The organism is Tessaracoccus zhenghani, from assembly GCF_055326325.1.
Window position 1 is genome coordinate 1 of sequence record NZ_JBUZNQ010000001.1, and the last position, 57326, is coordinate 57326.

Annotated in this window: 52 protein-coding genes and 1 tRNA gene (1 of these 53 running past the window's edge); 17 read left to right on the forward strand and 36 right to left on the reverse strand. The window is 68.6% G+C overall.

Features of this window, described 5'->3' with window-relative positions; all coding sequences use genetic code 11:
• Positions 1-77: 77 nt before the first annotated feature.
• The 3 genes from ACZK4S_RS00005 to ACZK4S_RS00015 all read left to right on the forward strand — a co-directional run bounded on the left by ACZK4S_RS00005 (position 78) and on the right by ACZK4S_RS00015 (position 3589).
• Positions 78-981 (forward strand): IS5 family transposase gene (locus ACZK4S_RS00005; protein ID WP_463643408.1). Its coding sequence is split into 2 segments (ribosomal slippage): positions 78-400 and positions 399-981, totalling 906 coding nucleotides; the frame shifts between segments, so codons are not numbered across the junction.
• 29 nt (positions 982-1010) lie between these two features.
• Positions 1011-3002 carry a M3 family metallopeptidase gene (locus ACZK4S_RS00010; RefSeq protein WP_463643010.1) on the forward strand — a complete coding sequence of 664 codons (1992 nt, stop codon included), beginning with the start codon at positions 1011-1013 and terminating at the stop codon, positions 3000-3002.
• Between the two features lie 11 nt (positions 3003-3013).
• A complete protein-coding gene (locus ACZK4S_RS00015) occupies positions 3014-3589 on the forward strand; it encodes a DinB family protein (protein WP_463643011.1) in 576 nt (191 codons plus the stop codon).
• Between the two features lie 147 nt (positions 3590-3736).
• Here ACZK4S_RS00015 and ACZK4S_RS00020 read toward each other — a convergent pair whose 3' ends face one another.
• Positions 3737-5065: a DUF4921 family protein gene (locus ACZK4S_RS00020; protein WP_076058385.1), complete on the reverse strand. Its 1329-nt coding sequence runs from the start codon at positions 5063-5065 to the stop codon at positions 3737-3739.
• 41 nt (positions 5066-5106) lie between these two features.
• Here ACZK4S_RS00020 and ACZK4S_RS00025 point away from each other — a divergent pair, with 41 nt between their 5' ends.
• On the forward strand, positions 5107-7155 hold the full coding sequence (locus tag ACZK4S_RS00025; protein WP_076058384.1) for a S9 family peptidase: 2049 nt from the start codon (positions 5107-5109) through the stop codon (positions 7153-7155).
• Positions 7156-7173: 18 nt separating this feature from the next.
• Here the strand turns inward: ACZK4S_RS00025 and ACZK4S_RS00030 are convergent, their stop codons facing one another.
• Positions 7174-8106, reverse strand: coding sequence for a heme o synthase (locus tag ACZK4S_RS00030; RefSeq protein WP_076058381.1), 933 nt, complete (start codon positions 8104-8106; stop codon positions 7174-7176).
• Positions 8107-8237: 131 nt separating this feature from the next.
• Between ACZK4S_RS00030 and zwf the strand changes: the two genes are divergently transcribed.
• Genes zwf through pgl form a run of 3 tightly spaced genes read left to right on the forward strand, consistent with a single transcriptional unit; the run spans position 8238 to position 11427 of the window.
• On the forward strand, positions 8238-9770 hold the full coding sequence (gene zwf, locus ACZK4S_RS00035; protein WP_076059403.1) for a glucose-6-phosphate dehydrogenase: 1533 nt from the start codon (positions 8238-8240) through the stop codon (positions 9768-9770).
• Between the two features lie 16 nt (positions 9771-9786).
• Positions 9787-10692: a glucose-6-phosphate dehydrogenase assembly protein OpcA gene (locus ACZK4S_RS00040; protein WP_076058379.1), complete on the forward strand. Its 906-nt coding sequence runs from the start codon at positions 9787-9789 to the stop codon at positions 10690-10692.
• Positions 10693-11427 carry a 6-phosphogluconolactonase gene (gene pgl / locus ACZK4S_RS00045; RefSeq protein WP_076058377.1) on the forward strand — a complete coding sequence of 245 codons (735 nt, stop codon included), beginning with the start codon at positions 10693-10695 and terminating at the stop codon, positions 11425-11427.
• 24 nt (positions 11428-11451) lie between these two features.
• Here pgl and ACZK4S_RS00050 read toward each other — a convergent pair whose 3' ends face one another.
• From ACZK4S_RS00050 to uvrC, 12 genes are all read right to left on the reverse strand, one after another.
• On the reverse strand, positions 11452-11808 hold the full coding sequence (locus tag ACZK4S_RS00050) for an RNA polymerase-binding protein RbpA (RefSeq protein WP_076058374.1): 357 nt from the start codon (positions 11806-11808) through the stop codon (positions 11452-11454).
• Positions 11809-11865: 57 nt separating this feature from the next.
• A complete protein-coding gene (gene secG, locus ACZK4S_RS00055; RefSeq protein WP_369819244.1) occupies positions 11866-12195 on the reverse strand; it encodes a preprotein translocase subunit SecG in 330 nt (109 codons plus the stop codon).
• Positions 12196-12309: 114 nt separating this feature from the next.
• Complete coding sequence (gene tpiA / locus ACZK4S_RS00060) at positions 12310-13089, reverse strand: triose-phosphate isomerase (protein ID WP_076058369.1); 780 nt, start codon at positions 13087-13089, stop codon at positions 12310-12312.
• Positions 13089-14303, reverse strand: coding sequence for a phosphoglycerate kinase (locus tag ACZK4S_RS00065; protein WP_076058366.1), 1215 nt, complete (start codon positions 14301-14303; stop codon positions 13089-13091). The genes tpiA and ACZK4S_RS00065 overlap by 1 nt, the downstream gene beginning before the upstream one ends.
• 105 nt (positions 14304-14408) lie before the next feature.
• Positions 14409-15404 (reverse strand): type I glyceraldehyde-3-phosphate dehydrogenase, encoded by a 996-nt coding sequence (gap, locus tag ACZK4S_RS00070; RefSeq protein ID WP_076058364.1) that lies wholly within the window; start codon positions 15402-15404, stop codon positions 14409-14411.
• A gap of 113 nt (positions 15405-15517) precedes the next feature.
• Entirely contained in the window at positions 15518-16498 is a 981-nt protein-coding gene (gene whiA / locus ACZK4S_RS00075) for a DNA-binding protein WhiA (RefSeq protein WP_076058361.1), read from the reverse strand.
• Between the two features lie 49 nt (positions 16499-16547).
• Positions 16548-17495, reverse strand: coding sequence for a gluconeogenesis factor YvcK family protein (locus ACZK4S_RS00080; RefSeq protein WP_076058358.1), 948 nt, complete (start codon positions 17493-17495; stop codon positions 16548-16550).
• On the reverse strand, positions 17492-18358 hold the full coding sequence (gene rapZ, locus ACZK4S_RS00085) for an RNase adapter RapZ (protein ID WP_076058356.1): 867 nt from the start codon (positions 18356-18358) through the stop codon (positions 17492-17494). Before rapZ ends, ACZK4S_RS00080 begins: the two co-directional genes overlap by 4 nt.
• A gap of 10 nt (positions 18359-18368) precedes the next feature.
• The gene (locus ACZK4S_RS00090) at positions 18369-18989 is read right to left on the reverse strand and encodes a CbiQ family ECF transporter T component (protein ID WP_076058353.1); all 621 of its coding nucleotides are present in this window, start codon (positions 18987-18989) and stop codon (positions 18369-18371) included.
• Complete coding sequence (locus tag ACZK4S_RS00095; protein WP_076058351.1) at positions 18986-19696, reverse strand: energy-coupling factor ABC transporter ATP-binding protein; 711 nt, start codon at positions 19694-19696, stop codon at positions 18986-18988. Before ACZK4S_RS00095 ends, ACZK4S_RS00090 begins: the two co-directional genes overlap by 4 nt.
• Complete coding sequence (locus tag ACZK4S_RS00100) at positions 19693-20286, reverse strand: biotin transporter BioY (RefSeq protein WP_076058348.1); 594 nt, start codon at positions 20284-20286, stop codon at positions 19693-19695. Before ACZK4S_RS00100 ends, ACZK4S_RS00095 begins: the two co-directional genes overlap by 4 nt.
• Before the next feature lie 73 nt (positions 20287-20359).
• Positions 20360-22279 (reverse strand): excinuclease ABC subunit UvrC, encoded by a 1920-nt coding sequence (gene uvrC, locus ACZK4S_RS00105; RefSeq protein WP_076058346.1) that lies wholly within the window; start codon positions 22277-22279, stop codon positions 20360-20362.
• Positions 22280-22324: 45 nt separating this feature from the next.
• On the opposite strand from uvrC, the gene ACZK4S_RS00110 reads away from it, so the two are divergent.
• On the forward strand, positions 22325-22915 hold the full coding sequence (locus ACZK4S_RS00110) for a hypothetical protein (protein WP_143570835.1): 591 nt from the start codon (positions 22325-22327) through the stop codon (positions 22913-22915).
• Positions 22916-22952: 37 nt separating this feature from the next.
• Here ACZK4S_RS00110 and uvrA read toward each other — a convergent pair whose 3' ends face one another.
• Positions 22953-25796, reverse strand: coding sequence for an excinuclease ABC subunit UvrA (gene uvrA / locus ACZK4S_RS00115; protein ID WP_083665300.1), 2844 nt, complete (start codon positions 25794-25796; stop codon positions 22953-22955).
• A gap of 26 nt (positions 25797-25822) precedes the next feature.
• On the opposite strand from uvrA, the gene ACZK4S_RS00120 reads away from it, so the two are divergent.
• The 5 genes from ACZK4S_RS00120 (at position 25823) to gcvP (ending at position 33086) form a co-directional block, all read left to right on the forward strand.
• Positions 25823-26512, forward strand: a complete 690-nt coding sequence (locus ACZK4S_RS00120; protein ID WP_076058341.1) for a maleylpyruvate isomerase family mycothiol-dependent enzyme — start codon at positions 25823-25825, stop codon at positions 26510-26512.
• 89 nt (positions 26513-26601) lie between these two features.
• Positions 26602-28665 carry an excinuclease ABC subunit UvrB gene (gene uvrB, locus ACZK4S_RS00125; RefSeq protein WP_182763612.1) on the forward strand — a complete coding sequence of 688 codons (2064 nt, stop codon included), beginning with the start codon at positions 26602-26604 and terminating at the stop codon, positions 28663-28665.
• A gap of 105 nt (positions 28666-28770) precedes the next feature.
• A complete protein-coding gene (gene gcvT, locus ACZK4S_RS00130) occupies positions 28771-29889 on the forward strand; it encodes a glycine cleavage system aminomethyltransferase GcvT (RefSeq protein ID WP_076058336.1) in 1119 nt (372 codons plus the stop codon).
• A 9-nt stretch (positions 29890-29898) separates the two neighbouring features.
• A complete protein-coding gene (gene gcvH, locus ACZK4S_RS00135; RefSeq protein ID WP_198928171.1) occupies positions 29899-30255 on the forward strand; it encodes a glycine cleavage system protein GcvH in 357 nt (118 codons plus the stop codon).
• 8 nt (positions 30256-30263) lie between these two features.
• Positions 30264-33086 carry an aminomethyl-transferring glycine dehydrogenase gene (gene gcvP / locus ACZK4S_RS00140; protein ID WP_463643012.1) on the forward strand — a complete coding sequence of 941 codons (2823 nt, stop codon included), beginning with the start codon at positions 30264-30266 and terminating at the stop codon, positions 33084-33086.
• Between the two features lie 9 nt (positions 33087-33095).
• Here the strand turns inward: gcvP and coaE are convergent, their stop codons facing one another.
• Positions 33096-33692: a dephospho-CoA kinase gene (gene coaE, locus ACZK4S_RS00145; protein WP_076058331.1), complete on the reverse strand. Its 597-nt coding sequence runs from the start codon at positions 33690-33692 to the stop codon at positions 33096-33098.
• A gap of 63 nt (positions 33693-33755) precedes the next feature.
• On the opposite strand from coaE, the gene ACZK4S_RS00150 reads away from it, so the two are divergent.
• Complete coding sequence (locus ACZK4S_RS00150) at positions 33756-33911, forward strand: lmo0937 family membrane protein (protein WP_143570834.1); 156 nt, start codon at positions 33756-33758, stop codon at positions 33909-33911.
• A gap of 84 nt (positions 33912-33995) precedes the next feature.
• Here the strand turns inward: ACZK4S_RS00150 and rpsA are convergent, their stop codons facing one another.
• A complete protein-coding gene (rpsA, locus tag ACZK4S_RS00155; protein WP_076058328.1) occupies positions 33996-35441 on the reverse strand; it encodes a 30S ribosomal protein S1 in 1446 nt (481 codons plus the stop codon).
• A gap of 210 nt (positions 35442-35651) precedes the next feature.
• Here rpsA and ACZK4S_RS00160 point away from each other — a divergent pair, with 210 nt between their 5' ends.
• The gene (locus ACZK4S_RS00160) at positions 35652-36407 is read left to right on the forward strand and encodes a class F sortase (protein WP_143570833.1); all 756 of its coding nucleotides are present in this window, start codon (positions 35652-35654) and stop codon (positions 36405-36407) included.
• A 3-nt stretch (positions 36408-36410) separates the two neighbouring features.
• Here the strand turns inward: ACZK4S_RS00160 and polA are convergent, their stop codons facing one another.
• Positions 36411-39080 (reverse strand): DNA polymerase I, encoded by a 2670-nt coding sequence (gene polA, locus ACZK4S_RS00165; RefSeq protein WP_463643409.1) that lies wholly within the window; start codon positions 39078-39080, stop codon positions 36411-36413.
• 43 nt (positions 39081-39123) lie between these two features.
• On the opposite strand from polA, the gene ACZK4S_RS00170 reads away from it, so the two are divergent.
• Positions 39124-39525 (forward strand): PaaI family thioesterase, encoded by a 402-nt coding sequence (locus ACZK4S_RS00170; protein WP_463643013.1) that lies wholly within the window; start codon positions 39124-39126, stop codon positions 39523-39525.
• A 40-nt stretch (positions 39526-39565) separates the two neighbouring features.
• Here ACZK4S_RS00170 and ACZK4S_RS00175 read toward each other — a convergent pair whose 3' ends face one another.
• Positions 39566-40147 (reverse strand): ANTAR domain-containing response regulator, encoded by a 582-nt coding sequence (locus ACZK4S_RS00175; protein WP_076058321.1) that lies wholly within the window; start codon positions 40145-40147, stop codon positions 39566-39568.
• Positions 40148-40288: 141 nt separating this feature from the next.
• On the opposite strand from ACZK4S_RS00175, the gene ACZK4S_RS00180 reads away from it, so the two are divergent.
• Positions 40289-40371 (forward strand) — tRNA-Leu (locus tag ACZK4S_RS00180).
• A gap of 70 nt (positions 40372-40441) precedes the next feature.
• Here ACZK4S_RS00180 and pyk read toward each other — a convergent pair.
• The 17 genes from pyk to ACZK4S_RS00265 form a co-directional block, all read right to left on the reverse strand.
• Positions 40442-41869: a pyruvate kinase gene (pyk, locus tag ACZK4S_RS00185; RefSeq protein ID WP_076058319.1), complete on the reverse strand. Its 1428-nt coding sequence runs from the start codon at positions 41867-41869 to the stop codon at positions 40442-40444.
• Positions 41870-41923: 54 nt separating this feature from the next.
• Positions 41924-42856, reverse strand: coding sequence for an RluA family pseudouridine synthase (locus tag ACZK4S_RS00190; RefSeq protein ID WP_463643014.1), 933 nt, complete (start codon positions 42854-42856; stop codon positions 41924-41926).
• The gene (gene lspA, locus ACZK4S_RS00195; protein WP_463643015.1) at positions 42853-43389 is read right to left on the reverse strand and encodes a signal peptidase II; all 537 of its coding nucleotides are present in this window, start codon (positions 43387-43389) and stop codon (positions 42853-42855) included. Before lspA ends, ACZK4S_RS00190 begins: the two co-directional genes overlap by 4 nt.
• Positions 43353-43778 carry a TraR/DksA family transcriptional regulator gene (locus ACZK4S_RS00200; RefSeq protein WP_076059394.1) on the reverse strand — a complete coding sequence of 142 codons (426 nt, stop codon included), beginning with the start codon at positions 43776-43778 and terminating at the stop codon, positions 43353-43355. The genes lspA and ACZK4S_RS00200 overlap by 37 nt, the downstream gene beginning before the upstream one ends.
• Positions 43779-43889: 111 nt before the next feature.
• Positions 43890-44843: a DivIVA domain-containing protein gene (locus ACZK4S_RS00205; RefSeq protein WP_076058316.1), complete on the reverse strand. Its 954-nt coding sequence runs from the start codon at positions 44841-44843 to the stop codon at positions 43890-43892.
• Between the two features lie 108 nt (positions 44844-44951).
• The gene (locus ACZK4S_RS00210; protein WP_198928170.1) at positions 44952-45239 is read right to left on the reverse strand and encodes a YggT family protein; all 288 of its coding nucleotides are present in this window, start codon (positions 45237-45239) and stop codon (positions 44952-44954) included.
• Between the two features lie 5 nt (positions 45240-45244).
• Complete coding sequence (locus ACZK4S_RS00215) at positions 45245-45706, reverse strand: cell division protein SepF (RefSeq protein ID WP_076058311.1); 462 nt, start codon at positions 45704-45706, stop codon at positions 45245-45247.
• 107 nt (positions 45707-45813) lie between these two features.
• Positions 45814-46995, reverse strand: coding sequence for a cell division protein FtsZ (gene ftsZ, locus ACZK4S_RS00220; protein WP_463643016.1), 1182 nt, complete (start codon positions 46993-46995; stop codon positions 45814-45816).
• A 109-nt stretch (positions 46996-47104) separates the two neighbouring features.
• Positions 47105-47836 (reverse strand): cell division protein FtsQ/DivIB, encoded by a 732-nt coding sequence (locus tag ACZK4S_RS00225; protein ID WP_463643017.1) that lies wholly within the window; start codon positions 47834-47836, stop codon positions 47105-47107.
• Positions 47833-49275, reverse strand: coding sequence for a UDP-N-acetylmuramate--L-alanine ligase (murC, locus tag ACZK4S_RS00230; protein WP_463643018.1), 1443 nt, complete (start codon positions 49273-49275; stop codon positions 47833-47835). Before murC ends, ACZK4S_RS00225 begins: the two co-directional genes overlap by 4 nt.
• Before the next feature lie 19 nt (positions 49276-49294).
• On the reverse strand, positions 49295-50377 hold the full coding sequence (gene murG, locus ACZK4S_RS00235; RefSeq protein ID WP_463643019.1) for an undecaprenyldiphospho-muramoylpentapeptide beta-N-acetylglucosaminyltransferase: 1083 nt from the start codon (positions 50375-50377) through the stop codon (positions 49295-49297).
• Positions 50374-51618, reverse strand: coding sequence for a putative lipid II flippase FtsW (gene ftsW / locus ACZK4S_RS00240; protein ID WP_463643020.1), 1245 nt, complete (start codon positions 51616-51618; stop codon positions 50374-50376). The genes murG and ftsW overlap by 4 nt, the downstream gene beginning before the upstream one ends.
• Before the next feature lie 25 nt (positions 51619-51643).
• Complete coding sequence (gene murD / locus ACZK4S_RS00245) at positions 51644-53110, reverse strand: UDP-N-acetylmuramoyl-L-alanine--D-glutamate ligase (protein ID WP_076058301.1); 1467 nt, start codon at positions 53108-53110, stop codon at positions 51644-51646.
• Positions 53092-54171 (reverse strand): phospho-N-acetylmuramoyl-pentapeptide-transferase, encoded by a 1080-nt coding sequence (mraY, locus tag ACZK4S_RS00250; protein ID WP_076058299.1) that lies wholly within the window; start codon positions 54169-54171, stop codon positions 53092-53094. The genes murD and mraY overlap by 19 nt, the downstream gene beginning before the upstream one ends.
• Entirely contained in the window at positions 54168-55607 is a 1440-nt protein-coding gene (locus ACZK4S_RS00255) for a UDP-N-acetylmuramoyl-tripeptide--D-alanyl-D-alanine ligase (RefSeq protein WP_076058297.1), read from the reverse strand. The genes mraY and ACZK4S_RS00255 overlap by 4 nt, the downstream gene beginning before the upstream one ends.
• The gene (locus ACZK4S_RS00260; RefSeq protein ID WP_463643021.1) at positions 55585-57141 is read right to left on the reverse strand and encodes a UDP-N-acetylmuramoyl-L-alanyl-D-glutamate--2,6-diaminopimelate ligase; all 1557 of its coding nucleotides are present in this window, start codon (positions 57139-57141) and stop codon (positions 55585-55587) included. The genes ACZK4S_RS00255 and ACZK4S_RS00260 overlap by 23 nt, the downstream gene beginning before the upstream one ends.
• A gap of 1 nt (position 57142) precedes the next feature.
• Positions 57143-57326: the 3' end of a peptidoglycan D,D-transpeptidase FtsI family protein gene (locus ACZK4S_RS00265; protein ID WP_076059386.1), read on the reverse strand. Its footprint extends 1574 nt past the window's final position; the window shows 184 of its 1758 coding nt (coding positions 1575-1758); its start codon lies beyond the right edge, outside the window; its stop codon occupies positions 57143-57145.

Consider the following 57326-nt stretch of genomic DNA (forward strand, 5'->3'; position numbering starts at 1 on the left):
CTAGGGCGTGTCTCCCATATGTTGAGTGAGGCTCGCGGCAGTCTGGTCGGGTGAGGTCGACGGGTTCGCGGTATCGGGTGTTCACGGATGAGCAGTGGGAGCGGATCGAGCCGCTGCTTCCCTCGAATGAGGGGCGCCGCGGTCACCCGTTCGGCGACAACCGTCGGGTCGTGGAGGGGATCGCGTACCGGTTCCGCACGGGGATCCCGTGGCGTGATCTGCCTCGCGACGAGTTCGGTCCGTGGCAGACGGTATGGAAGCGGCACCGTCGTTACGCCGGCGACGGCACCTGGGATCGGGTGCTGACGCGGATCCTCGCTGAGGCGGATGCGGCGGGGAAGATCGACTGGGCGGTGTCGGTGGACGCGACGATCGCGCGTGCGCATCAGCACGCGACGAACACGACCCGCCCGGAGCAGGACACAGGGGGCAGGATCGAATTACAGGAATCTGCCCTGGCAGGAGGTTGAACCGCCGGGGCACGGTATCGGCCGCTCCCGCGGCGGACTGACGACGAAGATCCACCAGGCCGTCGACGGCCACGGGCGGCCGTTGGCGATGATCGTCACCGGCGGTCAGCGCAACGATGGCGCGATGCTTGCCGAGGTGCTCGCGCAGATCCACGTCCCGCGGGCGGGCGCGGGACGCCCGCGCACCCGCCCTGATGCGGTGATCGCAGACCGTGCCTACGCGACCGGCGTGATCCGCAGCGAGCTGCGCCGCCGCGGGATCAAGGCCGTCATTCCCGACAAGCGCGATCAGGCCGCCGCACGGAAACGGCGCGGCAGCAACGGCGGCAGACCGCCCGGGCTCGACGCCGACGCCTACAGGGGCCGCAACGTCGTCGAGCGATTCTTCGCTCTCGCCAAGCAGTGGCGCGGCATCGCGACCCGGTACGACAAACTCGCCATCACCTACCGCGCCGGCGTCACCCTCAGCGCCATCCTGACCTGGCAACGGCTATTGGGAGACACGTCCTAGCGCGCGGGGAGGCGCCTAGGCTGTAGGCCATGTCGATCAACCCCGTGCTCACCACCGAACTGCCCTTCTCGCTGCCCGATTTCGCCAACGCCACCCCCCGCGACTACCACGTGGCCATCGAGGAGGGCATGCGCACCCAACTGGGCGCACTGGCCAAGCTGCGCAGTGACGGTTCACCCGCCACCGTCGAGAACCTGCTGGCCGAATGGGATGCTGCCCAGGACGTGCTGCTCCGGGCGATGAACGCCTTCTTCGCGGTCTACGCGTCCGACGCCACCGACGAGATGATCGCCATCGAGGAGGAGATCGCGCCGCGCCTCGCCGAGCACAGCGACGCCATCTACCTCGATCGTCACCTCTACGCCCGCCTACAGTCCCTCGAGGCCCGGATCGCCAACGGCGAGACCGAGGCTGACGCCCAGGACCGCTACGCGCTCGACGAACTGCTGCGCTCCTTCCGCCGCGCCGGTGTCGCGCTCACCGACGACGAACAGACGCGCCTCCGTGCGATGAACAAGCGGCTCGCGGAGCTGTCCAGCCGCTTCGAGACCCTGAACCGCGAGGCCCGCGTCGCCGGCGGTTTCGCCGTGACCGAAGCGGAACTCACGGGGCTCACCGAGGACGAGAAGGCAGCGCTGAAAACCGACGACGGATACCGGATCGAGTTGGTGAACACGACCCAACAGCCGCTGGCCGCCAAGCTCGCCGACGCCGGCGTGCGCCGTCGGCTGCTGGAGGCTTCCACCACCCGCGCCCTGTCCGGCGAGTTCGACACCCGTGAGGTCGTCGTCGAGATCGCCCGCCTCCGCGCTGAGCGCGCCACACTCCTCGGGTACCCGAACCACGCGGCGATCGTCGCCGAGGCCGGTACCGCCAAGACGGTCGACGCCATCCTGGAGATGCTCGTGCCCCTGGCCCAGGCCGCTCTGGCCAAGGCCGTCGAGGAGAGCAGGGACCTCCGCGAGCGGTACGCCGAGCTGAGTCCGGGGGCCGAGTTCACGGCTGCCGACTGGACCTTCGTGGAGGCGATCATCCGCCGCGAGCGCTTCGCCTTCGACGAGGCCGAGTTGGGCGAATACCTGCAGGTGGACAAGGTGCTCAAGGCCGTCTACGCGGCGGCCGAGGAACTCTACGGACTCACCTTCACGCTGCGCGAGGACCTGGGCGGACACGTTCCCGGCACCCGGACCTACGAGGTGCACGACGACGAGGGCATCATCGGCCTGTTCGTGATGGACTTCTGGGCCCGCCCCACGAAGAACGGCGGCGCCTGGATGAGCAACCTCGTGGACCAGTCGGACCGCACCGGCGATCTGCCGGTGGTGACGAACAACTGCAACTACACCCCGACGACCACGGCCATCTCCTGGGACGACGTGATCACCATGTTCCACGAGTTCGGCCACGCGCTGCACGGCCTGTTGGCCAGTTCCCGCTACGCGGGACGCTCGGGCGCCAACACCCCGCGCGACTTCGTCGAGTTCCCCAGCCAGGTCAACGAACACTGGGCCTGGACCCCTGGCCGGGTGCTGCCCGCCGAGTGGATCACCAAGCTGGAAGAGGCCTCCGCGTTCGGCCAGGGCTACGCCACCGCCGAGACGGAGCTCGCCTCGCTACTCGACCTGGTCTGGCACACCACCCCGCTGGAGGAACTGCCCACGTCGGCAGACGACGTGGAGGGCTTCGAGCGCCGCGCCCTCGAGAAGTACGGTCTTGTCAACGAGCTGGTTCCCCCGCGCTACCGCACGCAGTACTTCGCCCACATCTGGGGCGGCGGCTACGCGGCCAGCTACTACGGCTACGCGTGGGCGAAGGTGATGGACGCCGACGCGGTGGGCTGGTTCACGGAGAACACCGAGGGCGATTCCCCGGCCATGACGCTGCGCCAGGCCGGCGAACACTTCCGCCGCACGTTGCTGGCTCCCGGCGGCTCCGTCGATCCGATGGAGACCTACCGGAGCTTCCGCGGGCGCGACCCGGAACTCGCGCCACTGCTCGCCCGCCTCGGACTGACGATCTGAGAGGCTCCGGCATGGATATCAAGGCCGCACTGCACCGGCAGCTTCGTCTGCAGCGTGAGGCGCTCCTGTGGAAGGCGGAGGGACTGGACGAGCGCGACCTGCGCCTGCCCCGCACCCCCACCGGCACCAACCTGTTGGGGCTGATCAAGCACTGCCTGGCTGTCGAGCACGGCTATTTCGTGACCAGCATGGGGCGAGCGTCCGAGCTCAGGCTCCCGGAGATCGACTTCGAGCAGGATCCGAACGCCGACATGTACGCCACCGGGGATGAGCGCGCCGACGACCTCATCGAGCTGTACCGGGCGGTGGCGGTCGAGGTCGACCAGGCGATCGACGAGCTGGACCTCGACGCGCCCGGGAGGGTCGAATGGTGGGGCGAGCGCGGCGACACCACGCTGGGGTTCCTCCTCGCGCATGTGCTCGGCGACATCGCACGCCACGCCGGCCACGCCGACATCCTCCGCGAGGGGATCGACGGCCGGCTCGGCGTGCTGGCGCAGAACACCAACATGTGGGAGCCGGACGGCGGCTGGGACACCCACGTCCTGCGGCTCACCGGCATCGCCGAGGGCCTCAGCCAGCAGTGACCTCGTGGGTTTCTTCCTCCGGTGTGCGGAGGAAGAAGCCGGCGATCACCGCAGCCGTCCACACCGCACCCACCCCCAGGAACGCCCAGTGCGCTCCCTGCAGCATGGCCGCGGACAATCAGCCAGCCCGTGGCCGCGACACCCCTGTCACCGGGAATAGCGCAGCGGGTTCGGGAAGCAGGAGGCCTCCGTCGCGATCCTCAGGTCGGCCGCGATCAGTCCCCTCTCCCGTAGCGGGTAGAGCTCCGAGACCACCCGGTCGCGGATCGTGGCGGGGCTGAGGGTGTTCAGGTAGATCTTCGTGGCGCCCTCGAACCCGGCAAGCGTCGACACGCGCCACTTCAGCATGACCCGCCACGGCATGGCCAGGTTCACGTCGATGGGCCGGTAGTGCCACTCCTCATTCGAGGGCACCCGGGCCCCGGTGGCCGCATGCATGGCGTGGATCAGGTCGGACATCCCCCTGATCTCGTCCGGGTGCTGTTCCCAGGGGTCCGAGTGCTGTGACCGGGAATAGATCTCAACCGTCGGGTACCGGTGGCCGAACCCGGCGAACGCGACGGCGTGCTCGTTCTCCGCGATGATCAGGTTGCGCCGCGCGGCGTAGTTGGCGGCCGCGTCGTTGAAAATGTTGGGGTTCTCGCGCAGCCTGACCAGTTCCGCCTCCTGCTGGTGGCCGCGGTCGTCGATGGAGACAAGCTGCTTGTGGAGGTGGTCGAACGAGGCGCCGGCAGGTCTCAGCCAGTTCTGGAACACCGCCACGTAGCGGGCGTACCGGTTGACCTCGAACGCCATCCGCGTGCACTCGACGGTGTAGGCGATGAACTGCGCATGCTCCTCCGGGGTGAGCGTGCCTGAGGCGGCCAACTCCGAGTCGTCGGCGGCCGCATCGACGAAGTGTCGCCGGGCGATGACCAGGTCGTGGCCCCCGCCGAAGAAGCCTGACGCGGTCTGCAGCTTCTCCTCGTGGCTGAGTGCGGCCACCTCCGCGTCGGTCAGGCCACGGGCGTAAAGCTTCGCCTCCGTCACCCGCATCACGTGGTCGAGCCCCGCCGGCGATGCCAGATATGCCTCCCGCCGCTCGGCGACCGGGGCCGGCAACTCGAACCCGTAGTTCTTGTGCCAGTAGTCGTAGCTCAGGATCTCGAAGAGGTTCGGCACCCTCCGGAACTCCGCGACGGTGGTGAACAGCTCTTCAGCCGGCGTGCGGTAGAGGGTCGCCCAGGAACCGTCGTCGCGACGGACGACCCGGGACTTCTCGGGCGGGGTCTCCATGTAGCGCTGCTCGCAGAAGGGGCAGTGGCGGCCGCGCTCGTCGTCGCGGATGGGCAGCGGATGGGGAGCGATGAGGCCGAGCGGCCGGTCCCCCCGGCCGGGTACGGTCCACACCTCGGTGCCCGTGAACGGGTTGAGCTGCTTGACCGTCCCGTCGCGCAGTTCGGTGATGTACTCGGGTTCGCGCACGAGCGGTGCCATGTTCCGACATTAGCCGCGGCAGGCGTGGCAAGGTGGAAGTCATGACAGACCTCTCGCATCCCGCCACCGAGGAGCACGCTTCCCCCTGGTTCGATCTCGACGCCTACGTGTCGCTGCCCCGCCTCGGCGCCCTCAGGCTCAGCCCCGACGGCGAGACCCTGGTGTGCTCGGTCCAGGGAGTCACCGCAGACAGGACGGGATACGCCAGCGCCCTGTGGCGCGTGGACCCGCACGGCGAGCGGGCCGCCACCCGCTACACGCGCTCTGTGCAGGGCGAGTCCGCCGCAGGTTTCCTGCCCGACGGGTCCCTGCTGTTCACCTCCAAGCGCGACGTACCGGCCGTCGGCGAGGACGAGCCGAAGAAGTCGACGACCGCCCTGTGGTGCCTGCCTGCCGACGGTGGCGAGGCCTACGTGCTCGCCCGTCGCGACGGCGGCTGGGGCGACGTCCTCACCAGCCCGTTGTCCGACACCGTCGTGCTCGGAGTGCTGATGCACGCGGGAGTTGAGGACGAGGAGGCCGACGCGGCCAAGCGTGAGGCGCGCGGCAAGAGGAAGATCTCGGCGATCCTGCACGACGGCTACCCCGTGCGCTTCTGGGATAAGGACCTCGGCCCCGAGACGACGCGGCTGAAGGCCGCCACCGTCGGCGGCGACGGAGACCGCTCCTTGGAAGGCCTGCGCGATCTGACCGGTGACGTCGGCCGCTCGGTGCGGGATGCCGTGCTCTCCCGCGACGGCGCCGCGCTCGCCGTCGTCTGGGGCGTGCCACGGCCCGCGGGCGAGACCATGTCGCAGCTCGAGCTGATCGACGTGGCCAGCGGCCAGCGCCGCACCCTGGCCGCCGACGACGGGCACGAGTACGGCAGCCCCATCTTCACCGACGACGGCGCCACCGTCGCCTGCGTTCGCACGGCGCGCTCCACCGCTGAGCGCGCTCCGCGGCCCACCCTGTGGCTGATCGACGTCGCATCCGGCGAGGGACACGAGGTCGCCAGCGGCTGGGACCGGTGGGCCACCCCCGTCGCCTTCTCGCCTGACGGCCGCACCCTGTACGCGACCGCGGACGACGACGGCACCTGCCCGATCTTCGCCATCGACGTCGCCTCCGGCGAGGTGCGCCGGCTCACCGGCGACGGCTCCCACTCGTCAGTGCTGCGCAGCCCTGACGGCACCACGCTGTACGCCCTCCGGGCCTCGTACGCGAGCCCGGGCGAGATCGTCGCGGTCGAGGCCGCCTCTGGCACCGCCACAGTGCTGCGTGCCCCCGTCGAGTACCCGCCGCTCCCCGGCCGCCTCGAGCGCGTCGAGACGGAGGCGTCCGACGGCACTCGCGTCCCCGGCTGGCTCATCCTCCCCGAGGGCGCTTCGGCGGGCCAGCCCGCCCCGCTCACGCTGTGGGTGCACGGCGGCCCGCTGAATTCGTGGAACTCCTGGTCCTGGCGCTGGTGCCCCTGGCTGCTCGTCTCGAGGGGGCAGGCGGTGTTGCTGCCCGACCCTGCCCTGTCGACCGGCTACGGCCAGAGCTACATCCAGCGGGGCTGGGGTCGGTGGGGCGCCGAACCCTTCACAGACGTGATGGCGCTGACCGACGCGGCCGAGGCCCGCGACGACATCCGCAGCGATGCCTCGGTGATGATGGGCGGCTCGTTCGGTGGCTACATGGCCAACTGGATCGCCACCCAGACCGACCGGTTCACGGCGATCGTCAGTCATGCGTCGCTCTGGAACCTCGGCAACTTCGGGCCCACGACCGACGCCGCCTGGTACTGGAAGCGTGAGATGACGCCGGAGATGCAGGCGAAGTTCTCGCCCCACCAGTTCGCCGCGCAGATCACGACGCCCATGCTGGTCATCCATGGGGACAAGGACTACCGCGTCCCGATCGGCGAAGGACTCGCGCTCTGGTGGGCCCTGGCGAGCGCCTTCGACGGCGACCCCGCGGACCTGCCGCACCGGTTCCTGTACTTCCCGAACGAGAACCACTGGATCCTCACGCCCCAGCACGCCAAGGTCTGGTACGACACGGTGCTGGAGTTCGTGGCCGCACGACGCGAGGGGCGCGCGATGGGGGCCGTGGAGAACCTGTGAGGGCCCCCGGGCACGCCGTCAGAAGAGCAGCGGGTCGATCGCGACGGCGAGGAAGAGGATCGCGAGATAGGTGTTGGAGTAGTGGAAGAGCTTCATCGCCTTGAGCTGCGCCCCCTCCATGCCCGCCCGGGCGCGGCGCCACAGCTGGAGCGCCTCCCACAGGAAGATCAGGCCGGTGACCAGCGCGACGGCCGGGTACAGCCATCCCGTGGGCGTCACCGGCCACAGGAGCAGCGACATCACGACGGTGGCCACGGAGTACCAGAAGATCTGGGCCCCCACCTGCGGTGCGGTGCGCACCACGGGGAGCATGGGCACGTCGGCCGCGGCGTAATCATCCTTGTACCGGAACGCCAACGCCCACGTGTGGGGCGGGGTCCAGAGGAACACCACGCCGAACAGGATGAACGGTGCCCACGCAACGGAACCGGTCACGGCGGTCCAGCCGATGAGTGGCGGAAAGCAGCCGGCGATACCGCCCCAGACGATGTTCTGGGAGGTGCGGCGCTTGAGCCACATGGTGTAGACGAAGACATAGAAGGCGTTCGCCACCAGCGCGAGGATGGCGGAGAGCCAGTTGGCGCCGAAGCCCAGCACCAGCGTGGCCAGCACGCCCAGCACGATGCCGAAGACGAGAGCGTTGCGCGTGGAGATCTGGTGGCGCGGCACGGGACGACGGCGGGTGCGGCGCATGATCTCGTCGATGTCGGCGTCGATCACACAGTTGAAGGTGTTGGCCGAGGCTGCGGCGAACATGCCGCCGATCATCGTCCAGAGGATCAGTTCCCACGGGGGCAGCCCACCAGCTGCCAGGAACATGGCGGGCACGGTCGTCACGAGCAGCAACTCGATGATCCGGGGTTTCGTCAGTGCCACATAGGCCCGTATGACGTCGCCGAAGCGAGCCTCCGTAGGCTGGGCCTGAGCCTGGACCGCCACACGCACCCCGATTCTCGTCTTCGCGATTTCCGAAGCAGTCTACCCGCCCGCCCGCCGGGCACCTAAGCGATGATTCCCGGTGCCCGGCCAGCGGACGAGCGATTGCTTCCCCACCCCGCCGGGTGCGTCTAGTGTTGGTCCCGATGAACGCCTACACCAATCCCCTGCGCGATCCCCAGGACCGCCGCCTGCCTCGCATCGCCGGACCCTGCGTCCTGGTCATCTTCGGTGTGACGGGTGACCTGTCGCGCAAGAAGCTGATGCCCGCCGTCTACGACCTGGCCAACCGCGGCCTGTTGCCGCCCGGTTTCGCGCTGGTGGGCTTCGCGCGCCGCGACTGGGCGAACCAGGATTTCGCCCAGGTGGTGCACGACGCGGTGAAGGAGAATGCCCGCACCCCGTTCCGCGAAGAGGTCTGGGAACAACTCCTGGAGGGCATCCGGTTCGTCTCCGGTTCCTTCAACGACGACGCCTCGTTCGAGCGCCTCGGGGCAACCATCCGCGAACTGGACACCACCCGGGGCACCGGTGGCAACCACGCGTTCTACCTGTCCATCCCCCCGTCGGGCTTCGAGCCGGTCATGACGATGCTGCGCAAGCACGGCCTGACGGAGCGCGTCGCGGACGACAACTGGAACCGCGTGGTCATCGAGAAGCCCTTCGGCCACGACCTGGCCTCCGCCAAGGAACTCGACGCGGTGGTCAGTTCGCTGTTCCAGCCGCACGAGGTCTTCCGCATCGACCACTACCTGGGCAAGGAAACCGTCCAGAACATGTTGGCGCTGCGCTTCGCGAACCAGATGTTCGAGCCCATCTGGAACAACCACTACGTCAGCCATGTGGAGATCACGATGGCCGAGGACATCGGCATCGGTGGCCGCGCCGGCTACTTCGACGGCATCGGCATCGCCCGCGACGTCATGCAGAACCACCTCCTCCAACTCCTGGCGCTCACCGCCATGGAGGAACCCACCAGCTTCGAGGCCTCGCAGTTGCGCACCGAGAAGAAGAAGGTGCTCGCCGCCGCCCGCGTGCCGCAGCGCTACGACCTCCACACCGCCCGCGGCCAGTACGCGGCCGGCTGGCAGGGCGGCAAGCAGGTCATCGGTTACCTGCAGGAGGACGGTGTGGCGGAGGGCTCCGCCACGGAGACCTACGCGGCCATCCGTGTCGACATCGACAACCGACGGTGGGCCGGGGTGCCGTTCTACCTCCGCACCGCCAAGCGGATGCCCCGCCGCGTGACCGAGGTGGCGCTCAGCTTCAAGCGTGCGCCGCACCTGCCGTTCACCGCCACGGACACCGAGGAACTGGGCACCAACGCGCTGGTCATGCGGATCCAGCCGGACGAGGGCGTCACGCTGCGCTTCGGCGCCAAGGTGCCGGGCACCCAGATGGAGATCCGTGAGGTCTCGATGGACTTCGGCTACGGCGGTTCCTTCACCGAATCCTCCCCGGAGGCCTACGAGCGCCTCATCCTCGACGTCCTCCTGGGCGACCCGCCGCTCTTCCCGCAACAGGAGGAAGTGGAGCTGAGCTGGCAGATCCTGGATCCGGTCATCGAATACTGGGCGTCCCTGGACGGGCAGCCCGAACAGTACGAGTCCGGCACCTGGGGCCCCGAGTCGGGGCACGAGATGCTGGCCCGTGACGGCTTCAAGTGGCGTCGGCCGTAAGGGAGACAGAGAACTCATGATCATCGACCTGACTGATACCTCGGCCCGCGACATCGCGGCCGCCCTGATCAACGCGCGCCGCACAGTGGGCAGCGCCTCCGGCCTCGTGCTGACCCTGATCGTGGTCACAGACGACGACCACTTCGACGAGGTGCTCCGCGCCGCGCAGGCCTCGGCCACCGCGCACCCCTCGCGGGTCATCGTCGTGACCTACGTCGACGGTGACGAGCCGTTCCTGGACGCCGAGATCCAGGTGGGTGAGGGGCACCCCGGCGACCTTCTGATCCTGCGCCTGCACGGCTCGCTCCGCGAACACGGCGACTCCATCTGCCTGCCGCTGCTCTTGCCGGACTCCCCCACCATCGTGTGGTGGCCCAACACGGCGCCGGACCACTTGGCGGAGGATCCCATCGGTTCCCTGGCAGACCGCCGCATCACCGACGCCGCCGGAGATCCTGATCCGCAGCAGGCCCTGGTGCGTCGCGCCCGCAACCACGCCGACGGCGACACGGACCTCACCTGGACGCGCCTCACCCGGTGGCGCGCGCTCCTGACCGCTTCCCTGGACCAGACCCGGTCCGTCGTGACCGGCGCCTGCGTGCGTTCCGCGCCGGACAACGCACCTGCCACGCTGCTCGCGGCCTGGCTGAGCGAGCGCCTCGGCGTTGACGTCCACCGCGTCGACGGTGACCACCCGGGCGTCAACGAGGTCGTGCTCAACACGGAGAAGGGCGACATCGTCCTCAGCCGCGTCCGCGAGGGTGCCGCCCACTACCGCGTGCCCGGCGAGCCGGACCGCACCGTCGCGCTGCGCCGTCGTCCGCTGACCGACCTCATCACTGAGGAACTCCAGCGGATGGACGCCGACGACATCTTCGAGGCAGCGGTCCAACGGGTGGTCAAGGATTCGGAGGCGAGCTAGATGTACACGCGGGTGGTCCGGCTGGAGACGGCGGCGGACGTGAGCCGGGTGGTCGCGGCACAGTTGCTGGCCAAGATCATCGAGCTGCAACGCACGCAGGACACGGTGCACCTCTGCCTGACGGGGGGCAACGCGGCCAACGCCATGTATGAGCAGTTCGCTGAACTGGCCGACGGTTCAGCCCTGGATGCCTCGAAACTCCAGTTGTGGTGGGGCAACGAGCACTTCGTGCCCACCACAGACCCGGCCCGCAACTCGCTCCAGGCCATCAGCAGACTGGCCCGCACCGTCTCGATCACTTCCGCCGACACCCACATGATGGCGGCCAAGGACGGCCGCAAGGACAGCCAGGAGTCAGCGGCGGAGTACGAGGAGGAGTTGGGCGACACCCGCTTCGACATCACCCTGCTCGGCATCGGCAACGACGGCCACGTCGCGTCGATCTTCCCCGGCCACCCCAGTTTCGACCCGACGACGAGCCGCGCCGTGATCGGGGTTGAGGACAGCCCCATGGCGCCGTCGGAACGCATCTCCCTCACCATCCCCACCCTCAACCGGGGCGCGGAGATGTGGATCATGGCCACTGGCGAGGCCAAGGCGGACGCGGTGCAGCGTTCGCTCGACGGCGATGAAAGCATTCCGGCCGCGCATGTGCGCGGCCGGAATGCAACTCTGTGGTTCCTCGATGCGGGTGCCTCGGCCGGTCTCCCGGCCCAGCACACCTGCACCTTCTGAGGCCACCTCCTCAGCGGTGTCCGCTCAGTAGATGACCTCACCCGCGGCGCGGCGGGCCCGCAGTGCGGAGATCGCCTCTTCGAGGATCTGCGCTGCTTCGGCGTCGGTGCGACGCTCCTTCACATACGCGAGGTGGGTCTTGTAGGGAATGATCTTCGGAGGCGGAGGAGGATTCTCCGCATCCATGTTGGCCGGGAGGCCGCAGCGCGGGCAGTCCCACGACTCAGGAATCTGGGCTTCGGCTGCAAACGCCGGCGTGGTCACGTGACCACTGGCGCAGAAGTACGAAACGTGCATACGGGGCGCTGCTTCGCCCCGTTCTGCCTCGCCCATGGGACCGGCGCCTACACGGCTGCCGCGAATGGCGTTGCCACCTGCCACTTTGCTGTTCTCCTACTACGAGAAGTGATGGATTGAAAAGGGTATGAGGATGAGTGATCAGGCGCCGATGCGATACAGCACCAGGAGACCGACGATCGTCAACAGCCACACGACGGCGAGCACCACCGTGATCCGGTCAAGACGACGCTCAGCGGTGGACACGCCACCCATGGAGGTCGACATGCCGCCGCCGAACAGATCTGACATTCCGCCGCCACGGCCTTTGTGGAGCAGAACGGTGGCCGCAAGGAGGATGCTGAGGATCACGACGATCACTGACAGCGTGGTAATGGGCCATGAAACCAAGGGGACAATCACGCGGTACAGCCTAACCGACAGCGCCGGATAATCCACATCCGGTACCCCTGTGGTGAGCACTTTCGCCACGCATGGTTGCTCCGAAAGGAGAAACCCCCCAAAGCCCGGGCAGCATGCCCGGACGATGGGGGTCTCAGGTGGGCATGCCCTCCTGACGGGGTCAGGTGAGCGCCCGGCCAGCGATCAGAACTGGTAGAAGCGGACGATGGCCGCGAACTCCTCGGGCTGGAGGCTCGCGCCGCCGACCAGGGCGCCGTCGATGTCCGGCTGGCTCATGATCTGAGCCACGTTGCCGGACTTGACGGAGCCGCCGTACTGGATGCGCACCGACTCGGCGGTGGGTCCGTCGTACAGCTCGGCGACCTCCTTGCGGATGGCGCCACACACCTCCTGGGCGTTCTCCGGGGTGGCGACCTCGCCGGTGCCGATGGCCCAGACTGGCTCATAGGCGATCACGAGGCCGGCGACCTGCTCGGCCGTCAGGCCGGCCAGCGTGCCACGCACCTGGTTGAGGGTGTACTCGACGTGCTCCCCCGCCTTGCGGATGTCGAGGCCCTCGCCCACGCAGACGATGGGGGTCATGCCCGCGGCCAGGACCTTAGCGGCCTTGGCGTTGATGAGGGCGTCGTCCTCGCCGTAGTACTCGCGGCGCTCGGAGTGGCCGACGATGACGTACTGCACGCCGAGCTTCGACAGCATGGCCGTCGAGATCTCACCGGTGTAGGCGCCGTTGTCGTGCTGCGAGACGTTCTGGGCACCGAGGCCGAACTTCAGGCGGTCACCGTCGATGAGGGTGCGCACCGTGCGCAGGTCCGTGAAGGGGACGCAGAGCACCGCGTCGGACTTCTCCGGATCCCATTCCTTGTCGACGAGCGTGTAGTGCAGCTTCTCAACCAGGCCGGTGGCCTCGATGTGGTCGACGTTCATCTTCCAGTTGCCGGCCATGATGGGCTTGCGTGTCATCAGTTGTCCCCTTCCAGAACAGCGATACCGGGCAGTTCCTTGCCCTCCAGGAACTCGAGGGAGGCGCCGCCGCCCGTCGAGATGTGGCCGAACTCGTCGTCAGCGTGGCCGAGGACGCGCACGGCGGCCGCGGAGTCACCGCCGCCGACGACGGAGAGGCCGTCGACTTCGGTGAGGGCCTTGGCGACCGCAGCGGTGCCCTGGGCGAAAGCCGGGATCTCGAACACGCCCATGGGGCCGTTCCAGAACACCGTCTTGGCGCCCCTGATCGCCTCGGCGAACAGCACCTCGCTCTCGGGGCCGATGTCGAGGCCCATCTTGCCTGCGGGGATGGCGTCGGCAGCGACGACCTCCACCTCGCCCTTGGCTTCGCGGGCGTCGAAATCCATGCCGTCGGCGACGCGGACATCGACCGGCAGCAGGATCGTCTTGCCGGCGGCCTCAGCCTGCGCGAGGTAGTCGCGGCAGGTCTGCAGGTTGTCCTCGTCGAGCAGCGAGGAGCCGATGTTCATGCCCTGCGCCTTGAGGAAGGTGAACAGCATGCCGCCACCGATGACCAGCGTGTCTGCGACCTTCAGCAGGTTGTCGATGACCTGGAGCTTGTCGGCGACCTTGGCGCCACCCAGCACGACGACATAGGGCCGCTCGGGGCTCTCGGTCAGCTGCTTGAGGACGCCGACCTCCTTGGCGACCAGCGAACCGGCGGCGTTGGGCAGCAGCGAGGCCACGTCGTAGACCGAGGCCTGCTTACGGTGCACGACGCCGAAGCCGTCGGAGACGAAGAGGTCGCCGAACGCGGCGTACTTCTCGGCCAGCGCCTTGCGGGCGGCCTCGTCCTTGGACTCCTCGGCCGGCTCGTAGCGGACGTTCTCCAGCAGGGCGACGTCGCCGTCTGCCAGCGAGGCGACGGTGGCCTGGGCGGATTCGCCGACCACGTCGGTGGCCAGCTTGACCTCGGAGCCGAGCAGCTCGGCGAGGCGGGCCGCGACGGGGGCCAGGGAGTACTTGGGGTTGGCCTCGCCCTTCGGACGGCCGAGGTGGGCCATGATGACGACGCGGGCGCCGGCGTCGCGCAGGGCGCTCAGCGTGGGCAGCGCGGCGCGGATGCGGCCGTCGTCGGTGATGTTCTTGTCGGCGTCCAGCGGGACGTTGAAATCGCAGCGGATGAGTACCCGCTTGCCGGACAGATCGCCCAGCTCAGCAACGGACTTCACTTCGGTCCTCTTTCTTCTCAGATGTCTTCTTCGGCGACAACGGCCCTGTGGCCCCGGGCGGGGCCACAGGGCCGTTGTCTCAGACCACGTGGGTGGTGGTGTTGATCAGAGCTTCGAGCCGACCAGGACGGTCAGGTCGACGAGACGGTTGGAGTAGCCCCACTCGTTGTCGTACCAGCCGAGAACCTTGACCTGGTTGCCGATGACCTTGGTGAGCTTGGCATCGAAGACGCAGGAGGCGGGATCGGTCTCGATGTCCTTGGAGACGATCTCGTCTTCGGTGTAGACGAGGACCTTGCCGTCGGCGGCCTTCTTGATGATCTCGTTGATCTCCTCGACGGAGGTCTCGCGGGACGCCTCGAAGGTGAGGTCGGTGGCGGAACCCGTGGGAGTGGGCACGCGCATGGCGTAGCCGTCGAGCTTGCCCTTGAGCTCGGGCAGCACGAGCGAAACGGCCTTGGCGGCACCGGTGGTGGTGGGCACCATGTTCAGGGCCGCGGCGCGCGAGCGACGCAGGTCCTTGTGGGGGCCGTCCTGCAGGTTCTGGTCCTGCGTGTAGGCGTGGATGGTGGTCATGAGGCCCTTGACGATGCCGATGCCGTCGTTGAGCGCCTTGGCCATGGGGGCGAGGCAGTTGGTGGTGCACGACGCGTTCGAGATGATGTTGTGCTTCTCGGTGTCGTACAGCTCGTCGTTGACGCCCATGACGATGGTGATGTCCTCATTCTTGGCGGGAGCCGAGATGAGGACCTTCTTGGCGCCGGCCTGGATGTGGGCCTGGGCCTTGGTGGCGTCGGTGAAGAAGCCGGTGGACTCGATGACGATGTCGACGCCGAGGTCCTTCCACGGCAGGGCGGCGGGATCCTTCTCCGCGAACGCCTTGATCTCCTTGCCGTCGACGGTCAGGGCGTCATCGTCGTAGCTGACCTCGCCGGGGAAACGGCCCAGGATCGAGTCGTACTTGAGCAGATGGGCGAGGGTCTTGTTGTCGGTCAGGTCGTTGACGGCAACCACGTCGATGTCGGCCCCCGCAGCGACGAGCGCGCGGTAGAAGTTACGGCCGATGCGGCCGAAGCCGTTGATTGCAACCTTTACGGTCATGAGGAATTCGATCCCTTTCGAGCTACCGAGCGCACGGATGCGCGGATGGACATCCTCATCCTAACGACTTGAGCATCTCGAGCAAGAGTGGGGTCGTTTTAGTGAGCGTAACCTCAGCCGTCCTGGAGGTCTGCCGGGAGGCTGGCCTCCGTCGTGGGAATCCCACGTTCTTCCGCCACCTTGTCCGCCGTGGCGAGGAGGCGTCGGATGCGTCCAGCGATGGCGTCCTTGGTCAGCGGCGGTTCGTGCAGCTGGCCCAGTTCCTCGAGGCTGGCCTGGCGGTGCTGGAGCCGCAGGTTGCCGGCTTCGCGCAGATGTTCGGGCACCTCGTCGCCGAGGATCTCCATGGCGCGCTCCACGCGGGCGCTGGCGGCGACGGCGGCCCGGGCCGAGCGGCGCAGGTTGGCGTCGTCGAAGTTGGCCAGCCGGTTCACCGAGGCGCGCACCTCGCGGCGGCGGCGGCGTTCCTCCCAGAGGATCCGCGTCTCAGGTGCCCCCATGCGGGTCAGCAGTTCCGCGATGGAGTCGCCGTCGCGGATGACCACCCGCTCCACCCCGCGCACCTCCCGGGACTTGACGGCGATGCCCAGGCGGCGGGCCGCGCCGACGAGGGCGAGGGCCGCTTCAGAGCCGGGGCACGTGATCTCCAGCGACATCGAGCGGCCCGGCTCCGTCAACGAGCCACGCGCCAGGAACGCGCCGCGCCACACGGCCACGGCGTCGGCCGCGGAACCGCCGACGACGATGGGAGGCAGGCCGCGCACGGGCCGGCGGTGCTGGTCCACCAGCCCCGTCATGCGGGCCAGTTGTTCGCCGCCCTGCACCGCGCGCACCGAGTACCGGGGGCCGCGGCGCACGCCGGAGGCGTTGATCACGAGCAGGTCTGTGTCGATGGTGTAGAGGTCGCTGATGAAGCTGCGCAGCCGCCGGGCCGCTCCCCCGGTGTCGAGTTCCGCCTCCACGACGATGCGGCCACCCACCAGGTGGAGGCCGCCGGCGAAGCGCAACATCGCCGCCACCTCGGCCCGTCGCACAGACGGATGGGGCGCGACGACGGAGGCCAGTTCGGCCTTCACCTTCTGCGTCAGAGCCATGGGGCGAAGTCTGCCATATGCGGACGGGCATGCACGGGGGTCAGGATCCTCACCCGGTGATCACTTCGCTGAACACCGACGCCAGGCGGTGCCGGTCGTGGGTGGACGACCCGTCGCGGGACGCGACGTCGGCCCGGACGAGGCGCCCTCCCATCGACTGCACGTAGCCCTCGATGTGCTCGTCGTCCGCGGTGAAGCGACTGTCCGCGATGACCACGTCGAGGCGGAGGTTCGGTGCATGCTCTGCGAGCGTCTCGATGTGGCGGGCGGCGGAGAAGCCGTCGGTCTCCGCCGCGGCGGTGATGTTGAGGACGAGGATCCGCTGCGCCTTCGTCGTGACGATGGCCTCCGCAAGCTCCGGCACGAGGAGGTGCGGAAGCACTGACGTGAACCAGGAACCCGGGCCGAGCACGACGGCGTCGGCCGCCATGATCGCCGCCACCGCCTCGGGTCGCGCTGGGGGCTGGTCCGGCACGAGCCTGACCCGCTGCACTTCCGCCCTGGTCTTGGCGACGGTGGCCTGGCCGCTCAGGGTGCACACCTCGTCGGGCGCGAACGGGTCCAGGCCCAACACGTCGGCCTCGATCTCGAGCGGCACGGAACTCATGGGCAGCACGCGTCCCCGGGTGCGCAGCAGGTCGCCGACCATGTCGAGACCTTGGACCGGGTCCTCGAACTGCTGCCAGAGGCCGGCGATCAGGAGGTTGCCGATGGCGTGCCCACCCAGCGGACCGTCGCCCGTGAACCGCGACTGCAGCACGTTCGCCCAGGTGCGGCCGGCGTGGTCGTCGGAGCAGAGCGCCGCCAGCGCCATGCGGAGGTCTCCGGGCGGGAGACAGTTGAACTCCCGGCGCAGCCGGCCGGAGGAGCCCCCGTCGTCCGCGACCGTCACGACGGCGGTGAGCTGGTCCGTGACGCGGCGCAGCGCCGTCAGGGACGCGGCGAGGCCGTGGCCGCCGCCGAGGGCGACCACCTTGGGCAGGGAGGTGATGGTCATTCCTTCCCCAGATCCCGGTGCAGCACCGTGGTCGGGAAGCCGTGCTCACGCAACCTCATGGACAGTTCTTCGCTCATGCTGGTGGAGCGGTGCTTGCCGCCGGTGCACCCGATCGCGACGGTCACCTGGCGCTTGCCCTCGTTGAGGTAGCCAGGGGCGACCGTGGCCAGGAGCTCCACCATGTGTTCCTGGAACCGCTGGGCCGCCTGCTGCTTGAGCACGTACTGCGCCACGTCCTTGCTGAGCCCGGATTTCGGCCTCAATTCGGGGATCCAGTACGGGTTGGGGAGGAAGCGCACGTCGAAGACCATGTCGGCGTCGACGGGTACCCCGTTCTTGAAGCCGAAGGAGATCAGCGCGATCTTGAGCTTGTCGGTTGCCTCGTCGCCGAAGTGGTTGGCCACGCGCTGCACCAGTTGGCGGGCGGAGAGGCGGGTGGTGTCGACGACGATGTCGGCGGTGGCGCGGATGTCTGCGAGCAGGCGGCGCTCACGGGCGATGCCCTCGATCAGCCGGTCGCCGCCCTGGAGCGGCAGCGGGCGTCGGTTGGATTCCTGGCGCTGCACGATGATGTCGTCGTCCGCCTCGAGGAAGACCGTCGTGACGCGGCCACCCGCGGCCTCCAGCGCGGCCAACGCGGCCGGCAACTGCTCGAACTGTTCGCGGCTGCGCACGTCCGCCACGACCGCCACCTTGTACACGCCGTCGTTGAGCAGCGTCTGCGCCAGCCCGGGCAACATGACGGGAGGCAGGTTGTCGACGGTGAACCAGCCGAGGTCCTCCATGGCGTGGGCTGCCGTGCGTCGCCCAGCACCGGACAGGCCGGTGATGATGGCGAACTCCTGGTGCGCGACGTCGGTCATGGCGCCCACCCTAGTGCTCTTCCGGCAGCCCCCGCGCATGGAGCGCCTCGCCTGTCCGCTGCGCGAATGACACCGCGTTGACGACGGCAGGGGTCAGCAGCAGAGCCAGGTTGCGTTCCTTCCCACGGGCGCGGGCTGCGGCGCGGGCGTCCTCGATGGACCCGGCCAGGAACGGGATGGAGCGCAGCATCAGCGCCACCATGAGGGCCACTGCATCGGGGTTGATCCGCACGTACCGCAGGACCCCGAGGCCGCGGGTGAGGGCGTCGAGCAGGTCCGCCGTCGAGGTGGTCAGGGTGAGCATCCGCGCCGCGAGCACGCCCAGCAGCATGTTGCCCGGCGTCACGAACGCGGGCTCCCAGCGCAACCCCACGAGCTGGTACGCAGCGAGCAGCGCGAGGAAGAACCAGATGTACCAGCCGAAGCCGAATATCTTGCGGAGCCCGAGCCCGGCCGTCAGCAGGGCGGCCAGCACCAGTACGACGCCGGCGGCGGTGGCCCACCACTGGAAGATGAAGATGGGCGGCACCGCCAACGCCAGCAGGAGGAGGTACTTCGTCCCCACGCGTGCCCTGAAGAGCCACCCGTCGCCGGGCTCGAAGATGCCCAGCACACTGGTGTGGGCGTTCACGCCCCCACCCTGTCCGCCATGATGCGCGTGTAGAAGTCGACCGTTTCGCCCGGCTCGCCGTCGGCGACGATGCGGCCACCGTCGACGACGATGACCCGCTCGGCGTCCAGTGCGACGTCGAGGTCGTGGGTGGAGAAGACGATCTGCTGGTCCAGCTCGGCGAAGACGCGGCGGAGCATCAGCTTGTTGCGCAGGTCCAGCAGCGTGGTGGGTTCGTCGGCCACGAGGATGGCGGGCTCGACGGCCAGCACGCTGGTGAGCGCCACGAGTTGACGCTCACCGCCGCTGAGGTCGTAGATCGACTGGTGCGCGACGTGCCCGATGCCGCGCTCCTCAAGGAGGGCGTGGGCCTGGGCGGTGCGTTCGGCGCGGTTGCTGATCAGGCTGCGCAGGCTGAGTTCGACGTCCTCCACGGGCGTCGACATCAGCAGTTGCGCCAGGGGGTCCGTGAAGATGAAGCCCACCTTCTGCCGCACCGCCTTGCCGTCGCGGTCTGCGTCGAGGCCGTCCACGAGCACCTGGCCCGAGGTGACGGTGCGCAGGCCGTTGAGCAGTCGGAGCAGCGTCGACTTTCCGGAGCCGTTGGCGCCGATGACGGCGACGCGCCGCTCGGCGAGGTCCAGTGTGACCCCCGCGAGCAATACCCGGTCCGGGTCGCCCTGCCGGGAGGCGGGGACGACCACGCGGGCGTCGCGGAGCTGGATCATCGGCCGAGCAGCCTCGGGAAGGCCTTGTGCACCGCGACGGCGATCAGCACGGCGAAGAGGCTCTTGGCTGCGTCCCAGATCCAGAATGGCATGTCGATGGTGACCATGGCGTCGAAGAAGGGCTTGTCGAGGTAGGCCGAGAGCCAGCCCACGCCGATCGGGAGGATCACGAGGTACCGCGCGGCGAGGCACCCGACGAAGAACCACACGGGCGTCATGGGCGACAGACCCTTGTGCAGCGCCCACTTCGCGACGAACCCGATGAGGACCGCGGCGACCACGAAGGAGATGAGGTAGCCGCCCGTGGCGCCGAGGAACGCGGAGAGGCCCGCCTTGCCTCCCGCGAACACGGGGAGCCCGGCCACGCCGACCACGATGTACAGCACGACGGCTGCCGAGCTGCGCCAAGGGCCGAGGACGAGCGCCGTCAGGGCGACGCCGAGGGTCTGCAGCGTGAAGGGCACCGGCCCGAGGGACACGGTGATCTGGGACAGCGCCGAGAGCAAGGCGGCGAACACGGCGATGTACGCGAGGTCGGCGGGCGCGAAGGCCTTGGTGCGTGGCGCCTCGACAGCGGTGCTGGTGGACATCGGTCACTCCTAGGGTGATGAGTGAGCACAATTTAAGCACCTTGTTTGAACACTGTTCAACTCGGGGCGTGTCTCAGGTGTCGATGACTTCGCCGGTGGTGAGGTTGATCGCCTCTCCCCCCGTGTCGGCGACGGCGGCCTTGACGGAGGCGGCCAGCCGCGGGCCGAAACCGGGCACCTGCGCGATCTCCTCCACGCTGGCCTGGCGCAGCTTCCGCATGGAACCGAAGTACTTCAACAGCGCCTTCCTGCGCAGCTCACCCAGCCCAGGGACGCCGTCGAGCACCGACTCCACCACCGTCTTCGCCCGCCTGGACCGATGATGCGTGATCGCGAAACGGTGCGCCTCGTCCCGCAACCGCTGCAGCAGGTACAGCCCCTCGGAGGCCCGCGGCAGGATCAGCGGGTACTCCTCGCCGGGGATCCACACCTCCTCGAGCCGTTTGGCCAGGCCGCAGAGCGCGATCTCGCCGTCGAAGCCGAACTCCTTCAGCACCGCCGCCGCGGCGTTCACCTGCGGCAGACCGCCGTCGACGACGATCAGCGCCGGCGCGTAGGAGAAGCGGGCCGCCTCCCCCGTCGTGGCGTCCACCTTGACGTCGGACTGGCGTTCGTCCGACAGCCTCCGGAGGCGCCGGCTGAGCACCTCGGTCATGGCGGCGATGTCGTTGGACCCCTCGAAGCTCTTGATGATGAAACGGCGGTACTCGCTCTTGCGCGGGATCCCGTCCTCGAACACCACCATGGAGCCGACGGTCTCGGTGCCCATGGTGTGCGAGATGTCGTAGCACTCGATCCGCAGCGGCGGTTCCTCCAGGCCGAGCGCCTCGGAGATCTCGTCCAGCGCCTGCGAACGGGCCGTGAGGTCCGTGGATCGGCGCAGCTTCGCCTGGTCGAGCGCCATGTCGGCGTTGCGGACGACGGTGTCGAGCAGCGCCCGCTTCTCACCCCTCAGCGGCACCCGGATGTCCACCTTGCCTCCGCGGCGCTTCGACAGGTGCGCGATGAGCGTGTCCTCCGCCTCCACGGAGCTGAGGATGTACGGCGGGATCTCCAGGTCGTCGGTGTACAACTGCTCGAGGAAGGCTTCGAGCAGTTCCGTCAGCGAACGGTCGTCGGCCCGGTCGGCGATCCAGCCTCGTTCGCCCCGGATGCGCCCGTCGACGATGTGGAACACCTGGACGGCCACCTGGTGGCCGTTGTCCGAGAGGCCCACGATGTCGGCGCGCAGGCCGTCGCTGAGCACCACAGAGTTCTTCTCCTGCACCTTGCGCAGGGCGGTCAGCGAGTCCCGGAGGACGGCCGCGCGCTCGAAGTTCAGCTCCGCCGAGGCGTCGTACATCGCGCGCTCGATGCGGCCGATGATCCCGCCGGTGTTGCCGCCCATGAAGGAGCAGAAGTCTTCGGCGATCGCACGGTGCTCCTCCGGGCTCACCTGTCCGACGCAGGGGGCGCTGCACTTGCCGATGTCGCCGAGGAGGCACGGCCTGCCGGCGGACCTGGCCCTGTTGAACACGCCCTGCGTGCAGGACCGCATGGGGAACACCCGCAGCAGCAGGTCGACGGTTTCGCGGATGGCCCACGCCTGCCCGAACGGGCCGAAGTACCGCACCCCGCGCTTCTTGGCGCCGCGCCCGACGAACACGCGCGGGAACTCCTCGTTCATGGTGACGGCCAGCCAGGGGTAGGACTTGTCGTCGCGGTACTTGACGTTGAACCGCGGGTCGAACTGCTGGATCCAGGTGTACTCGAGCTGGAGTGCCTCCAACTCGTTGGCCACCACCGTCCACTCCACCTTCGCTGCGGTGCGCACCATCGTCTGGGTGCGGAAGTGCAGGGCGGCTGGGTCCGCGAAGTACGAGTTGAGCCGCTGGCGCAGATTCTTCGCCTTGCCGACGTACAGAACATGGCCGAACGCGTCGAAGAACCGGTAAACCCCGGGATCTGTCGGGATGCTGCCCGGACGGGGGCGGTAGCTCGCGGGATCGGCCATGTCTGCAGCCTACTCAGCCGCGGAATGCGGGCTTATCCTTGAGCCATGACCACGAGTCACCGAGAGACTTCCTTGTCGGCCCGCGAGGAACTCGTCCTGCAGATGCGCGCCTGGCGCAAGCGCCGCCGCATCGCCTTCGTCGTGCAGGTGGTCACCATCATCGCGGCGCTGGCGTTGGCGGCACCCGCCGCGGCGCTGTTGCTCGGCCAGTTCACCGGCATGCGCGACGACTACGTGCCCCAACGACACGTGCCAGGCACGGACGGGTCCATCTCGATCACCTCGGCGGACTCCTACGTGCTGATCCGCCACGAGGCCGAACTGCCCCCCTGCACGATCACGGACGCGGAGGGCTACGAACTCCTGCAGGAGCCGTGGCGCTACGCGTCGGACCCGCCCACCGTCGGTACCTCGTTCTACGCCGAGCCGGGCCGCTACCAGGTCGCCTGCGAGGGCGGCCAGGACGGCGTGGTGGCCCTGAACCGCGACCAGTACATCAACTCGCTGCGGGGTCCGTGGGACCCCCGGAAGCCAGCCCTGCCGCTGTTCGGCGCGGCGCTGTTCATCTACTTCGCCGGTAGATGGTCCGCCGGGCGCATCGCGCCGGAGTCGCTGCGCCCGCTCTATCCCGCCTGATCCGGGCGGTCCCGCCGGGGTGCCGCGGGACTTCCGCTCACAGCAGCTTCTTCAGGAACTCGCCGGTGGCTGAGCCCGCCGTCGCCGCGACCTCCTCGGGAGTGCCGGTCGCGATGACGGTGCCACCGCGCGTCCCTCCGTCTGGCCCCATGTCGATCACCCAGTCCGTGCTCTTGATCACGTCGAGGTTGTGTTCGATGGTCACGACGGTGTTGCCCTGGTCGACGAGGCGCTGCAGCACGGCCAGCAGGCGGCGGATGTCCTCGAAGTGGAGACCGGTGGTCGGCTCGTCGAGGACGTAGAGAGTGCGGCCGGTGGAGCGCTTCTGCAACTCAGCCGCGAGCTTCACGCGCTGCGCCTCGCCGCCCGACAGGGTCGTGGCCGGCTGGCCCAGGCGGACGTAGCCGAGGCCCACCTCCTCCAGCGTCTTGAGGTACCGGGCGATGGACGAGATCGACTCGAAGAAGACGGCCGCCTCGCTGATGGGCATGTCGAGCACCTCGGCGATGGTCTTGCCCTTGTAGTGCACCTCGAGCGTCTCGCGGTTGTACCGGGCCCCGTGGCAGACCTCGCACGGCACGTAGACGTCCGGCAGGAAGTTCATCTCGATCTTGATGGTGCCGTCGCCCATGCAGTTTTCGCACCGGCCGCCCTTCACGTTGAAGGAGAAGCGGCCGGGCATGTAGCCGCGGACCTTCGCCTCCGGCGTCTTGGCGAACAGTGCCCGCACCTTGTCGAACACGCCGGTGTAGGTGGCCGGGTTCGACCGGGGGGTGCGTCCGATCGGCGACTGGTCCACCGAGATCACTTTGTCGAGGTGTTCGAGCCCCTCGAGCGACTTGTGCCGCCCGGGCACGGCCTTCGCGCCGTAGATGGCCTTGGCCGCGGCGGTGTACAGGATGGAGTTGACCAGCGACGACTTGCCCGAACCGGAGACCCCGGTCACGGCGATGAACTGGCCCAGGTTGAAGGTCACGTCGATGTTGCGCAGGTTGTGCTCGCGCGCCCCCTTGACGACGAGTTGCAGCCCGTTGCCCGGACGCCGCACGGCCGGTACCGGGATCTCGAGCCGGCCGGACAGGTAGGCGCCGGTCTTGGACTCGGGGTGGTTGAGCAGTTCCTCCACGGTGCCGCTGATGACGACCTCGCCGCCACCCTCGCCCGCCCCTGGGCCGATGTCGACCGCCCAGTCCGCGGCGCGGATGGTGTCCTCGTCGTGCTCGACGACGATCAGCGTGTTGCCGAGGTCGCGGAGCCGGTGCAGCGTCTCGATGAGGCGCAGGTTGTCGCGCTGGTGGAGGCCGATGCTCGGCTCGTCGAGCACGTACAGGACGCCCACGAGGCCGGACCCGATCTGGGTGGCGAGACGGATCCGCTGCGCCTCGCCGCCCGACAACGTGCCGGCGGCGCGCGAGAGCGAGAGGTAGTCGAGCCCCACGTCGAGCAGGAAGCGCAGCCGCAGGTTGATCTCCTTGATGAGCCGCTCCGCGATGGCAGCCTCCCGCTCCGACAGTTGCAGCGCGCCCAGGAACTCCGCGGCCTCACCGATCGACAGGTTGGCCAGCTGGGAGATGTTGCGCTCCGCCACGGTGACCGCGAGCGACGCGGCCTTGAGCCTGGCGCCCTCGCAGCGCGCGCAGTCGATCTCGCGCATGTAGCCGCCCCACCGGTCCCGCGCCGCGTCCGTCTCGGCCTCGTCGAACCGCCGCCGGATGAAGGGAATGACGCCCTCATACTTCTGAGAGAACGCCCGCACCCGGCCGAACCGGTTGCGGTACTTGACCACCACGTTGCCCTTGGCGCCGTGCAGCAGCAGCTTGCGGGTGGCGGCGGACAGGTCCTTCCAAGGAGTGGTCAACGAGAAGTCGTGCTCCTCCCCCAGCGACTCGAGGACGCGGGCGTAGTGCTGCTTGATCGTCGGCGTGGTCCAGGGCGCGATGGCGCCGTCCTCCACCGAGAGGTCGTCGTTGGGGATGATCAGCTCGGGGTCCGGGTCCAGCAGCGTGCCGAGGCCCGAGCACTCGGGGCAGGCCCCCCACGGGCCGTTGAACGAGAACTGCCGCGGCTCGAGTTCGTCGATGTTGACGTCGTGTTCGTTGGGGCAGCCCATCTTCTCCGAGAAGCGACGCTCGCGCTCAGGGTCCCCTTCGGGGCGGTCCACGAAGTCGATCGTGACCACGCCGCCGGCGAGGTTGAGGGCCGTCTCGATCGATTCGGTGATGCGCTGCTTGGCGTTGGGCCGCACCACCGCGCGGTCCACCACCACGTCGATGTCGTGCTTGTAGGTCTTGGCCACGGCTGGCAGTTCCGTGAGCGAATAGGTCTCGCCGTCGATGCGGACGCGGGCATACCCGTCGCCGATCAGTTGGCGGAACAGGTCCGCATGCTCGCCCTTGCGACCGCGCACCAGCGGAGCCAGGATCTGGAAGCGGGTGCCCTCCTCCTCGCCCATCATGCGGTCCACGATCTGCTGCGGGGTCTGCTTCCCGATGACGGCGCCACACACCTCGCAGTGCGGGACGCCGATGCGCGCGTAGAGCAGGCGCAGGTAGTCGTAGACCTCCGTGATGGTGCCCACCGTGGAGCGGGGGTTGCGCGACGTCGACTTCTGGTCGATCGACACCGCCGGCGAGAGCCCCTCGATGAAGTCGACATCCGGCTTGTCCATCTGGCCCAGGAACATGCGGGCATAGGCCGACAGCGACTCGACGTAGCGCCGCTGCCCCTCAGCGAAGATCGTGTCGAACGCCAACGACGATTTTCCCGATCCGCTGAGTCCGGTGAACACGATGAGTGAGTCGCGGGGCAGGTCGACGGAGACATTCTTGAGGTTGTGTACGCGTGCGCCACGCACAATGAGCCGATCATTCACGCCCGTAATGGTACGTCTTTGCTAGTTTGGGGCACATGCCGATGAACCGCCTGCCGTTCGGCGACGTGGTGAGCGCCGTGCGCGAGCACACGTCGCTGCTACTCGGGACGACCATCGGCTTCACCGACGAAGACTGGGCCGGCCCCACGAAGTTGAGCGGCTGGTCACGCAGCCACGTGGCCGCGCACCTCGCCGAGGGGGCCCGTGCGATGGTCCGGGTGATCGGCGAACTCCAGGAGGGCGTGCAGAGCGAGATGTACGGCTCACGCGGCGAAGACCACCAGGCCATCGAGCTGGGCGCCATCTCCGGCGGCCTCGCTCTGCAGATCGACCTCGACACCAGCGCCAGCGAACTCCAGGAACTCCTCCCGGAACTGGAGGGCGACCAGCGGGAGATCAGGCTCCGCGACGGCCACCACATCCCCGCCCGCCACGTCCCGCTCGCCCGGCTCAGCGAGGTGGTGCTCCACCATCTCGACCTCGACGCGCACTTCACGCCAGCCGTGCTGGCCCCCGACGTCGCGCTCGCGCTGCTGGCCTTCCAGGTGGAGCGCATCGGGCACCGCGACGATTACCCTCCGCTGCGCCTCGTGGCGGATGAGGGCTACGAGGGCACCGTGGGCCGCACGGTAGAACCGGCCACCTTCCACGGCCCGGCCGCAGACCTCCTCGCCTGGCTGATGCGTGGCGTGGAGTCGAGCCGGATCTACCGCGCCGACGACTAGCTGCTGCTCACGCAGCGCTGAGTTGTGTCTGATGGGGGCTCGCAGAACTGACGCGCTGTCTGTCAGACGCCGCGACTACGCTGTGAGTCATGCGTCCCATCGAAGAACTGCAGCGCCAGGTGGCCCCGTTGGAGGTCGTCTCGGAGTTCTCGCCGTCCGGTGACCAGCCCAGGGCCATCGCAGACCTCGAGCAGCGGATCAACGCCGGCCAGCAGGACGTCGTGCTGCTGGGCGCCACCGGTACCGGCAAAACGGCGACGGTGGCGTGGCTGGCGGAGCGCCTCCAGCGCCCCATCCTCGTGATGCAGCCCAACAAGACCCTGGCCGCGCAGTTCGCCAACGAGCTGCGCGACCTGATGCCCAACAACGCCATCGAATACTTCGTCTCCTACTACGACTACTACCAGCCCGAGGCATACCTGCCCCAGACGGACACCTACATCGAGAAGGACTCCTCGCTCAACGAGGAGGTCGAGCGGATGCGGCACGCCGCCACGTCGTCGCTCCTCACCCGCAGGGACTGCATCGTCGTGGCCACCGTGTCGGCCATCTACGGCCTGGGCACGCCGGAGGAGTACCTGAAGCAGCGGGTCACGCTGCGCGTCGGCGACGAGTACGAACGCGACACCCTCCTGCGCCATCTGGTGGACATCCAGTACGCCCGCAACGACATCGGCGGCGGACGCGGCACCTTCCGGGTGAAGGGCGACACCCTCGAGGTGTTCCCCATGTACGAGGAGAACGCGCTGCGCGTGGAGTTCTTCGGCGACGAGGTGGAGCGCATCGTCACCATGCACCCGTTGACGGGCAACGTGATCCACGAGGAGAGCGAGGCCTACATCTTCCCCGCCACCCACTATTCGGCCGGCGCGGACCGCATGGAGCGCGCCATCGCTGGCATCGAGCGCGAGCTGGAGCTGCGGCTCGCCGAGTTCGAGGCGCAGGGCAAGTTGCTCGAGGCTCAGCGCCTGCGGATGCGCACGCACTACGACATCGAGATGATGCGCCAGATCGGCACCTGCTCCGGCATCGAGAACTACTCGCGCCACGTCGACGGCCGCGCCCCCGGGTCCGCCCCGTCCTGCCTGCTGGACTACTTCCCCGAAGACTTCCTACTGGTGGTCGACGAGTCCCACGTCACCATCCCCCAGATCGGCGGCATGTACGAGGGCGACGCCTCCCGCAAGCGCACCCTCGTCGAGCACGGGTTCCGGTTGCCCAGCGCCATCGACAACCGGCCGCTGAAGTTCGACGAGTTCGTGGAGCGCATCGGGCAGTCCGTCTACCTCTCGGCCACGCCCGGCCCGTACGAGATGGAACGGGCCGACGGCGTGGTGGAGCAGATCATCCGCCCCACCGGTCTGGTGGATCCGGAGGTCATCCTCAAGCCCACGCGTGGGCAGATCGACGACCTCATGGGCGAGGTGAAGCTCCGCGTGGAGCGCAACGAGCGGGTGCTCGTCACCACGCTCACCAAGAAGATGGCCGAGGACCTCACCGACTACCTGATGGACCACGGCATCCGCACCCGCTACCTGCACTCCGACATCGACACCATCCGCCGCATCGAACTCCTGCGCGAGCTGCGCCTCGGCGAGTACGACGTGCTGGTGGGCATCAACCTGCTCCGCGAAGGTCTCGACCTCCCGGAGGTGTCGCTGGTGGCCATCCTGGACGCCGACAAGGAGGGCTTCCTACGCTCCGAGCGGTCCCTGATCCAGACCATCGGCCGTGCCGCCCGAAACGTCGCCGGCCAGGTGCACATGTACGCAGACAAGATCACGCCGTCGATGGAGGCCGCCATCGGCGAGACCAACCGTCGACGCGCCGTCCAGGTGGCGTACAACACCGAGCACGGCATAGACCCGCAACCGCTGCGCAAGCGCATCGGCGACGTCTCGGAGATGCTCGCTCGCGAGGACGCGGACACCACCGAACTGCTCGAGGAGGCGGCTTCCGGTGGCCGACGTAAGGGCCGCGGCCTGGATGCCACCGCCATGGCCCAGGAGGAACTCGCGAAGCTCATCGAGGACCTCACCGCCCAGATGCACCAGGCGGCGGCGGAGTTGCAGTTCGAGGTGGCCGCCCGCCACCGCGACGAGATCGTGGACCTGAAACGGGATCTGCGCGGCATGATCGAGGCCACGCGCTGAGCCTGCGCGGATTCCCCCGTTCCGCGCACCGCGGCACTGGTGCGCAGCTAGCCTGGATGCGTTGTCCAACCGTCGGCACGCGTGCCGGGAAGGGGCCCGACGTCGATGAAGACCACGGCGCTGCATGAACTCCATACCCAGTTGGGCGCCAAGCTCGTCGACTTCGCAGGCTGGGACATGCCCGTCCAGTTCGAGGGCGGCCTGAAGGAACACCATCACACCCGCGGGGCGGCGTCGTTGTTCGACGTGTCCCACATGGGGCAGGTGCTCATCCGCCCCCGCTCAGGCGACATGGCGGACGCGGCGGCAGCGCTGGAGACCCTCATCCCGGCGAGCGTCGCGGGGCTCGAGGAGGGCCGGCAGCGCTACGGCCTGCTCACCAACGATGCCGGCGGCGTGGTGGACGACCTGATGTTCGCGCACCACGGAGACCGGTTCTTCCTGGTCCTCAACGCGTCGCGCACCGACGCGGACCTGGCGCTGCTGCGGACGCTGGAGGACGTCACCGTCGAGCACCTGACGGACAGGTCGCTGCTGGCGCTGCAGGGGCCGAAGGCCGAGGAGACGCTCGCCACCCTGGTGCCCGAAGTCCCCGCCATGCGTTTCATGGACTCCCTCGTGCTGCCTGACCCGGGACGCGTGCGCGCCGAGCTGTGGATCTCGCGCTCCGGGTACACCGGTGAGGACGGCTTCGAGATCTCCCTCCCCAACGAGCAGGTGGAGGCCTTCGCCCGCGCGCTGTTGGCGCTGGACGACGTGGCCCCGGCCGGTCTGGCCGCCCGCGACTCCCTCCGCTTGGAGGCCGGCATGTGCCTCTACGGCCACGAGCTCGCGGAAGACATCACCCCGGTCGAGGCCGGCATCGCCTGGGCCATCCCGAAGGTCCGCCGCTCCGGTGGCTCCAGGGCCGGCGGCTTCCCCGGCGCGGAGGTCATCCTCCGGCAACTCGACGAGGGCGCCGCGCGCGAGCGCGTGGGCCTGCGCCCCGAGGGCAGGGCCGTGGCCCGCGAGGGTGCTCCCCTATTCGCCGACGAGCAGGGCACCGAACAGGTCGGCGTCATCACCTCGGGCGGCTTCGGCGCGACCGCCGGCGGCCCCGTCGCCATGGGCTTGGTGCCCACCGGCGCCACGGCCGGAGCAACCTTCTACACCCAGGTCCGGGGCAAGGCCCTGCCGCTGACCGTCACGGAACTACCGTTCGTCCCCCACCAGTACAAGCGCTAGAGGAGCACCATGATCAAGTTCACCGACGAACACGAGTGGGTCGACACCGAGTCGTTCGAAGTCGGGATCACCGACCACGCCGCCTCGGAACTCGGCGACATCGTCTTCATCGACCTGCCCGATGCCGGCACCACGGTCACCGCGGGTGAGGAGATCGTGGGCATCGACTCCGCCAAGGCCGTCTCCGGCATCAACGCCCCCTACGACGGTGAGATCACCGAGGTCAACGAGTCCCTGGCGGACTCCCCTGAATCGGTGACGCCCCACTCCGCGATGCAGACCTGGTTCATCAAGATCCGCCCGTCGGATCCCGCCGCGGCGGAATCGCTGATGGACGAGGACGCCTACCGCTCGATGATCGGCTAGGGACACCGATGACCACGTGGGACCGCCCGGACGTGCAGCCGGACGACTTCGCGACGCTGCGCCACATCGGCCCGAGCCGCATCGAGATGGCCTCAATGCTGGAGGCCGTGGGCGTCGGCTCTCTCGACGAACTCATCGAGCAGACCGTCCCCCGTGGTCTCCACCAGTCGCAGCCGCTGGGCTGGGAGCCCCTCACGGAGCACCAGGTCACGCAGAAGCTCCGCGACGTGGCCGCCAAGAACACCGTGCTGACTTCGCTCATCGGCCAGGGCTACTACGGCACGGTCACCCCGCCGGTCATCCAGCGCAACGTGTTCGAGAACCCCGCCTGGTACACGGCCTACACGCCGTACCAGCCGGAGATCTCGCAGGGCCGGCTGGAGGCGCTGCTGAACTTCCAGACGATGGTGGCGGACCTCACCGGGCTCCCCCTCGCCAACGCCAGCCTCCTCGACGAGCCCACCGCCGCCGCGGAGGCGATGGCCATGGCGAAACGCACCGCCAAAGCCACCTCGCACCGGTTCTTCGCCGCCGACGACCTCCACCCCCAGACGCTCGCCGTGCTGGCCACGCGCGCCGAGCCGCTCGGCATCGACCTCGTGGTCGGCCCCGTGGGCGACTTCGTCGCAGACGGGTTCTTCGGCGCCATCTTCGCGCACCCCGGCACCTACGGGCACGTCCGCGACCTCACGGACCAGTGTCACGCCGTCAAGGACAGCGGCGGCATCGCGGTCGTCGCCACGGACCTGCTCGCCCTGTGCCTGATCAAGGACCCCGGCTCGATGGGCGCCGACATCGCCATCGGCTCCTCGCAGCGCTTCGGTGTGCCGATGGGCTTCGGCGGGCCGCACGCGGCGTTCATGTCGTGTCGCGACGAGCTCAAGCGCGCCCTGCCCGGCCGTCTGGTCGGCGTCTCCAAGGACGCCCGGGGCAACCGCGCCTACCGGCTCGCGCTCCAGACCCGGGAGCAGCACATCCGCCGCGAGAAGGCCACGTCCAACGTCTGTACCGCCCAGGCCCTGTTGGCGGTGATGGCCTCGTTCTACGCCGTCTTCCACGGGCCCACGGGCCTGCGCTCCATCGCCCAGCGAACCCACCTCTCTGCCGCCACGCTTGCCGCCGCCCTCCGCGACGGCGGCGCCGCCGTCGAACCCGAGGTCTTCTTCGACACCATCACCGTCGACGTCGGCGTGGGCCAGGCGGGGATCATCGCCGCCGCCGAGCACCGCGGGATCAACCTGCGCCGCATCGGCCGGCACCGCGTCGGCATCTCCGTCGACGAGACCACGGACCTGGACATCGTCGCCCGCGTGCTCGACGCGTTCGGGATCGACGAGCGCCCCGGGCTGACCGCCGTCCCCGCGCTGCCGGACGACCTGCTCCGCACCACCGACTACCTCACCCACCCGGTGTTCCACCTCAACCGGGCCGAGTCGGAGATGATGCGCTACATGCGCCGCCTGTCGGACCGCGACCTGGCGCTCGACCGCGCCATGATCCCGCTGGGCTCCTGCACCATGAAGCTCAACGCGGCCGTCGAGATGCGGCCCCTGAGCTGGCCCGGGTTCGCCGAACTGCACCCCTACGCCCCCGCCCACCAGACGCAGGGCTACGCCGAACTGATCGCCGACCTCGAGGCCAAGCTCTGCGAGATCACGGGCTACGACGCGTTCTCGATGCAGCCCAACTCCGGCGCGCAGGGCGAGTATGCGGGCCTGCTCACCATCGCGGCCTACCACCGGGCCAACGGCGACGACCGGGACGTGTGCCTCATCCCCACCTCGGCCCATGGCACCAACCCGGCTTCCGCCCAGATGGCCGGCATGAAGGTGACGGCGGTGAAGGCGACGGCCGACGGGGAGATCGACCTCGACGACTTCCGCGCCAAGGCCGCCGAAGCCGGCAGCAGACTCGCGGCGGTGATGATCACCTACCCGTCCACCCACGGCGTATTCGAGGAGACGGTGCGCCAGGTCTGCGACATCACCCACGAGCACGGCGGCCAGGTCTACATCGACGGCGCCAACCTCAACGCCATGGTGGGTCTGGTCAGGCCGGGCGAGATCGGCGGGGATGTCAGCCACCTCAATCTGCACAAGACCTTCGCCATCCCGCACGGCGGTGGGGGGCCCGGCATGGGGCCGATCGGCGTGCAGCGCCACCTGGCACCGTTCCTCCCCTCCGATCCGCAGGCGGGCGCCCCCGGTGCCGTCTCCGGCGCCAATCACGGGTCCGCGTCGATCCTGCTGGTCTCGTGGGCCTACGTGCTGCTCATGGGCGGCGCAGGCCTCACCCAGGCCACCAAGGTGGCCATCCTCTCGGCCAACTATCTCGCGAGCAGGCTCGCCGAGGCCTACCCCATCCTGTACACCGGCGCCCGCGGCCGCGTGGCCCATGAGTGCATCGTGGATCCGCGCGGCTGGACGAAGTCCGGCGTGACGGTCGACGACATCGCCAAGCGGCTCATCGACCACGGCTTCCATGCGCCCACCATGAGCTTCCCGGTGGCCGGCACGTTGATGATCGAGCCGACGGAATCGGAGCCCCTCGCTGAGCTGGACCGCTTCGTCACCGCCATGCTGGACATCGCCCGCGAGGCCCGGCAGGTGATCGACGGGGAGGTCAGCGCCGCCGAGTCGCCGCTCCGGCACGCCCCGCACACCGTCGAGGACCTCGTGGCCGACTGGGACCGCCCGTACACGCGGGAGCAGGGCTGCTTCCCGGCGGGCGCGTTCCGCGTCGACAAGTACTGGCCCGCGGTGGGACGCATCGACAACGCCTACGGCGACCGCAACCTCGTGTGCAGCTGCCCGCCCTGGGGCGAGGAGTAGGAGCGGCGCTCAGGTCGCAGAGTTGCTGAGTTTCTCCCACAACTGCTCGACCTGGCGGACGGTCGACGCCTGGTCACCGTCGTTGTCGATGACCTGGGTGGCTGCCGCGCGCCGCTCCACGCGGGAGGCCTGTGCCATGATCCGCTGGTAGGCCTCGTCGCGGCTCAGGTTGTTGCGGTGCATGAGGCGCAGTATCTGGGTGTTGACCGGCACGTCCACGACGACCACCTCGTCGAACAGGTCCTGCTGGCCGGTCTCCACCAGCAACGGGATCACGTGGACGACGACGGCGTCCGCAGGCGCCTTCTGCTCCATTTCCGCGCTCCTGGCGCGCACCAGCGGGTGGACGATGGCGTTGAGGTCCTCGCGCGCAGCGTCATCGGCGAAGATCAGCCGGCCGAGCCGTGGCCTGTCGAGCATCCCCTCAGGCGTCAGGATGTCCTCGCCGAACCGCTCGACGACGGCGGCCAGGCCCGGGGTGCCCGGCTGCACCACTTCCCGTGCGAGCAGATCCGAATCGATGATCACCGCGCCGCGGGCCTCGAGTTCGTCCGCGACGAAGGACTTCCCGGAGGCGATACCCCCTGTCAGGCCAACCCTTACCACCGCCCCCACCTCCCTGTAGGCTGAAACGAACCCGAACCTGACAACGGCATGAAAGGAAACCTCATGGCACGCATCCTGTGGATCGTTCTCGTCGTGGTGGTCATTCTATGGCTGCTCGGCTTCCTCCTGAAGGTGGGCGGCGCCTTCATCCACATTCTGCTGGTGATCGCGCTCATCGTCCTGATCGTCAACCTCGTGACCGGGCGCCGCGGCGTCTGATCAGACCGACCCAGGAAAACCACCTGGCACCGGAACCACAAGGCCCGCCCCCATTCGGGGGCGGGCCTTGTCGGTGACGCGGGATCAGTTACCGGCGAGCTTGTCGCGCAGAGCCTGCAGCGACTCGTCGGAAGCCAGCGAGCCGGCCCCGTCGGTCTCGACGTCGGTCGAGGTGTAACCGGCGGCAGCCTCGACGGTGGCATCGCGTTCGGCAGTCTCGGCGGACTCCACCTGAGCCTTGTGGGCCTCCCACAGAGCGTGCGCCTGGGCGTACTGGGCCTCCCAAGCAGCGCGCTGCTCGTCGAAGCCTTCCTTCCAGTCGTTCGTCTCGGGGTCGAAGCCCTCGGGGTAGATGTAGTTGCCCTGCTCGTCGTAGGACGCCTGCATGCCGTAGAGGGCCGGGTCGAAGTCGATTGCGGCGACGTCGATGCCCTCGTTGGCCTGCTTCAGCGACAGCGAGACGCGGCGACGCTCGAGGTCGATGTCGATGACCTTGACCATACGGTCGTCACCGACGGCGACAACCTGCTCCGGGATCTCGACGTGACGCTCAGCGAGCTCGGACACGTGGACCAGGCCCTCGATGCCCTCGCCGACGCGGACGAACGCACCGAACGGAACCAGCTTGGTGACCTTGCCGGGCACGATCTGACCGATCTGGTGCAGACGCGCGAAGGTCTGCCACGGGTCTTCCTGGGTGGCCTTGAGCGACAGGGAGACGCGCTCGCGGTCCATGTCCACCTCGAGCACCTCGACGGTGACGGCCATGCCGACCTCGACAACCTCGTTCGGGTGGTCGATGTGCTTCCAGCTGAGCTCCGAGACGTGCACGAGGCCGTCCACGCCGCCGAGATCGACGAACGCGCCGAAGTTGACGATGGAGGACACGACACCCTTGCGGATCTGGCCCTTCTGGAGCTGCGTGAGGAAGGTCTGGCGGACCTCCGACTGGGTCTGCTCGAGGTAGGCCCGACGCGACAGGACCACGTTGTTGCGGTTCTTGTCGAGTTCGATGATCTTGGCCTCGAGCTCCATGCCCACGTAGGGCTGGAGGTCGCGGACGCGACGCATCTCGACCAGCGACGCGGGCAGGAAGCCACGCAGGCCGATGTCGACGATCAGGCCGCCCTTGACAACCTCGATGACGGAGCCGGTGACAACGCCGTCCTCTTCCTTGATCTTCTCGATCGTGCCCCAGGCGCGCTCGTACTGTGCGCGCTTCTTGGACAGGATGAGGCGGCCTTCCTTGTCCTCCTTGGTCTGGACGAGGGCCTCGATCACATCACCCACCTGGACGACGTCGAAAGGATCGACGTCGTGCTTGATGGACAGCTCCTTCGAGGGGATGACGCCTTCGGTCTTGTAACCGATGTCGAGCAGGACCTCGTCCCGGTCAACCTTGACGACGGTGCCGGAGACGATGTCCCCGTCGTTGAAAGAAATGATGGTGGCGTCAACCGCAGCGAGGAAATCTTCGCGGGTGCCAATGTCATCGACTGCGACAGTCGAGGCCTCAGTGGAGGAGGTCATGTAGTAGGGCTCCGAAATAGTGGATGAAAATGGATGCACTGCGCCCGTGACGAATCACCGCTCTCTACTCCGTCCGAGAGAACGCAGGCCACAGTGCCCGCTCAGCCTACCGCTCTTCGTCGAGCAACGGCAACCTGAAGTCGAAATCGGGGCCAACCGGAGAACACTAGCGGTTATGGTCCGATCCGGCCAATGCCTATGCTTGCCCACGTGTCGCAGACCCCCGAACCCCAGCGCCGGCGCTCCGCGCGCCTCCTCGTCCTGTTGGCCGCCGTCGTCGGGGTGATCGCGCTGCTGGTCTTCGCGCTCACCCGCGGCGGTGCACCCGCGGCCGGGCCTGCGGCTCCAGCCAGTTCGTCCCCCGCCCCGGCCTCCACCACCGCGCTCCCGTCGCCGGCTCCGGCGACGCCCTCGGCGTCACCTGCCGGCCAGGCCCCGCCGTCGGGCAACCCGGCCCTCGCGGAGTGCACGGCGGTCTCGGACGGCTTCGTGCCGCAGCGGTTCACCATCGAGTCGTTGGGCGCCGACGAGCGGGTCATCGCGCTGAACCTGGACAAGGACGGCAACATCGCCGCTCCCCCGTTCGACCAGCCCCGCACCGCCTCCTGGTGGAGCGGCGGCCCCAAGCCCGGCGCCGCCCACGGCAAGGCCGTCCTGTCCATCCACACCTACAACCCCAGCCTGCCGCCCGCCCTCGGCAACGAGATGTACGAGGGCGGCAGGTCCCAGTTGGAACCCGGCGACGTGATCAAGCTGTACGGCAGCGACGGCCAGGTGCAGTGCTACGAATACACGGAGGCCGTGAAGGTGTGGGTCGAGGACTACGACCCTGATTCCGACGTGATGGTCGACTTCGAAGGCGCGCCCCAGCTGGCCATCGTGATCTGCTGGGACTACGAGGCGAGCACCAAGGCGTGGGACTCCCGGATCCTGTTCTACGCAGACCCGGTGGTCCCTGCCGCCTGAGTCCTAATGGGCGGCAGACTGCCAGCTGTCGCCCACGCCGATCGACACCTCGAGCGGCACCAGCAGCTTCGCGGCACCGCCCATTTCGCGCGCCACCAGTTCGGTGACGGTCTCTCGCTCGCCCGGGGCGATCTCGAGAACCAGTTCGTCGTGCACCTGAAGCAGCATCCGGCTGGCGAGCCCTGCGTCGTCCAGCGCGCGACCGACGTTGATCATGGCGACCTTGATCACGTCTGCGGCAGACCCCTGGATGGGCGAATTGAGCGCGGCCCGCTCCGCCATCTCCCGGCGCTGCCGGTTGGTGGTGGTGAGGTCTGGCAGGTACCGGCGACGGCCCAGCATGGTCTCGGTGTACCCGACGCGGCGGGCCTCCTCGACGATGGCGGCAAGGTACTGGCGCACGCCGCCGACGCGGGAGAAGTAGTCGTCCATGAGGTCGCGCGCCTCACCGACAGAGATCTTCAGCTGGTTGGACAGGCCGAAGGCGCTCAGCCCGTAGGCCAGGCCGTAGTTCATCGCCTTGATCTTCGCCCGCATCTCCTGCGTGACACCTCCGGGTTCGACGCCGAACACCAGGGACGCCATCTCGCCGTGGAAGTCGCGGCCCGACTCGAAGGCCTCGATCAGCCCCGGGTCCTTGCTGCCGTGCGCCATGATGCGCATCTCGATCTGCGAGTAGTCCGCCGACATCAGCGATTCGTACCCGTCACCCGGCACGAACGCGGCCCGGATCTGGCGGCCCACCGACGTGCGGATGGGGATGTTCTGCAGGTTCGGGTCTGTCGACGACAGGCGCCCCGTCGCCGCGATCGCCTGCATGTAGCTGGTGTGGATGCGGCCGTCCGGCCGCACCGTGGCCAGCAGCCCGTCGACGGTCTGGCGCAACCTGATCCGGTCGCGGTGGGCCAGCAGGTGCCCGAGGAACGGGTGCTCCGTCTTCTCGAAGAGCTGTTCGAGGGCCTCGGCGTTGGTCGTGTAGCCGGATTTGGTGCGCTTGGTCTTCGGCATCCCCAGTTCGTCGAACAGGACCCCCTGCAGCTGCGTGGGCGAACCGAGGTTGACCTCGTGCCCGAGCACGTCGAACGCGGCCTGCTGGGCGTCCCGCACGGCGCGGTCGAACTCGTCGCGCAGGGTGTGCAGCCGGTCCACGTCGACCGCGATGCCGAGCTTCTCCATGGTGGCCAGCGTCCGCTGCAGGGGCAGTTCGACCCCCGTCATGAGGGCGGCCGCGTTGCGTTCGGCGAGCTGCTCGGACAGCACCTCTGCCAGGTCGTGCACGGCCCGCGCGTGCAGCAGGGCGGATTCGACGGCGGAGTCGTCCTCGTCTCCGAAGTCCAGCGCCAGTTGCGCGTCCTCGTCGGCCTGCTGCTGCGCGGCGAGGTCGCGGTGCAGGTAGCGCACCACCAGGTCTGAGAGGTCGTAGGTGCGCTGGTCAGGACGCAGCAGGTACGCGGCCAGCAGCGTGTCGAGCTGCACGCCGTCCAGGTCCCAGCCCCTGCTCCAGCACGCCAGGGTGGGGCCCTTGGCCTCGTGGATCAGCTTGGGCCGAGAGCGGTCGGCCAGCCACTCCGCGAGGGCCTTGTCGTCCTCCGGGGTGAGATCCGCCGTGTCGACGTACGCCCCCGAGTTGTCCGATGCTGCCAGCGCCAGGGCGGTCAGGTCCCCCTCACCCGCACCCCAGGTGCCGACGAAGTGGACGGCAGTTGCCTGCTGGGCGTGCGCAGCGAGCCATGCGGCCAGCTCGCCCTGCTCCAGCCGAGCCCCCTCGACGGCGAAGCTCTCGGTCGCCACGGGCTCAGCGGAGGCGGCCAACTCCAGCAGCCGCTCGCGCAGCACGCGGAACTCCAGGGCGTCGAACAGTTCGTGTACGCGCTCCCGGTCCCAGTCCACGCGGACCGTGTCCGGCAGCGCCAGGTCGATGTCGAGGTCGCAGACCAGCGCGTTGAGGCGGCGGTTGCGCACCACGTCGTCCAGGTGCGCGCGCAGCGACTCGCCGGCCTTGCCGGGGATCTGCTCGGCGCGGGCGACGATGTTGTCCAGCCCGTCGAACTGCGCGATCCACTTCGCGGCGGTCTTGGGGCCCACCCCGGGCACGCCCGGGAGATTGTCGCTCGTCTCCCCCACCAGCGCGGCGATCTCGGGGTAGCGGGCGGGCGGCACCAGGTACTTCTCCTCCACCGCGGCCGGCGTCATCCGGGCCAGGTCCGAGACACCTCGGCGGGGGTAGAGCAGGGTGACGTGCTCGTTCACGAGCTGCATGGCGTCGCGGTCGCCGGAGACGATGTAGGTGTCGAAGCCCTCACTGGCGGCACGGGTGGAGAGCGTCGCGATCAGGTCGTCGGCCTCGTAGCCGGCCATCTCGACGAACGGGATCCGCAGCGCGTCGAGCACGTCCTTGACGAGGGCCACCTGGCCCTTGAACTCGTCCGGGGACTTCGAGCGGTTCGCCTTGTACTCCGGGTACTGCTCGGTACGGAAGGACTCGCGCGCCACGTCGAAGGCGACGGCGATGTGCGTGGGCTGCTCGTCGCGCAGCACATTGATCAGCATGGAGGTGAAGCCGAAGACCGCGTTGGTGTGCTGGCCGGTACGGGTGGCGAAACTCTCCACCGGCAGGGCGAAGAACGCCCGGTAGGCCACGGAATGTCCGTCGATCAGCAGCAGTTTCTTCACGTCAGTCACAGCTCAAGAGCCTACCGTGGCAGAGTGGGGCCCCATGAACTCCATCCCTGCCTGGCTCGCTGACCAGTTCTCCCCGCTCGACGACAAATTGGGCCTGACCATCACCGAACTGACGCCGGAACGCGTCGTGGGCTGGATTCCGGTGGAGGGCAACGAGCAGCCGTTCGGTCTCCTCCATGGCGGCGCCAGCGGCGTCGTGGTCGAGACCCTCGCGTCGATGGGGGCCATGGCACACGGCTGGCCGGACCGGGTGGGCGTGGGCGTCGATCTCAACGTCACCCACCTGAGGGCGGCGACCAAGGGCAGGGTGACCGGCACCGCGACCGCCCTGCACCTCGGCCGCAACATGGTGACCTACTCCGTCGACATCGTCGACGAACAGGGCAGGCTCACCGCTACCGGGCGGTTGACCTGCCACATGATCAACCGCCGCTGAGCCTGCCCGGCAGGGATCGCCGGCAGGCTCAGGGCGGGCGCTACTTCTTCTTGTGGGAGATGACGCCCTCGGCGACGTCGCGCATGGACTTACGCATGTCCATGGCGGTCTTCTGGATCCAGCGGAACGCCTCCGGCTCCGTGAGGCCCAGGTCCTGCTGCAGGATGCCCTTGGCCTGGTCGATGATCTTGCGCGACTCGAGGCGGTCCTCGAGGCTGGCGAGCTCATCCTCGATGGCGGCGATCTCCTGGAAACGACCCATGGCGATCTCTATGGCCGGAACCACGTCGGAGGCGCCGAACGGCTTCACGACATAGGCCATGGCGCCGGCGTCACGCGCGCGCTCCACGAGGTCGCGCTGGCTGAACGCGGTGAGCATGACGATGGGCGCGATCCGCTCCTCCGCGATGATCTCTGCGGCCGTGATGCCGTCCATCTTGGGCATCTTCACGTCCATGATCACGAGGTCGGGTACGAGCTCGCGGGCGAGCTTGACGGCTTCTTCACCGTCGCCGGCTTCGCCGACCACGTCGTATCCCTCCTCGGTGAGGAGCTCGACCAGGTCGAGGCGGATCAGCGCCTCGTCCTCGGCGACAATCACAGTGGGCTTCTTCTTCGTCATATCTAGTGGCACTTTTCCCTCGCCCCGGGAGGCGAGCTTCGTCGGTCAACCTGCCCAGATACTACTCCCGTCGCGGGCAAAGTGCCCACTCAGGCCCGCAACGCATCAGGTGGGCGGTCTATGGCACAATAAGTGGGGCCCGCCCGGGTGGCGGAATGGTATACGCGGACGGCTCAAACCCGTCTGGTCGAAAGGCCGTAGGGGTTCGAGTCCCCTCCCGGGCACGCACAACAAACACCCCGCCAGGATCGCTCCTGGCGGGGTGTTTCAGTTGCGGGCAGGGCCGCCGACGGGTCAGTGGGACTCGCCGAGCTCCTTGATCTTGTGGACGCGCAGGTTGTTCGTCTTGCCGGGGATGCCCATGGGCGAACCCGAGACGATGACGATGCGCTCGCCGACCTCGATCATGCCGCGGTCACGGAGGTGACGGTCAACGGCCTCGACGACCTCTTCCTGGGTGTTGAACTCAGGGGTGACCTGGGTGTCAACGCCCCACGACAGGGTCATGGTCTGGCGGGTGGCCTTCTCCGGGGAGAACACCAGCATCGGGATGGGGGAACGCAGACGCGAGATGCGCCGGCCCGTGTCACCGGACTTGGTGAAGGCCACCAGGTAGCGGGCGCCGATACGCTCGGCGACCTCGGCGGCGGCCTTCGCCAGGATGCCGCCCGTGGTGTGCGGGTCCCAGTCGATGATGTGGATCTCGGCGTGGCCTTCGCGCTCGGTCTTCTCGACGATGCGGGCCATGGTGGACACGGTCTCGACCGGGAAGTCACCGACGGAGGTCTCGCCCGAGAGCATGACCGCGTCGGCGCCATCGAGGATGGCGTTGGCGACGTCGGAGGTCTCGGCCCGCGTGGGGCGCGGGTTCGAGATCATCGATTCCAGCATCTGGGTGGCGACGATCACCGGCTTGGCCCACTTGCGGGCCGCGCGGATGATCTTCTTCTGGACCAGCGGCACCTCTTCGAGGGGCAGTTCGACGCCGAGATCACCGCGGGCCACCATGAACGCGTCGAACGCGTCGATGATGTCCTGGAGGTTCGCGATCGCCTGGGGCTTCTCGAGCTTGGCGATGACGGGCAGGTGGCGCCCCTCTTCGTCCATGATCTCGTGGACACGCTTGATGTCATCGGCCGAGCGCACGAAGGACAGCGCGATCATGTCGACGTCCTGGTGCAGCGCCCACCGCAGGTCGTCCTCGTCCTTCTGGGACAGGGCCGGGACGGATACGGCGACACCGGGCAGGTTGATGCCCTTGTTGTTCGAGACGGGCCCGGGGACGGTGACCTCGCACACGACGTCGTTCTCCGTGACCTCGACGGCCCGCAGGCCGACCTTGCCGTCGTCGATGAGGATGGGGTCACCCACATTGACGTCGCCGGTCAGACCCTTGTAGGTCGTGGAACAACGCTCCTTGGTGCCGGAGATGTCGTCGATGGTGATGGTGAACCGGTCGCCCACCTCGAGATAATGCTTCTCGTCGTTCTCAAAGCGCCCAAGACGAATCTTGGGGCCCTGCAGGTCGGCGAACACGCCGACGGTCTTGCCGGTCAGCTCAGCTGCTTCGCGGACGTTCGTGATTCGGTTGCCGTGCTCGTTGTAGTCGCCGTGGCTCATATTGAGACGGGCGACGTTCATGCCGGCATTAAGGAGCTCCACCAGGCGCTCAACGGTTTCAGCGGAAGGGCCGAGGGTACATACGATCTTTGCTCTACGCACGGGCCCAAGACTACTGCAAGGGCCGCCTCAGGCGCATCGGGGTGCCCCGATGAGTCATCGCGGCTGGGAGATCCCGTCGCGCACGAGCTCCAGCGCCCGTGCCAGATCAGCTGGGTACGGAGAGGTGAAGCGCACCTCGTCACCCTTGGTGGGGTGCGTGAAGCCCAGCTCGACGGCGTGCAGCCACTGCCTGATGAGGCCGAGGCGCTCCGCCATGGTGGGGTCTGCGCCGTAGAGGGGGTCGCCCACGCAGGGATGGCCGATGGCCGCCATGTGGACCCGGATCTGGTGGGTGCGGCCGGTCTCCAGGTGCACCTCGAGGAGGGTTGCGGCACGGTGCGCTTCGAGCGTCTCGTAGTGCGTGACCGAATGACGGCCACCTTCGATGATGGCCATCTTCCAGTCGGCACCCGGGTGCCGCGCGATGGGCGCCTCGATGGTGCCCGTGAACGGGTCCGGATGGCCCTGCACGAGCGCGTGGTAGATCTTGTCGACGGTGCGGTCACGGAAGGCCTGCTTCAGCACGCTGTAGGCGGCCTCCGACTTGGCCACCACCATCAGGCCGCTGGTGCCGACGTCGAGGCGCTGCACGATGCCCTGGCGCTCGGCGGCACCGGAGGTGGCCACCTGCACGCCGGCGGCGGCGAGGTGCTCCACGACGGAGGGTCCCACCCAGCCGAGGCTGGGATGCGCCGCCACACCGACGGGCTTGTCGACGACGACGAGGTCTGCGTCCTCGAACACGATGCGCACGCCGTCAGCCAACTGCGCCCGGACCTGGACGCCCACGGGGGCGGAGTCATCGAGGTCGAGCAGTTCGCCGCCACGGACCTTCAGGGAGCCCTTCGCCACGACCGCGCCGCCCAACCGGAGGTGGCCGTCGGCGATCAGCGTCTCGATGCGGGACCTGGAGTAGCCGGAGATGCGGGCGGCCGCGGTGTCCAGGCGTTCGCCGGCGAGGGCATCCGGGATCAGGAAGACGCTCATGCGGCCACCTTCTGGAGGTTCCTCTCCCGCACCTCGGCCAGAACGCCGGCCACGATGATGAGACCCGCGGCCACCGTGATGCAGACGTCGGCCCAGTTGAAGATGGCGAAGTTCGGCACCTGGAACATGTCGATCACGTGGCCGTGCAGCGCCGCGGGCGGCTGGGTGATCCGGTCCACCAGGTTGCCGGTGATGCCGCCGAAGAGCAGGCCGAGCGCGACGGCGTGCCAGAGCGCGGTGATGCGTGTGAGCGCCACGAGGCAGCCGAGGGTGGCGAGGATGGCGAACACGCTGAAGACGATCGTGACCCCGGAACCCATGCCGAAGGCCGCTCCGGGGTTACGGATGAGGTTGAGGCTCAGCAGCTCCCCCACGAGGGGCACGCGTTCACCAGGGATCAGGTACGTGACGGAGGCGATCTTGATCAGTTGATCCACCGCGAGCATCGTCAGGCCGAGACCCGCGGCGAGCAGACCGACACCCCAGCGCTGCTTGTTCAGCGTCGTTCCTCGCGCTGCTTGCAGGTCACGCACATCGTGGCGCGGGGGAACACCTGGAGGCGGCCCTTGCCGATGGGCTGGCCGCAGACCTCGCAGTAGCCGTATTCACCATTGTCGAACAGGTGGAGCGCGAGGCGGGCCTGCTCTGCCATCTCGCGCACGTTCTGCACGAGCGACAGCTCCTGGTCTCGTTCGAAGTTGCTGGACCCCACGTCGACGGGATCACGTCCGGCGCCGTCGATGCCTCCACGCATCAGCGAGTCCAGTTCGGCTTCGGTCTGCTCGATGCGGCGTTCCATGCGCTGGATCTCATCGACGAGCTCGGCGCGTTGCTCCGCCACCTCTTCGGGAGTCCACTGCTCCTCGCCCTCAAGCACGGGGAGGACCACCTGGGTCTCAGGGGTCTTTTTCGTCGTCGGCATGGCTGCTCTTTCTCGCAGTGGTGTTCTGGTTGGGGAAGGCTACACCAGGATGGGCGCAACGCAACAGGCCGACCCACTTATGGATCGGCCTGTGCGCAAAGAGGTTGGTGACTACTGCTGATCCCCGCCGGCCAACGCATCGAGACGGGGGGTCTCGGAGTGGCGCTGCCGGGCGAGTTCAGGAACGTCGTGCGGCTCCGGCCGGTCCTCCTTGACGGACGACAGGAGGCGCTGCAGGGAGCCCGTTAGGTTCTCACGGTAGCTGGTCTCGAAGGAGCGCAGGGCGTCCACCTTGACCGTGAGGTCTGCCTGCTCACGCTCGAGTGAGGAGAACAGTTCGTGGCGGCGCTCGGTGGCCTGGCGGTCGACGTCGCTGGCGCGCGACTCGGCTTCCTTGGTCACCTGCTCCGCGTTGACCCGGGCCTCAGACTCGACACGCTCGGCCTTGGTGCGGGCGTCTGTCTTGATCTCGGTGGCGCGCTGCTCGGCCTCGGCGATCTTGCGCTGAGCTTCCGCCTGCGCCTCGTTGACGAGGGTGGTGGCCTGGTCTGTGGCCATCTGCAGGAGCCGCGTGACGGCGGGAGCAGCCTCTTCGGAGCTGGTCACGACGATGTTCTCGGTGCCGCCGACCTGGGTCACACGCTCGGAGCGGGCGCGGTCGTACTCGGCGCGCACCTTCTCCAACTGGCTGCGCAGCTGGTCGTTCTCGGCGGACAACTCGCGCACGCGTTCCTCGGCGGCAGCCTGGTGAGCGGCGCTGGAGTCGCCACTGCTGTTCAGGGCCGACTTGAGCCGGTCGACCTCGCCGCGGAGGGCGGCGATCTCGTGGTCCTTGTCCTGGAGCGCGGAACGCAGCTCCGAGTCATCGACCACGGCGGGCTGCACGCTGGTGGACTGCACTGAGTCAAGCTCGCGGCGGAGGCGTTCGCGCTCCTTGTCGAACTCGTCGAACGTCAGCTCGACCTTGTCGATGAAGGTGTCGACGTCGCCGACCTGGTAACCCGTCTCGCCACGCCGGGACATGCGGAATCGGATCTGGCGCACCTCGTCGAGTGTCAGACTCATTGTTGGCTCCATATCGAAAGATGATCAATCAACCGGCCGGAACCGGATTGTCTGAGGCTAGCGTAGCCCCATGGGCACCTGCCAACACCTCAAGCGGGGGTGAAGGGTTCAGAAGGGCAGGTAGACCAGCACCAGTTGCCCGATGATCTGCAGCAGGATGAACAGCACCAGGACGCTCAGGTCAAGCGAGGCGTTGCCCAGCCGCACAGGCTTGATCCACCGTCGGAGGAAGCGCACCGGCGGATCAGTCAGGCTGTAGATCGTCTCCACGATGACCAGCACGAAACCCTTCGGGTGCCAGCCGGGAGCGAACATGGGCACCCACGACAGGATGACGCGGGCGAGGAGGATCCAGATGTAGAGGTTGATCAGCCACCAGAGGATGTATGCGACCACTGTGCTCAACTCTGGTTGAAGAAGCCACCAGAAACGATGCGCTCCTTGTCTTCGGGGCCCACAACCAGGTTCTGCGGGCAGAGCAGGAACACCTTGCTGGAGACGCGCTCGATGTTGCCCTGGAGCCCGAAGACGAGGCCTGCGGCGAAGTCGACGAGGCGCTTCTCGTCGCCGTCCTCCATGTCGGACAGGTTCATGATCACGGGGATCTGGTCCCGGAAGTTCTCACCGATGACCCGCGCCTCGTTGTACGAGCGGGGACGGACGCTGACGATTCTGCTCAAGTCGGCCACCTCCTTCTGCGGCTGCGCCACGGGCGTCACCGGCTTGGGGCGGCGCTGCGGCAGGGCCTGCACGCGGCTGACTTCCGCGCTGGGCTCGTCTTCCTCAACGTAGACGTCGTCCGTGAGTTCGTCTGCGTCGTCGATGTCGTCATCCCGATAGCGACCGTCTTCGACGAGTCCCATCCACGCGGCAAGCTTCCGAACGCCCACGAGAGTCTCCTTCTGGTTAATACACGAAGGCTAGCGCGCCGCGCCAGGGTTACCGGATCCGACGCACCGACGCGCCGTGATCACTTCATGAAGTCGGGGACATCCAGGTCGTCGTCGTAGTCCGGCCCGGGCTGGGGCGCGGCGGGACGCTGCGTCGGCATGGGGCTGGCCTGCTGCGCGCGGTACTGCTGGTGGCCCGGGTTGGTGGGCTCCGCCTCGAACTGCGGCTGCTGCTGCGGCCGTGGCTGGGGGGCGGGCTGCTGCTGCGTCTGCGGCTTGGGGGCGACGCGGGCCTGCGGGCGGCGCTGCGGCATGCCACCGTCGAACCCGGCGGCGATGACGGTGATGCGCACCTCGTCGCCCAGGGCGTCGTCGATGACGGTACCGAAGATGATGTTGGCCTCGTCGTGCGCGGCCTGCTCGATGAGCTGGGCAGCTGCGGAGACCTCGAACAGACCCAGGTCTGAACCACCGGCGATGGAGAGGAGGACGCCGTGGGCGCCGTCGATGCTGGCTTCCAGCAGCGGCGACGAGATGGCCATCTCCGCTGCGGCGCGTGCACGGTCCTCGCCGCGGGCCGAACCGATACCCATGAGGGCGGAGCCGGCCTGGCTCATGATGGACTTGACGTCGGCGAAGTCGAGGTTGATGAGACCCGGCGTGGTGATGAGGTCCGTGATGCCGGACACGCCCTGCATCAGCACCTGGTCCGCCTGCTTGAACGCATCAAGGATGGCCACCTGGTGGTCCGTCATCTGGAGCAGCTTGTCGTTGGGGATGACGATGAGGGTGTCAACCTCCTCGCGCAGCTGCTCGATGCCCACATCCGCCTGGGAGGCGCGGCGCTTGCCCTCGAAGGAGAACGGCCGAGTCACCACCCCGATGGTCAGGGCGCCCAGCGAGCGGGCGATCTTCGCGACGATGGGGGCTGCGCCGGTACCGGTGCCGCCTCCCTCACCCGCGGTGACGAAGACCATGTCGGCACCCTTGAGGGCCTCCTCGATCTCGTCGGAGTGGTCGTCTGCGGCCTGCCGGCCCTTCGCGGGGTCGGCCCCGGCGCCGAGACCGCGGGTCAGTTCACGGCCGATGTCGAGCTTGACGTCCGCGTCGCTCATCAGCAATGCCTGCGCATCTGTGTTGACGGCGATGAACTCCACGCCGCGGAGCCCCGCTTCGATCATTCGGTTGACGGCGTTGACGCCGCCGCCGCCGACACCGACGACTTTGATCACCGCGAGGTAGTTCTGAGATGCGCTTGCCATGGGCTAGAGACTATGGGGGCGTTCAAGGCCAGTCCAACGGCACGGCCCAAACCCTCAATAATCACCTCAAGTGCTACTTCAGGGTTTGGTTGAGGCCTGGCCCGGGCACCTACTTGGTCGTGGGGTGTCCCGGTGCCGACACGTCGTAAACGGTGGCCTCAACGCTCAGTAGAGCACTCACCACGTCGGCCTTCAACTCGGATTCGTCCGCGCTCCCCCACACGACGGTGCGCCCACCCTCGAGGGCGAGCGAGATCCGGTCCACCGCCTCTGCCGAGATCGAGACGACGGCCGGCCTGACGTCTGCCGGGATGTGGTTGGCGACGGTGGCGACATCTGCCAGCAACCGTTGCTGGTCCTCCACGACGGCCACCGTGGCCGGGAGGTCCTGCGGGCCGGGCGAGGCGGTGCGGTGGAAGGCCACGCCCTCCTCGTCGATCCAGTCGTACTGGCCGTCGCGCTCCCGCAGGAAGGCGGCGGTGCGTTCAGTGACCTCGATCACGACGGTGTCCGGCAGTTGCCGCGACACCTCGGCCGAGCGCACCGCGGGCAGGTCGTTGACCCGTTGGGTCACGGCGCCCAGGTCCTGCGTGAGCAGCGGCTCCCCCATCGAGACCTCGGCGGCGGTGACCACCTGGTCCGTCGTCAACAGCGACACGCCGGTGACGGACACCTGCTGGGCCGCGAAGACCGTCGAGAAGAAGGCCAGCCAGACACCCAGGCTCACCAGCACCAGGGCGGCTGCGAGACCGCCGCGGAACCACCACCTGCGGCGGCGCTCTGCGTTGCGTTTGTCCTGGAGGGCCCGGGCGAACTCGCCCGGGGTCAGCGCTTCGCTCACTTCGCCGTGGGCCGCTGCTTCAGGAGATCCGCGAGCAGCGGGCCGACGATCGTGACGTCGCCGCAGCCGAGGGTGATGATGAGGTCACCCGGCTCCGCGATGTCGTTGAGGGCAGCGGGAAGGTCGTACTTCTCCTTGACGTAGACCAGGTTCTCCTGGCCGTGCTTCCGGGCCGCGTCGACGACGAGTTCACCGGTGACACCGGGCACCGGGTCTTCCCGGGCGCCGCAGATGTCGTTGATGACCGCAATGTCCGCCAGCGTCATCACTTCACCGAACTCGTCGGCGAAGTCCAGCGTCCGGCTGTAGAGGTGCGGCTGGAAGCAGGCGATCAAGCGGCCGGTGAGGCCCGTGGCCTCGTTGCCGGCCGACGTGGCGCGCCGGGCCGCCGTCAGCGCCGCGCGGATCTCCGTGGGGTGGTGCGCGTAGTCGTCGAAGACGCGGATGCCGGCGGTGTCCGTGATGAGCTGGAAGCGCCGCAGCGTGCCTTCGAACCGGCCGAGCGCGTCCACAGCCTCATCGTGGCTCAGCCCCAGCACCCGGCCCACCGCATAGGCGGCGGAGGCGTTGGCGAGATTGTGGTTGCCCGGCACCTGGAGCACGATCCGGCCGGAATCACTCCCGTACGTGATGGTGGCGGCGACCCCGTTGCCGTGGGCCTCCACCTCGGTGATGCGCACGTCGGCGTCCTCGGACTCGCCGTAGCGGATGATGTGCGGCGTCTCCCCCACCAGCTCGTCCGCCAACATCCGGGAGCCGGCGTCGTCGACATTGATGACCACGTGCTGGACGTGCGGCCTGGTGGCGAAGGCGCGGAAGCCGTCGGCGTAGGCCTCAGCGGTGCCCCAGTTGACCAGGTGGTCCGCCTCCACGTTGGTGATGACGGCGATCTCCGTGGGGTACTGCAGGAACGAGGCATCCGATTCGTCGGCCTCGACGACGAACGACTCGCCGGCGCCGACGGCGGAGCTCGCCCCCGTCGTCGACAGCGGGCCGCCGATGACGTAGCTGGGATCCCTGCCGGCCTCGCTGAGCATGACGGCGGTCATGGCCGTCGTGGTCGTCTTGCCGTGTGTGCCCGCGACGGAGACGCCGCGCTTGCCCTTCATCAGCGCGGCGAGGGCCGCCGAGCGGTGCCAGATGCGCAGGCCGCGCCTGCGGGCCTCCACCAGTTCGACGTTGTCTGCCCGGATGGCCGAGGAGATCACGACGGTCTTCGCGTCGCCGACCTGGGACGCGTCGTGCCCCACGTAGGTGGTCACTCCGGCCCGTTGAAGGCCGCGGAGCGCCGTCGAATCCGACTGGTCCGAACCGGAGGTCTTGATGCCGAGTTCGGCGTAGAGGCGGGCGATGCCGCTCATGCCGGAGCCGCCTGCTGCGATGAAATGGACCGGTCCCACCTGGTCGGCGGGCACCACCTCGATGGGATTGAGGAGCATGGGGTGTGATCGACCTTTCTCAGACGGCGTCGATGATGGCGGCTGCGAGGACCTCGGCCGCATCGGCCGGATACAGGTCGCGGCACGTGGCCGACATCTGCGCGAGGCGCTGCCGATCTCCGAGGATCTCGGTCACGACGTCGACCAGTCTAGCCCCGCTGATCTCACCGTCGGGCACGAGAACGCCGCCACCTGAGGCGACAAGTTCCGCCGCGTTCCTCCCCTGCTCCCCGTTGCCCCAGGGCAGCGGCACGAACACGACGGGGAGGCCGCTCACGGCGGTCTCCATCACGGTGCCGGCACCCGCACGGCCGACCATCAGGTCTGCGGCGGCGTAGGCCACGGCCATGTCCGAGACGAACGCCACCGGGCGGTACTGCGCGCCCGAATCCCCCGTGACGACGGTGTGCACGGTGTCGTCGAAGTTCTTCGGCCCCAGCACATGCAGGATCTGGATCCCGGCGGCGAGCAACTCGTCGCGCGCCTCCGCGACCGCGTCGTTGATGCGCACCGCTCCCTGCGAGCCGCCGCTGACCAGGAGCGTGGGGCGCTCCGGGTCGAGCCCGAACCGGGACCGCGCCTCTTGGGCGCCCACCGACGGGTGGGTGATCGAGCGGCTCATCGGCATGCCGACGAGCACACCTCCGGGCAGCTGGGTCTCACGGAACGTCGTGCCGACGAACTTCGCGGAGCGGGCACCGATCTTGTTGGCGATGCCGGGGAGCTTGTTGGCCTCGTGCACCACCACAGGCACCCGCGCGAGACGGGCCGCCAGGTACACCGGGATCGAGACGTAGCCGCCAAAACCGACGACCACATCGGCCCGCGCCCGACGGATGACCCTGCGGGCCTCCAGCACCGACCGGGTCAGCGTGTAGGGCAGCTTCACCAGATCCAGGTTCAGCGTGCGGGGAAGCGGCACCGGGGTGATCAGTTCGAGATCGAGCCCCGCCTCGGGAATCACGCGGGTCTCCAGCCCCCTGGCCGTGCCGACGCACACGATGGTGGCGTCTGGCCGGGTCGCAAGGAGCGCCTTGGCGGTGGCGATGAGCGGCGACGTGTGGCCGGCGGTACCTCCGCCGGCGAGCACCACACTGGTCACGAGTCCTCCCTGCCTGCCGCCATGACGCTCGTCATGCGCGGTCTCGCAGGGACCTTGCGCGATGCCAGGTACGCCCGCGCCCCCGGAGTGTCGCGGCCCAGGCAGAGCAGGACGCCGACGCCCATGAGACTGGCGATGAGCGCCGAGCCGCCGGAGGACACGAACGGCAGCGGCACGCCGAGGACCGGCAGGAGGTGCATCACGACGAAGATGTTGATGGTGGCCTGGCCGAGGAACCAGGCGGTGATGCCGGCCGCGACTACGCGATTGAACATCTTGTCGGACCGGATGGCGATCTCCAGCCCCGCCCAACCGAGCAGGGCGAACATCGCGATGATCAGCAGCACGCCGAACAGCCCCAGTTCCTCGCCGATGACGGCGAAGATGAAGTCAGTGTGTGCGCCGTCCTTCAGCCCGCCCCACTTCTGCTTGGAGGCGCCGAGGCCGAGCCCCCACCAGCCGCCCGAGGCCAGCGCGTACAGCGCGGCCATGGGCTGCGACGAGAGGTCCGTGTTGGATTGCGGGTCGAGGAACACGCTGATGCGGCTCATGCGGTTGCCCGAGCCGTAGACCAGCAGCAGCGCCAGCCCGGTCACGGCCGCCCCCAGGGGCAGCAGAACCCGCAGCGAGGTGCCGATGAACCACATCACCGCCACCAGGATGAGGCCGATGATGAGGCCGGTGCCCAGGTCACGGCCGGCCAGCACGAGGGCCAGGATGAGCCCGCCCAACGGCACGAACGGGACGGCCAACTGCCACGGCTCGTGCAGCCTGCCGCGCTTCACGTGGAAGATCGTGCCGCACCACACGACCAGGGCCAGTTTGGCGAACTCCGAGGGCTGGAACTGGCTGCCGCCGATGAGGAGCCAGTTGCGGTTGCCGTTGACAAGCACGCCGAGGCCGGGGATCTGGACGGCGATCAGGAGGGCGACGGCGATCACCCAGAACAGCCAGCCGAACCGTCGAAGCAGGGAAGACGGCAGCCGGCTGAGGATCACCAGGAACACCAGACCGATGGCGAGGAAGGCGAGCTGCCTGAGGGCGTAGTGGTACGGGCCGTCCTGCGTGGACTGGGCCAGCGCGGCCGAGGAACTGAGCACCATCAATGGCCCGATCCCGATCAGCACGGCAACGCTCGCGGCGACGAAATAGTACGGGGCCATGGGCGAGGCCGCCAGGGCCCGCACCTGGGACCAGATGGTGAACCGCGCCGTGGGGGAAGTGGCTGCGTCGGACGCCATGGTCGTGATCCCTCCTGTCCTGTGCCTACCCGAGATACCGCTGTGCCGCCTCGGCGAACGCGTCCCCGCGTGCCGAGTAGCTGTCGAACATGTCCAGGCTGGCACAGCCCGGGGAGAGCAGCACCGCGTCGCCGGGGCGGGCGAACTGCCCCGCCAGAGCGACGACCTCGTCCATCACCCCAGTGTCGCTGCTGTCCAGCACCCGAACGGGGACGTCGGGCGCGTGTCGGGCAAGCGTGTCGGCGATGAGGTGCCGGTCCACGCCGATGACGACGGCGGCGCGCAGCTTGCTGCGGTGCCGTTCGATCAGCTCGTCGAACGTGGTGCCCTTGGCCTGGCCGCCCGCGATCCACACGAAGGAATCGAAGGCCTGCATGGCGGAGTTGGCGGCGTGGGGGTTGGTGGCCTTGGAGTCGTCGATCCACCGGATGCCGTCGGTCTCCGCGATCTGCTGGATGCGGTGGCCGCCCAACTGGAGCCGCTGGAGGCCCTTGGCGACGGAGGTGTGGTGCACGCCGTAGCTGCGCGCCAGCGCCGCGGCCGCCAGGGCATTGGCGACGTTGTGCGGGGCGGCCGGCTGCACGTCGGAGATCTTCGCCAGCTCGAGGGCAGAATCGCGACGCTGCTCGACGAAGGCCCGGTCGACGAGGAGGTCGTCGACGACGCCGAGCATCGAGATGGCCGGGGTGCCGAGCGTGAAACCGATGGCGCGGGCGCCTTCGACGACCTCCGCCTCTTCGACCATCCGCTCCGTCACGGGCTCATCGACGTTGTACACGCAGGCGTGTGTCACGCCCTCGTAGATCTTGGCCTTCTCTGCGGAGTAGCGCTCCATGGCGTCGGGCACGCCCTCGTACCACTCGAGGTGGTCGGGGTGCACATTGAGCACCACAGCGGCGTGCAGGTTGATGTTGTTCATCCAGTGGAGTTGGAAGCTGCTCAGCTCGACGGCGAACACGTCGTACTCGACGTCGTCGAGGATGGCCTCGATGATGGGCCGGCCGATGTTGCCCACCGCGGCGGCCTTCCGGCCGTCGGCGATCAGCATCGATTCCACCATCTGGGTGGTGGTGGTCTTGCCGTTGGTGCCGGTGACGCCCAGCCACGGGATCACCCTGTCCGGCTGCATCATGCGCCAGGCCAGTTCCGTCTCGCCCCAGACGGGCACCCCGGCTGCGGCCGCCTGGCGCAGCAGCGGCGCGGAGGGGCGCCATCCGGGGGAGGTGACGACGAGGTCCGTGCCGGGCGGCAATTCCGCCGTCGACCCCGGGCCGAGCCGCACGGTCACGTCGAGCTTCTCGAGGAGTTCGGCCTTCTCAGCGTGCACGGTGGACTCGTCCAGGACGACGACCTTCGCGCCGAGCGACATCAGGCCGTCGGCCGCTGCGAAACCGGACACGCCGAGGCCGGCGACGACGACCTGGGCGGAGGGCCAGTCCGAAAGACGGGTTGCGGTGGGGATCCAATCCAGTGTCACGAGCCCGTCACCCACTCCGCGTAGAACACGCCCATGCCGGCCGCCACGCACAGGCCGCAGATGATCCAGAAGCGGATGACGACGGTGACCTCGTCCCACCCCTTCAACTCGAAGTGGTGGTGGATGGGCGACATCTTGAAGATGCGCTTGCCCTTGGTGGCCTTGAAGTAGCTGACCTGGAGCGCGACCGAGCCCACCTCGATCACGAATAGCAGGCCGAGGATCAGCAGCAGCAGTTCGGTGCGCGTCATGACCGACAGGCCGGCGAGGGTGGCGCCGATGGCCATGGAACCGGTGTCGCCCATGAAGATCTTGGCCGGCTTGGCGTTCCACCACAGGAAGCCGAAGGTGGCTCCGGCGAAGGCGATAGCCAGTACCGCGAGGTCGTTGGGGTCGCGCACCTCGTAGCAGCGTGCCGCCATCGATCGGGCCACCGAGGGCCGCGAGCACCACTGGTTGAACTGCCAGATGTTGACGATGGTGTACGCGGCGAAGACCAGGGTGGCGGAGCCGGCGGCGAGCCCGTCGAGGCCGTCGGTGATGTTGACGGCATTGGACCAGGCAGCGATCAGGAAGACGATGAACAGCACCGCCAGCACCAGGGGCATCGTGAGCCACGGGATGTCGCGCAGGAAGGAGATGGCCGGCGACGCCGGTGTGATGCCGCGGTGATTCGGCAGCGTCAGGGCGGCGACGGCGAACCCGCCGCCGATGAGCGCCTGGCCGATGAGCTTGCCGCGCGGGGTGAGCCCCAGGCTGCGCTCCTTGGAGATCTTCGACCAGTCGTCGAGGAAGCCCAGGAAGCCCATGCCGACCGCCAGCCCGATGAGCAGCAGGCCCGACACCGTCGGCGCCTGCCAGCGCACCAAGTGCGTGACGGTGTAGGCGAGGACGACCGCGACGATGATCACCAGGCCGCCCATGGTGGGGGTGCCACGCTTGACGTGGTGCGTGGTGGGGCCGTCCTCGCGGATGAACTGACCGTACTGTCGCCTGGTCAGGAACTTGATCAGCAGCGGAGTGCCGATCAGGGAGAACAGCAACGACAGCGAACCTGCCGTGAGGATGTTGATCACTTCGCCGCTCCGTCCTTGCCGGCCAGGGCGGCCGCCACCGTTTCGAGACCCACGCCGCGGGATCCCTTGATGAGCACGACGTCGCCGGGGTTCAGCGTAAGGGAGGCCACGACCTCCTCACGATTCGCCGTCCGCGCAGTGATGCCCTCACCGGCGGCGCCGGCCACGATCCTGTCGGCCAGGTCCCCGACAGCGACCACCTCGGCGACACCGAGGTCTGCGGCGAGCCTGCCCGCCTCCTCGTGGAGGTCGTCCGCCAACGGGCCGAGCTCGAGCATGTCGCCGAGCACCGCCACCACCCGCGCGCCGGGGTGTTCGCCCCGCGTGCCGTGCACCAGTTCGACGGCGGTCGCGAGCGCGGCGGCCATGGAATCGGGGTTCGCGTTGTAGGAGTCGTTGAGCACGAGCACGCCGTCGGGGCGCGGGATGAGTTCCATCCGCCAACTCGAGCGCTGCACGGCCCCGGAGAGGGCCCGTGCCACCAGCTCGATGTCGAGGCCCACCGCGAGGGCGGCGGCGGCCGCGGCGAGCGCGTTGGGCACCTGGTGCCGGCCGATCACGCCCAGAGCGACCTGCGCGGTGCGTTCACCGTCGGAGTCCCTCGCGACGAGTTCGAAGCTGGGCTGGCTCAGGGCGTTCATGGTGACGTTGCGGGCGCTGACCCTGAGGTCGCCGCCGTCCAGCTGGCCCTCGCCGAACCAGGCGATGCGAGCCTTGGTGACGGCGGCCATGCCCGCGACGGCGGGGTCGTCGGCGTTGAGCACGGCCCAGCCGTCCTCCGCCAGATCCGCCACGATCTCGGACTTGGCGATGGCGGTGGCCTCCACTCCCCCGAACTCGCCGACGTGGGCGCGGCCCACGTTGAGGCACACGCCGACGTCGAGCCCGACGATCGAGGTGAGCCACGCGATGTGCCCCTTGCCGCGGGCGCCCATCTCCGAGATGAGGTACCGGGTGTCGGCGTCGACGCGGCACGCGGTCAGCGGCACGCCGACCTCGTTGTTCTGGGAGCCGACGGGGGCCACCGTGGGGCCGGCGGCCTCGAAGACCTGCGCCATCAGGTCCTTGGTGCTGGTCTTGCCGGAGCTGCCGGTGATGCCGATGGAGACCATCCCGCGGGCGCGTTCCTCGCGGACGATGCCGCGGGCGAGCCAGCTCATGGCCGTGATGGAATCTTCGGCGAGGATGTGCGGCACCTCTGCGGCCGTGCCGTACATCCCGATGATGCCGCGCGCGCCCGCCTCGACGGCGGCCGCAGCATAGTCGTGCCCGTCTGCGCGCTCGCCGGGGATGGCGACGAAGAGCGAACCCTCGGTGGCTTCACGGTTGTCGATGACGACGTCAGGGCCCACCTCCACGGCGGTGTCGTCGCCGAACAGCTCGACGGGGGCCGGTTGGATCAGCTCCACCAACTCAAACATCGTGCGCACACGCATGCGGGTCTCCTTCCTCACCGCCGCGGCCCCAGGCACGGGCCGCCTCCTCAACATCGTCGAAGTCGACGGTGCGGTCTGCCAGGATCTGGCCGCGTTCGTGCCCCTTGCCGAGGATCGCCACCACAGTATCGCCACCGGCCCGCCCCAAGGCGGTCTCTATGGCGGCGCGCCGCCCAGGCACCTCGAGGAGCTCGGTGCCGGGCCGCTGGGCCCGGCGCGCCCCCGCCATGACCTCGGCGCGGATCGCGGCCGGGTCCTCGGAGCGGGGGTTGTCGTCGGTGATGATCGTCACATCGCTCAGGCCGGCCGCCACCGCGCCCATCTCCGGACGCTTCTCGGCATCCCGGTCGCCGCCGCAGCCCAGCACACACACGAGGGTGCCGATCCCCTGGAGGGACCGGAGGGCGGCCTCGACCGCCTGCGGGGTGTGGGCGAAGTCCACCACCGTCAACGGCGCGTCGGGGCCGAGGTGCACGCGCTGCATCCGGCCCGGGATCTGGGCGGTGGCCAGGCCACGGAGCGCGGCTTCCGCGGGCACGCCGACCGCTTCCAGCATGGCGAGCGCCACCACGGCGTCGATCATGTTGTAGACGCCCGGCAGGCTCAGTTCCAGGGTCAGGTCCTCGCCCCGACGGGTCACCGTCGCGACGCCGCCGAGGGGATGGACGGGGCGGTAGTCACTCATCCGATAGTCAACCTCTGGCCCGGTACCGGTCGTGACGAGCCGGCTCTGCCCGTGCCCGGCGACCCGGCCGGCGATCTCGACGCCGGCGCTGTCGTCGGTCCAGACCACGCTGGTGCGGGCGCGGCCCGGCTCGAAGAGCCTGGACTTGGCCGCGAAGTACTCCTCCAGCGTGTGGTGGAAGTCGAGGTGGTCGCGGCCCAGGTTGAGGAACGCCGCCACGTCGAACTCGATGGCATCGACCCGGCTGAGGGTCATCGCGTGTGAGCTCACCTCCACGGCGACCGAATCGGCCCCGCGCTCCTCCATCACGGCCAGCAGCGCCTGCAGGTCAGGCGACTCCGGGGTGGTCACCGTCGACCTGCTCGAGTTCAACTCCTCGCCACCCAGGCGGAAGCCGATGGTGCCGATCGTGCCGGCCACCCGCCCGGCGGCCATCAGGCCGGCCTTGACCAGCGCGACGGTGGTGGTCTTGCCGTTCGTGCCGGTCACGCCCAGCGTCGTGAGGCGCCGCGCGGGCTCGCCGAAGACCCGCGCGGAGACGACCGCCATGGCCGCACGCACGTCGTCGGCCACCAGTACAGGCACCTCGAGCCCGGTCAGCCGGGCGGCCCCCTCGTCGTCGGTGAGCACTGCGGCGGCGCCGGCGTCGACGGCGGCCCGGGCGAAATCCGCGCCGTGCCGCTGCCTGCCGGGCAAGGCCACGTACAACCAGCCGGGCAGGATCTCCTGCGAACTGAGGCTGATGCCGGTGATGGGCGCCGAGCTGCCGATGTCGCCGACGAGGTCGAGCCCCGCCACCAGTTCGGTGAGCGGGGCCGCCGTGGTCTGGGTGGGCCGGATCGATGTCATGTCAGTCAAAAGTGGTGGGCAGATCGGGTGCCTCCGTGGTTGAGGGTGCCACGTTATAGCGTGGCAGCGCCAGCGAGAGGATGTTGTTCGTCACGGGCAGGGCCAGCCGGCTACCGAGGTTGCCGTTGCGCGGCCGGTCGAGGACGACATAGACGAGCAGCTGCGGGTCCTCGGCGGGCGCCACG

Coding starts and splice junctions, on each gene's coding strand:
- ACZK4S_RS00010 (WP_463643010.1), top strand. CDS start 1,011: ATGTCGATCAACCCCGTGCTCACCACCGAACTGCCCTTCTCGCTGCCC.
- ACZK4S_RS00015 (WP_463643011.1), top strand. CDS start 3,014: ATGGATATCAAGGCCGCACTGCACCGGCAGCTTCGTCTGCAGCGTGAG.
- ACZK4S_RS00020 (WP_076058385.1), bottom strand. CDS start 5,065: ATGGCACCGCTCGTGCGCGAACCCGAGTACATCACCGAACTGCGCGAC.
- ACZK4S_RS00025 (WP_076058384.1), top strand. CDS start 5,107: ATGACAGACCTCTCGCATCCCGCCACCGAGGAGCACGCTTCCCCCTGG.
- zwf (WP_076059403.1), top strand. CDS start 8,238: ATGAACGCCTACACCAATCCCCTGCGCGATCCCCAGGACCGCCGCCTG.
- ACZK4S_RS00040 (WP_076058379.1), top strand. CDS start 9,787: ATGATCATCGACCTGACTGATACCTCGGCCCGCGACATCGCGGCCGCC.
- pgl (WP_076058377.1), top strand. CDS start 10,693: ATGTACACGCGGGTGGTCCGGCTGGAGACGGCGGCGGACGTGAGCCGG.
- tpiA (WP_076058369.1), bottom strand. CDS start 13,089: ATGACACGCAAGCCCATCATGGCCGGCAACTGGAAGATGAACGTCGAC.
- gap (WP_076058364.1), bottom strand. CDS start 15,404: ATGACCGTAAAGGTTGCAATCAACGGCTTCGGCCGCATCGGCCGTAAC.
- whiA (WP_076058361.1), bottom strand. CDS start 16,498: ATGGCTCTGACGCAGAAGGTGAAGGCCGAACTGGCCTCCGTCGTCGCG.
- ACZK4S_RS00080 (WP_076058358.1), bottom strand. CDS start 17,495: ATGACCATCACCTCCCTGCCCAAGGTGGTCGCCCTCGGCGGCGGCCAC.
- rapZ (WP_076058356.1), bottom strand. CDS start 18,358: ATGACCGACGTCGCGCACCAGGAGTTCGCCATCATCACCGGCCTGTCC.
- ACZK4S_RS00095 (WP_076058351.1), bottom strand. CDS start 19,696: ATGATCCAGCTCCGCGACGCCCGCGTGGTCGTCCCCGCCTCCCGGCAG.
- ACZK4S_RS00100 (WP_076058348.1), bottom strand. CDS start 20,286: ATGTCCACCAGCACCGCTGTCGAGGCGCCACGCACCAAGGCCTTCGCG.
- uvrC (WP_076058346.1), bottom strand. CDS start 22,279: ATGGCCGATCCCGCGAGCTACCGCCCCCGTCCGGGCAGCATCCCGACA.
- ACZK4S_RS00110 (WP_143570835.1), top strand. CDS start 22,325: ATGACCACGAGTCACCGAGAGACTTCCTTGTCGGCCCGCGAGGAACTC.
- ACZK4S_RS00120 (WP_076058341.1), top strand. CDS start 25,823: ATGCCGATGAACCGCCTGCCGTTCGGCGACGTGGTGAGCGCCGTGCGC.
- uvrB (WP_182763612.1), top strand. CDS start 26,602: ATGCGTCCCATCGAAGAACTGCAGCGCCAGGTGGCCCCGTTGGAGGTC.
- gcvT (WP_076058336.1), top strand. CDS start 28,771: ATGAAGACCACGGCGCTGCATGAACTCCATACCCAGTTGGGCGCCAAG.
- gcvH (WP_198928171.1), top strand. CDS start 29,899: ATGATCAAGTTCACCGACGAACACGAGTGGGTCGACACCGAGTCGTTC.
- gcvP (WP_463643012.1), top strand. CDS start 30,264: ATGACCACGTGGGACCGCCCGGACGTGCAGCCGGACGACTTCGCGACG.
- ACZK4S_RS00150 (WP_143570834.1), top strand. CDS start 33,756: ATGGCACGCATCCTGTGGATCGTTCTCGTCGTGGTGGTCATTCTATGG.
- rpsA (WP_076058328.1), bottom strand. CDS start 35,441: ATGACCTCCTCCACTGAGGCCTCGACTGTCGCAGTCGATGACATTGGC.
- ACZK4S_RS00170 (WP_463643013.1), top strand. CDS start 39,124: ATGAACTCCATCCCTGCCTGGCTCGCTGACCAGTTCTCCCCGCTCGAC.
- ACZK4S_RS00175 (WP_076058321.1), bottom strand. CDS start 40,147: ATGACGAAGAAGAAGCCCACTGTGATTGTCGCCGAGGACGAGGCGCTG.
- ACZK4S_RS00190 (WP_463643014.1), bottom strand. CDS start 42,856: ATGAGCGTCTTCCTGATCCCGGATGCCCTCGCCGGCGAACGCCTGGAC.
- ACZK4S_RS00200 (WP_076059394.1), bottom strand. CDS start 43,778: ATGCCGACGACGAAAAAGACCCCTGAGACCCAGGTGGTCCTCCCCGTG.
- ACZK4S_RS00205 (WP_076058316.1), bottom strand. CDS start 44,843: ATGAGTCTGACACTCGACGAGGTGCGCCAGATCCGATTCCGCATGTCC.
- ACZK4S_RS00215 (WP_076058311.1), bottom strand. CDS start 45,706: ATGGGACTCGTCGAAGACGGTCGCTATCGGGATGACGACATCGACGAC.
- ftsZ (WP_463643016.1), bottom strand. CDS start 46,995: ATGGCAAGCGCATCTCAGAACTACCTCGCGGTGATCAAAGTCGTCGGT.
- murC (WP_463643018.1), bottom strand. CDS start 49,275: ATGCTCCTCAATCCCATCGAGGTGGTGCCCGCCGACCAGGTGGGACCG.
- ftsW (WP_463643020.1), bottom strand. CDS start 51,618: ATGGCGTCCGACGCAGCCACTTCCCCCACGGCGCGGTTCACCATCTGG.
- ACZK4S_RS00255 (WP_076058297.1), bottom strand. CDS start 55,607: ATGCGTGTGCGCACGATGTTTGAGTTGGTGGAGCTGATCCAACCGGCC.
- ACZK4S_RS00260 (WP_463643021.1), bottom strand. CDS start 57,141: ATGACATCGATCCGGCCCACCCAGACCACGGCGGCCCCGCTCACCGAA.